Raw genomic sequence first — 55225 nt, forward strand, 5'->3', positions numbered from 1 at the left:
ATGGGCAAGGCGCCAGCCTGGAGCAGGTTCTGGCCAGTGAGGGGCTGGAAAAACTGAAAGGCAGGCTTGCCGAACTGAACGCGGAATATCAGCAAAAACTGGCTTTCTTCAAACCGGGCTTTCCTGAAATGCAGCAATTGCGCTCGCAAATTCAGGAGATTGAAAATCAGGTGAAGCTGGGCGTTGCCGCCATTACCGATTCGATCCGCATCAAGCACAGCGAGACGGTTGCCAAGGTTGAAGACCTGAAGGACAAGCTGACTGAACTGGAGGCGGAACAGGTCGCTTATCAGGATAAGAATATCCAGTATACGATCCTGAAGCGCGAAGTGGATTCCAACCGTTCCCAATATGACAATCTGATCGCCAAGCTCAATGAGGTTGCGGTCAGTTCCGAATTGCGCAACCAGAGTGCGGCTGTGGTTGATCTGGCGGTTACTCCCGATTCTCCATATACCCCGCGCCGTTCTCTCAACCTGGTCATAGGACTGATGCTGTCACTGGCCGTTGGTGCCGTGGCGATTTACATTCTGGAACTGCTCAACAACACTTTTACCAATCCTGAGCAGGTGGAAAATGAATTGCGCCTGCCCATTCTGGGCATTTTGCCGGCGCTTGAGGAAAGGGAGTTTGCACAAGAGTTGCAGGACCCGAAATCGAGACTGTCGGAATCCTACCGCTCACTGCGCACCTCGCTTCAGTTTTCCGGCGAAGAGGGAGCGCCGCGTATGCTGCTTGTGACCAGTTCTGAGCCATCGGAAGGAAAATCCACAACCATTTATAAACTTGCCGAAGATTTCAGCGCTCTGGGCGCAAAGGTTCTGGTTGTGGATGCTGACCTGCGCAAGCCCATGATGCACCGGATGTTCAAGCTCGATAATATCGTGGGGCTTTCCAATGTGCTGACCAATACGATCCGGCGCGAGGATCTGGCAAAGCTGATCAAGCCGGTTAGCACAAATATCAGTGTGATCACTGCTGGCATGATCCCGCCCAACCCGGCCGATCTTCTGTCATCGTCACGTATGGGGTTGCTGCTGCAAAGGCTGTCCAGAAATTATGACATTGTGCTTGTGGATTCGCCGCCAATTCTTGGTCTTTCCGACGCGCCGATTTTAAGCCGTTTGACTGATGCCACACTTCTGGTCGTGTCTTCCAATCAGGTCACGCGCAAGGCAGCACGAACGGCGCTGAAACGTATTCAGGCGGCTGGCGCCAATGTTTTGGGTGTGGCGATGACCAAATTTGCGGTCCGCAAGCTGGATTATAACTACAGCTATAAATACTTGAGTTATAATTATTACAACTATGGCGGAGATGCGCCAAGACTTGAAGGCACGAGCGAGGAGGGGAGCTCAGCACATCATGCGAAAAACGGGTCGCTGGCTTCTGTGTCTGAGCGCCTTCGCCAGTATTTGCGTCATCTTGGTGATCGCATCAAGTCGCCATCTTGAAAAGAGCAATCCTGATGTGGCGCTGGCGCTTTATCCGCTGAATGTGGAGGCGCTGCTTGTGGAGATGGTCGGGCAATTAAACCGGCAGGAAACGGACACGTCGCTTGAGGAGATGGAAGCGCAGATTCGCGCAGCCGTGCCTGCCAATGCAGGCGATGCGCGCATCTACAGCCTGCTGGGCGAGGTTTTGCGCCGCGGTGAGCAGGTGGAAGCAGCCTATGCCATGTTTGATCATGCGCTGGAGCTGGCCAGCACTGAAATCCATGCATTGCAATGGTCTGTTTATCGGGCTGTTGCAGACGCAGACCATGACAAAGCCATGGAGGCGCTGGATTTGATGTTCCGGCGCTGGCCGGAGAGGGTTGGGTCTTTTGCCTCGGCAATGCCACAGGTGTTTTCGCAAGAAAACAGCTATGCCGCCTTGCTGGAAATGGTTGCACAATCCCCCCCCTGGCGATCCCGGCTGATTGCAGAATTGTCGAGTTACAATTTTGAAAATCTCGACTTTACAGCACAGTTCCTGCAGGATCTGGCGTCAAGCTCTGCGCCACCTTCTGCTGCGGAGACGGCGACTTTGCTTGGCAGCCTGTTTGCGCACAAGCGCTATGATCTGGCTTATCGCACTTTCCTGTTTACGCTGGCTGAAGCGGAAGGGGATTTGGCTGGCTTTGTGTTTAATGGGCAATTTGTGCAAAACGCATCGGGCAGAAGGTTTGACTGGATGATCCGGCCACAGCCCGGTGTTTCTGTAACCATGCCTTTTATATCTCAAGACAGTAGCCTGCCGCAGGGTTTGTTCATTGAGTTTGGCAGCACACCCGTGCTTCGCGTTGGCGTAGAGCAGACCATCATGTTGCCAGCCGGCTCTTACGAGCTTGAGTTTACAGCCACAGCCACTTCCGCCGATCTGCCAAAATCACTGTTATGGGCGATAGATTGCCTTGACCCCGGCCAGCCGGTTCAGCGTCTGGAGGTGCCGGAAGGGACTTATCAGAATCGCAGTTTTCAAACCCGCTTTACCATTGCGCAAAATTGCCCGGTACAAAGCCTGTCCTTGCGCACCAATGCCATGGTTGAAAGCTGGAGCAACCGTTACGGTGGAAAAATCCTGTTTCATCAGCTTCGCATCATGGCGGTGCCGTCATGACCGGGCAAGAAGTGGCAAGCCTGAAAGCCATACGCGGCCGCCGCTCCATATTGGGCTTTTGTCTGCTGGCCTGTCTGCTGGTGGGCGGTGCTACCCAACGCGCCATCATGGTCGACGCCATTCTCCAGATCCTGATCATTGCAGGCTCTGCCTATGCGCTGATGGGAGCGCAACATCTATCAAAAGCCATGCGGGCGGGCATTATCATTTTCAGTCTCACATTGGCGGTAGGTGTTTTCCAGCTGATACCGCTTCCACTTTTTCTGATTGATATTGGTCGTCTCGATAGTCTGCTTCCTTTTACGGGAGGTGATCCATCTGTTACGGTCGATGCTGCACCCATCAGCTTAAGCCTCTCACGCACCATACAGGCCATCATATTCGGGCTAACGCCCGTGGTGTTTTTCATTGCTGCCGCCAGCCTGTCTCAAGAGAAATTTGCAACGCTTCTGCCGTTTTTTGTGATTGGCCTTGTGTGCAATCTGATTGCTGCCGGGTTGCAATATTCTTTCAGTTCAGAGGTAACCCTAAGCGATCTGCTTGGATACCGCGTCATGGTCGGCATGTTTGCCAATGTGAACCATTTTTCCACGCTGGTTTTTGCCAGCCTGCCGCTGATCATCTATTTCGGCTTTTTCCATGACCGGGCGCTGATTGCGGTCTTGTTGCTGGCGCTGACCTTTCTGATTCTGCTGGCGGCCGGGTCACGTGCCGGTATCCTGCTTGGTCTGGGTGTTGTTGCCATTTCAATTGGTTCGCTTCTTTGGCGCGGGCGTATTGGTACGCTGGCCATGGTGATCTTGCTCATCCTTTTGATTGTCTATGGCTATGGTGCTCTGGTGCAGATCGGCTCCCAGCAACTGGATGCGGATTTTGGCCGGCGGGAATTTGCCCTGACAACATGGCAGGCGATACAGGACAACTGGTTATGGGGAACCGGGTTTGGCACATTTGATCTGGTCTATCCCACTTATGAAAAGCCGCAGATGATCTATGCGTCTTATGTCAATCATGCGCATAATGACTTTCTCGAATTGCTGCTCGAAGGCGGAGTGGCGACAGCCATGATCTTTGCCATTTATGCCATCATGCTGATTGTGCGCGCGGCCCGGGTTTATAACCGTCCGCTTCAGCGTCTGGTTCTATTGTCGATTCTGGTGATTTTGCTGCATTCACTGGTCGATTATCCGCTGCGGACCATGGCCATTGCCATGACCTTTGCGTTCTTCAATGTTCTGTTTTTCTGCGATTTTGATTTAACGCCGCAAGCTATGGAGCGCCGTGAGGAAAAAACCTATCAGTAGCCACGCGAAGAGATATTGCCTGAGCGCGCCACGTTTTGACGGAGACACAAAGCGCTTTTTCTATTTGTTTCAGGTGAGGCTTTCTGTCTGCTGATCCAGCAGCCATTCTTGGGCGATAATCTCGTCCTGAGATGACAATTCATGACTGGCGTCAATGCATCGCTGCTCAAACAGTGCGCCCGATGTGTCCAGCCATTGCACCAGCTTCTGGCCGAAATTGGCGAAGGGGTCGCGCTTGCCGGTAATCATCAGCACCCGGCTGTTGTCCAGACGGGTTTCGGGTGCATGGTCCAGAACCATTATCGGGCGCAGCAGGATGGCTTTTGTGATGTGACCGGGTTGCAGCGCCATGATGCTGGCCAGAAAGTTCGCCCCGTTTGAGTTTCCCAGAAATATCATACGGGCAGGGTCAAGCCTGTAGGCCGCCACTGCACCTTCGATGAAGGCGGCAAAGGCTTCTGCCTCGGAGTGGATGTCGGCCTGGTCAAAAACGGTCGGGCCCAAACGGCGAAACCAGCGGGCACTGCCTTCTTCATGGGCGCGGCCGCGAACACCAAGCAAGGTGGCGCGTGGTGCAATACGGTGCGCCAGCGGCATCAGGTCGGCTTCGGTGCCGCCACTGCCATGCAGGAGCACAATGACAGTTTCGTCTGGGTCTTTAGGTGTGTAAAAACGGTGCACAAAAGGCAGGTCACGGTGCGGCAGACGCGGCTCTCCCGGCATGGAAAATTGCGGCAGCATGAGTTTGATGTCTTCAGCCCTGGTTGCAGCCTCTGGTGGCACCATCAGTTCCGTGCCCAGCAGGTCAGCTGTCTCATCAATGGTAAAACCGGGTCCATCGGTTGCCACTTCCAGAAGCGTGCCGGCAGGTTCGCGCACATAAAGCGAGGTGAAATAATGCCGGTCATGGCTGTTTGTGGGAGATGAATTGAGTGTAGCAAGCTGTGCTTCCAGGGCCTTTATTGCCGTAATATCGGCTGCGCGAAAGGCAACATGATCGGCTGTGCCGGTGCCGGGAATACCTTCCACAAAGCCCGTGCCATCGCGGATATCGATGACATCGGTATCGGAAATCATGCGGGTGGTGTTGCTCTCCACCGGACCGATTCTATAGCCAAAGCGGGTGATGAAGGCCGCCGTTTCTTCTGGCGCTTCTGACAAAATGGTCACGGCGCGCAAACGTGTGGGGCCGCGTGAGGCGTCACCCCATGGATGGGCGCTCGGCATGTCAACACCAACGAGCTTGACAATGAACCCGTCGGGATCTTTCAGCCGCAAGACTGTTTCGCCAAATTCATGTGAAGGCCCCTGCATGGCAATGCCGTGCTGCAGGCAGCGTGTCATCCATTCACCCAGACTTTGCCGGGGTACGGCCAGTGCAAATTCAAAAACCTGACCATGGCCAACCCGCCCGCTTGCCCCTTCTTCCCAGACAAGGAAAGTCACAAGCGTTCCAGGCGAGCCCAGAGCATCGCCATAAAACAGGTGAAGCTGCTCGGCATCCTCATAACCGCCCGTGCGCTTGACCAGCCGCAGGCCTAAAAAACCGGCGTAAAAATCGACGTTTTTTTGCACATTGCGCGTGATCAGCGTGACGTGATGAATGCCGCTTGGGCTTGTTGTGGCGTGTTGGCTCATAATGAGACTGTTGTTTCAGCCGCGGAGAGAAGAGATTGTGGGAAAGGGAATAAACTCTTCATTGTCATCGGGTGGTAACTGGAAACGGCCATGTTCAAAGTCTCCCTTGATCCAGGCTTCTTTGGCGGCACGCAGTTTTTCCTTCGATGAGGATACGAAATTCCACGATATATAGCGCGGCCCATTCAGCGTTTCGCCACCAAGCAGCATCAGACGCGCCCCGCGCGCTCCAGCGGTGACAGTGATGGGGTCGCCGGGCCGAAAGACCATCATTTGCCCGGCCTTGAATTCCTGCCCGGCAATCAGTATCGAGCCTTCGGTGACATAGATACCGCGATCTTCATGAGTGTCGGGTAGCGGAATTTTTGCGCCAGCCAGCAGCGTGGCATCGGCATAAAACATTTCCGAAAAAGTCTTGACCGGCGCCCGCTCGCCCCAGGCCGTGCCAAGGATCAGGCGCACATGCTTGCCCTCACTGTTTAATACCGGCAAAGCCTCGGCACCTTGATGCTCGAAAGTTGCGGGCTTGTCTTCATCGGCTTCGGGTAGCGCCACCCATGTCTGGATGCCGAACAGGGAATGCGGTGATTTGCGACGGGTTTCGGGGCTGGTGCGTTCTGAATGGGTGACGCCATTGCCAGCCATCATCCAGTTGACTGCGCCCGGATAGATCATCTGGTTGGTGCCAAGGCTGTCGCGATGCTGGAATTCGCCCTTGTAGAGATAGGTGACGGTGGCCAGCCCGATATGGGGGTGAGGGCGCACATCAATGCCGCCTTCATCAATGAATTCGGCTGGACCCATCTGGTCGAAGAAGATGAAGGGCCCAACCATCTGGCGTTTAGGTGCTGGCAGCGCGCGGCGCACTTCAAAACCACCAATATCGCGCGAGCGAGGCACAATCAGTGTTTCGATGGACTCAAGATTGCCAGCATCCGGGCATTGCGGATCGATATCGGGCATCCAGCTCATGATGGGTCCTTTCAATGCGTAAAGCCAGTTTGATGAAGCAGGTTTTAGAACATTTTACCACCCTATGGTATCATCGGGCGGTGAAACGGTTCAGATCATTGAAAAGCAGGGGAGAAAAAGCCGTGGCTGGGGCGCCTGGATTCGAACCAGGGAATGGCGGTACCAAAAACCGCTGCCTTACCGCTTGGCTACGCCCCAACAAACTGTCCCGAACAAGACAGGCGGCTTATAGGCACAGATGAGCCAAAGCACAATCCATTACAGGAAGTTTTGGGCCATTACGAGAAAGTTTCGGGCCGCCATATGGAGTTTCATGAGCCGGGTGTTGAGAATATTGGCTCTTGAACCGGCTTATTCGCCCCAGACGGCAAGCTCATTGCCTGCCGGATCCATGAAATGGAAACGACGGCCGCCGGGGAAAGCGAAGACAGGCTTGATGATTCGTCCACCAGCCTGCGTGACGGCGTTCAGTGTGTCTTCCAGATTTTTGCTGTACAGAACCGGTAATGGTTTTGCGGACCCGGCAATTGCATCGGTATGAAAACCGCCATCCAACCCTTCTGAAAAAGCAGAATAATCTGGCCCGTAATCGGTAAAGGACCATGAGAAGGCCGCACTGTAGAAAGCCTTGACGCTGTCGAGCGTACCGCCACTTGCCGGCATTTCAAGATAGTCGAGTTTACCTGTCTGTCGCATGGCACCCTCCATTGTTCTCTTTATGTTCTATGAGGTTTTTGACTGGTCAGCAAGGCTACAGTTGCAAAACCGGTTTCTTTTTGTGCGAGCGGTGAATATTTTGCCGCTGTTCTTGTTAAAGCCTGTCTCCCGAGACTTGAGAACCAGTTTCGGGATAAAGACATGCGTAAAAATAAAGGCTTAAAGCGGGTTGCGTGAATCTGAAAGAAAAGCGACACGCTTTAGCGGCGGGAGGAAGATGAACAGGTTCTGACTCTAATCGATATAGATTGGCTCATATGCAAGCCTGCGCTTGCCTTTCGCTGTTGTGCCCCTTAACGCTTCGCTGTCCGGCCTTGTCGGGATGGGTAGGTGCTAAACAAGAGTTTAGAGCGTCTTTTGTGCGTCTGACAGGGTGCATGGCGCTCCAGGAGGGCGAGAAGCGCATATGAGCAAGTGGGTTTATACTTTCGGCGATAATGCGGCTGAAGGGCGCGCAAGTGACCGGAATCTTCTGGGCGGCAAGGGCGCAAACCTTGCCGAAATGTGCAGCCTTGGGCTGCCGGTTCCGCCCGGTTTTACCATCACCACCGAAATGTGTAACCGCTATTATGCCGATGGTCGCCGCTTTCCCGAAGAGTTTGATGCACAGCTTGATGCAGCCCTTGCCTATATCGGCAAGGTGACGGGCCGCCGCTTTGGCGATCCGGAAAATCTGTTGCTGGTGTCGGTGCGTTCAGGTTCGCGCGCCTCCATGCCGGGCATGATGGATACGGTGCTCAATCTTGGCCTCAATGACAAAACTGTTGTCGCGCTGGCCTCTGATTCAGGCGATGCCCGTTTTGCCTATGACAGTTACCGCCGCTTCATCCAGATGTATTCCAGTGTGGTGCTGGGGCTGGATCATGAGATTTTTGAGGAAATTCTGGAAGATGCCAAGGCCCGTCTTGGCCATGACCTCGACACGGATTTGAGCGCTGAAGACTGGCGCGATATTATCGGCCTTTATAAGGAAAAAGTGCAGGAAGAACTGGAAAGCCCGTTCCCGCAAGACCCGCGTGAACAGCTTTGGGGGGCGATCGGCGCTGTATTTTCAAGCTGGATGAACCAGCGCGCCATCATCTATCGGCGCTTGCACGATATTCCTGAAAGCTGGGGTACGGCTGTCAATGTGCAGGCCATGGTGTTTGGCAATATGGGAGAAACCTCGGCCACCGGCGTGGCTTTTACCCGTAACCCTTCGACCGGCGAAAATGCGCTTTATGGTGAGTTTCTCGTCAATGCCCAGGGTGAGGACGTGGTGGCTGGCATTCGCACACCGCAAAACATTACCGAGGCGGCGCGTATTGCTGCCGGGTCAGACAAGTCTTCGCTGGAAAAGCTGATGCCGGACGCCTTCCGCAGTTTTGTCGATATCTCGCAGCGGCTGGAAAACCATTATCGTGACATGCAAGACCTTGAGTTCACCATTGAACGCGGAAAATTGTGGATGTTGCAGACGCGCTCCGGCAAGCGCACCGCCAAGGCGGCGCTGAAAATTGCCGTCGACATGGCGCAGGAAGGGCTGATTACAAAGCAGGAAGCCGTGTGCCGCATCGACCCGCTTTCGCTCGACCAGCTTCTGCACCCAACCATTGATCCCACCGCACAGCGCAATGTCATCGGGACGGGGTTGCCTGCTTCACCAGGGGCTGCAACCGGAGAGATTGTTTTCAGCTCGGAAGAAGCCGAAGAAATGAGTTCGGCTGGCCGCAAGGTCATTCTCGTTCGTGTCGAGACAAGTCCTGAAGACATTCAGGGCATGCATGTGGCGCAAGGCATCTTGACCACGCGCGGCGGCATGACCAGCCACGCAGCGGTGGTCGCGCGCGGCATGGGCAAGCCTTGTGTATCGGGTGCGGGTTTGCTGCGTGTGGATTGTCGCAACGGGACGCTGATGGCCCTTGGCCAGACATTCCGCAAGGGCGACATCATTACCATTGATGGTGGTTCAGGACAGGTTTTGAAGGGGGCCGTGCCCATGCTTCAGCCCGAGCTTTCGGGTGATTTTGCCGCCATCATGGAATGGGCGGACGAGGCACGGCGCATGAAGGTGCGCACCAATGCCGAAACCCTTGCCGATGCGCGCATGGCGCGTTCTTTCGGGGCGGAAGGTATTGGCCTGTGCCGGACCGAGCATATGTTCTTTGACGGTCAGCGTATCGTTTCCATGCGTGAAATGATTTTGGCTGATACGGAAAAGGATCGGCGCGCCGCACTTGCCAAGCTGTTGCCCATGCAAAGATCGGATTTTCTGGAACTGTTTGAGATTATGGCCGGTCTGCCGGTCACAATTCGCCTGCTTGACCCGCCGTTGCATGAGTTCTTGCCGAAAACCGAGGAGGAACTGGAGGAGGTGGCCGAAGATATGGGCGTTTCCTCAGAAAAATTGCGGCAGCGGACCGAAGCCTTGCATGAATTCAACCCGATGCTTGGTCATCGTGGCTGCCGGCTGGCGGTAACCTATCCGGAAATTGCCGAAATGCAGGCGCGTGCCGTGTTTGAAGCTGCTGTTGAGGCCGGGCGCAAGGCAGGCAAGCTGATTGTGCCTGAAATCATGGTGCCGCTGGTTGGTCTCAGGCGAGAGTTTGATTTCGTCAAGACACGTATTGATGCGGTTGCACAAAGCGTGATGGAAGAAACCGGCATGACCATTGAATATCTTGTCGGGACGATGATCGAACTGCCGCGCGCCGCCATCCGGGCCGATCATATTGCTGAAAGTGCCGAATTCTTTTCTTTTGGCACCAATGATCTGACGCAGACGACATTCGGTATTTCGCGCGATGATGCGGCCAGTTTTATAGAGAACTACCAGAAAAAGGGCATTATCGAGCAGGACCCTTTTGTCTCGCTGGACATTGAGGGTGTGGGCGAACTGGTGCGTCTGGGGGCGCAGAAGGGCAAGACAACACGCCCCGACATCAAACTTGGCATTTGTGGTGAACATGGCGGCGACCCGGCTTCGATCTGTTTTTGCGAGGAGGTCGGGCTTGATTATGTATCCTGCTCCCCCTTCCGGGTGCCGATCGCCAGACTGGCGGCAGCGCAATCAGCCATTCGCAAGGCCGGTTGATCCCATCGGGCTGCAAAATGTGGTTAAAAAAGAAGCCGGAGCAGAGGAAGCTGCGTTTGTTAGAGCGCCGTGCGTCCTGTCGGACGCACAAAGGACGCCCTAACTCTTTGAATGAGCATCGGAATTATCCAAAAACCGATTCCACTTTTTGGTTCGATGCTCTAGAACGCCCGTTGCTCTGGTCTTTGTTTATACGCATGATCTGTGCGGGGAACGATTCGGGTGGCGCAATATGACTGAATTTCCCAGACAGCAGACCTCAATGGCAGCAGGCTGGTCGCGCCGTATGGCTGCATTTTCAGCCGTTTTGCTGTTGACTGTCTGGACCGGCCATCATTTCGGACTGGTCGAGACGCCTGCCTATTTATGGGTTCTGGCGCTGGTGGCCCTGCTGGCTGCCTTGGCCTTGCTTTTTTCAGGCTGGGCCTTTGCACGGTTATGGAGTTTTGGGGGGCATGGCGGCCGTGACCTGAGTGTTGGCGCCTTGATTGCGCTGCTGGTTCTGACCCCTTATGCCGGGGCTTCTTACCGGGCGCTGACCTTGCCGCCATTGCATGATATTTCCACCGATCTTGATACTGCTCCGGCCTTGGCCGATGGGCGCAGTTTTGAAGCAACGCCTGGTGAGCAGCGCCTTCAGATGGAGGCCTATCCGCTTGCCAATAGCCATCATTACAGCTTGCCCTATACGGAAGCGGTCAGCATTGTGCGCAATGTGTTTGAGCAGCAGGGCTGGGCTGACATGGTGGTGACAGAGCTTGATGATGCGGAGCTGCGCGAGACGCTTTTAACAGCATCCGCCACCAGTTTTATTCTAAAATTGCCTGTTGATGTTGGCGTGCGCATTACCGGCGATGAAGAGACCAGCCTTGTCGATATGCGCTCGGCCTCACGCTATGGTCGTCATGATCTGGGCGATAATGGCGACCGCATTGTCGGCTTTCTGGAAGAGATTGAACAGGCCGTGGCAGGATTGAGCGGGATTGCGCCGGGGCAATAAGAGGTTTTGTGCTTGCGCCAGATGGTTCTATCTGTGCTCACAAAATGCTCTAAGCTCTTGTTTTAGCCGCATTTGTGCGACGCCAGATAATTCCATCTGGCTGCAAAATGCTTTAAGATCGCAACTCATAGATGCTGTCGATTGCTGGGGTGTCTGTGCTGGTAACCAGGCCACGGCTGACCAGATCTTCCAGATGCGCAAGAACGGAAAGACCGGCTGCACTGTGCAGGTGCGGATCCGTTTTTCGATAGATGGTCCTGACCATTTCAGGAATAGTCCGGTCGCCTTTTTTCAACCGTTCAAGAATGATGCGTTCACGCATCTTGCGGTGCGCTTTCAGTCCGCGCATGAACGCTTGGGGTTGCCTGACGGGACCGCCATGGCCGGGCAGGAAAAACTGGTCATCACGCTCCAGCAGCCTGTCCAGCGAAGCCATATAGTCGGCCATATTCCCGTCCGGCGGGGCAATAATGCTGGTTGACCAGCTCATGACATGATCGGCGCTGAACAGAAGACCGGTATTTTCCAAGGCAAAAGCCATGTGATTGGCGGCATGGCCGGGCGTGTGAATGGCGCGGATTGCCCAGCCGTCACCGTCGATCAGGCCATTGTCAGGCAAGGTGATGTCGGGCGTAAAATGAGTGTCGTGGCTTTCATCAAGGGTGTTGATTTGACCTGTGGAAAGCATGCGGGCTGGCCGATAGGGGCCATATGCCAGTGTGCGTGCGCCGGTGAGCGCCTGCAACCGGGCAGCAAGCGGAGAGTGATCGCGATGTGTGTGACTGACGAAAATATGGCTGACCGGACGACCGGCAATGGCCTCAAGCAGGGTTTTCAGGTGGCGCTCATCGTCCGGGCCGGGGTCGATAAGGGCAAGCGTATCACGCCCGACAATATAGCTGTTGGTTCCGTGAAAGGTGAAGGGCGATGCGTTTGGCGCTGTAACCCGCAAGACGTTTGGCGCGACTTTCACGAAAGAGCCATGGGCAGGCTCAAAGACTGTGTCGAATTCCAGCGTCATGGAAATTGTGGGTTTTTTCTCTGTTTTATAAAATCATTTGCCGCATAGCATGCGGGGCAATATAGAGGAAGGCTCCAGGCAGCCGCTGTGCTAGGCTCAAACAGTGATTATAAAATGAGGAAGATAATGGCAATTGCAACAATGAGTCCGCTTGTTTCACTGGCTCTGCCTGAAAAAGGTGCGAAAAGATTGGCCGGTCAGGCCCTGCTGGCCATTGGCGGTACCTTGCTGCTGACGGTTTCGGCCAAGACCAAGGTGTTTCTTGGCCCGGTTGATATTTCGCTGCAGACATTGGCTGTTTTGCTGATTGCCTCGGCCTTTGGCCTGCGCCTTGCTGTGGCAACGCTGGTTCTTTACATGGCCCAGGGAGCCATGGGCATGCCTGTGTTCCAGAGTTCGCCTGAAAAGGGCATCGGCATTGCCTATATGCTTGGCACCACCGGCGGCTATCTGGCTGGTTTTGTGGCCATGGCAGCCATTGCGGGCTGGGCGGCTGACCGTGGCTTTGACCGCAACCCCTTCAAGCTGTTTGGCGCCTTCATGGCGGCTGAAATTGTCATGCTGGCAATGGGTTTTGCCTGGCTGGCAGTTCTGATCGGTGCTGACAAGGCCTGGCAGTTTGGCGTGGTGCCGTTTATTGTTGGCGATCTGATCAAGGTTGCGCTGGCTGCAAGTCTCGTGCCGGCTGTCTGGTCAATTATCGCGCGATTCCGCTAAAGGCGACAGGATCAAATTTAGAGCGCCCGACATTTGCGTGTCGGGCGCTTTGCTTTTTGCGTTAAGAATCATGGTTGGCAGAGTGTGACAGTGCATAAGACCAGTGTGAAGGCGGCAGCCGGGATGGATGATGGGCAAATCCTTGGCCTGTTTGAAGCGCTTGCGCTGGAGGCGGGACGCGCGATCATGCGCGTTTTCGAGGCAGGCTTTGCAGTTGAGGACAAGGCCGATCATTCGCCTGTGACCGAGGCCGACCGGATGAGCGAGCGCATCATTTTAGAAGGTTTGCGGACGAGTTTTCCTGACATGATATGTGTGGCCGAAGAAGAAACATCGGCTGGTGTCCGGCCAGGTGAAATCGGGCGCGCGTTTTTTCTGATCGATCCGCTCGACGGCACCAAGGAATTTGTCAGCGGCAGGGATGAGTTTACCGTCAATATCGCCTTGATTTGCGATGGAGCGCCTGCAATCGGTGTGGTTTTTGCACCTTGCAGTAAACGTTTCTTTTCCGGCAGGCCCGGATTGGCGCAAACAGTGTTGATTGGTGATGATTATGCGGTGCGCGCGCGCCAGCCTGTCAATGTGCGCAAACAGGCAAGGCCGCCTGTCGTGCTTGCCAGCCGTTCACACAACACGCCGGAGACCGAGGATTATATTGCCGGTCTTGGTATAGCTGATGTCACTGCAATCGGCTCATCGCTGAAATTTTGCCTGCTGGCGGCTGGTGAAGCCGATATCTATCCGCGCTTTAGCCGCACCATGGAGTGGGATACGGCTGCGGGCGATGCTGTTTTGCGTGCCGCAGGTGGCATGACCTGCACACAAGACGGAGCGCCGCTTGCTTATGGCAAACGCAATCGCGGCTGCGACGTGGATTTTTCCAACCCGTTCTTCATTGCAAAAGGCGGCTGAAAAATATCCTATTCAACTGCCGCTTCTGAGTTTGAGCCGATATAGTTGCGGATTGTCTCGATAATGCGGTCCTGATCGTCATTCGACAGATAAGGGTGCATCGGCAGGCACAAAATGCGCTGTGGCAGGCTTTCCGAAACGGCAAGCCCGGTCGGTGTGCGCGGGAAGTGGCGATAGGCGATTTGCTCGTGCAGCGGCTTCACATAATAGATAACCGATGGAATGCCTTTTTCCTGCAAATGGGCTTTCAGGCCGTCGCGCTTAGGCGTTTCAATGGCATATTGGGCCCAAGCTGAACGACCCTGATCAGGATTATTGGCGGCTTTGACAATGTCGCCAAAACCATCGGCATAACGCACCGCTATCTTATGGCGGGCCTTCATTTCGTCTTCCAAAATGGCCAGCTTTTCAATCAGGATGGCAGCTTGAATCGTGTCGAGCCGTGAATTGATGCCAACATGGATATTGTCATATTGGGTTTCACCCTTGCCGTGGAAAGCAAAGGAGCGCAGCCGCTCGGCCAGAACATCATCATCGGTGAACATGGCCCCGCCATCGCCATAACAGCCAAGCGGTTTGGCTGGATAAAAGCTGGCGCCTGCAACATGGCCGAAGGCACCGCACATCGTGCCATTTGCGGAGCCGCCAATCGACTGGGCGGCATCTTCGATGACCAGAAGATTTTCGCGTTCGGCAATCTGCATGAGGGCATCATAATCGGCGCTGAGACCAAACAGATCGACAGGAATGATGGCTTTTGGCTGAAGCCGGCCCTCTTTTTTGACCATCTCGATGGCGGCTTCGAGGCTGGCAATGTCGATATTATAGGTGTCGGGATCGACATCGACAAAGATGGGTTCGGCCTTGGCAAGGGCGACCACCTCTGCCGTTGCGGCAAAGGTGAAGCTTGGCACGAACACCGCATCGCCCCGGCCAATGCCGGATGCATAGAGCGGCAAAAGCAGTGCATCGGTACCGTTGGCGCAGGCAATGACATGTTTTGTGCCGATATAGGCGGCAAGTTTTTCTTCCAGTTCCGCAACCTGCGGCCCCAGAATATAACGGCCATCGTCAACAACGCGGTCGATGGCGGCCTTGAGCCGGTCGCGGATGCGTTCGCGCTGTGCGCCAAGATCAATGAACTGCATGAGAGCTCCAATGCGGATATGACTAAGCGCAAGTAGCAGAGTTGATTGCCATGGGGAAGGTGGCAGGGCCACATGATCCATGCAGCCAGCTTCACATTATACAACTTGAGTGGGGTTAAGAGTTGATTATATGCGGTTGCAAGTTGAAGTCAGGCAAGTTCATGACGCCATGGCGGGTTAGCACCGGCGCGTGATACGCTGATGGCGGCTGCATGGCTGGCCATCTCAAGCGCTGCATGTAATTGTTCGGCGGAAAGCAGGGCTGGCCTGCCTTTGCCCAGCAGACCCTGAGCTTGCAGCGAGGCGAGCAGGCCGCCATTGAACGTGTCGCCCGCACCGACTGTATCCACCACCTCGACTGTCGGGGCGGCAATGGCGATACGGTGATTGCGCGTATAGCCGACCGTGCCTTTTTCGCCATGGGTGATGACAATGAGGCCGGGCTCGCGCCTGAGCCGGTCTTGCGCAAAATCATCCGGCGATCCGGCATGACCAAACCATGCCAAGTCTTCATCTGAGAGTTTGACGATGTCGGCCATGGTCATCATGGAGTTGATGCGGGCACGATGTCTGGTGTGGTCGTCAATGAAGTCCGGCCTGATATTGGGGTCAAGGATCATGGTTCGGTTTTGAGATTCGCGCCGCATAAAAGTTTCATAGGTGCTGCCGCAAGGCTCGGCAATCAGGCTGATGCCGCCAAACAAAAGGGCTTCAACTTCATTGCCAAGGGCTGGCAGGTCAGCCTCGACAAGCATTCGGCCTGCCGTATTTTCATCAAAGAAGAAATAGCTGGCCTGCCCGTTATTGAGTTGCACAAAGGCGAGTGTGGTGGGAAGCGGTGAGGGATGAAGATAACGCTCATCGACGTGGCTGGCTGCAAGTGTCTTGCGCAGCAACTGGCCAAACATGTCGCTGGAAATGCCGCAATAAAGGCCGGCATTTGCACCAAGCCGTCCCAGTGCAATGGCGCTGTTGAGCATTCCGCCACCGGGATAGGGTGAAAAAGCCGTCTCGCCAAGGGTTGAACGGCGTGGCAGCATGTCGATCAGGGCTTCACCGCAGCATATTATCATGGGAGCTGTCTGTTTCAGGTGCTACCAGCAGCAAGGGCCGGGCCAATCAGAAAGCGTTCTGACAGTGGCAGGCTGGCAGCGCCAAGGGCACGGGCATGGATGCCGATCGTTCCTTGCCTGACATGTGGGACACACAAATCATCTGTGTCGATTTTGCCAATGGCTTCACACAGGGCTTCAAACAGCCGCTCCCTGACGGATACAGGCATCCAGCCATCAATGATGGCTGCTTCAAAATCAATGACCGAGGCTGAGGAAATTATGGCATGGGCCAAAGCGCTGGCTGCATCCTTGATCCACTCATCGACAATCGGCCCCAGATCGCCCCAGTCTTCCGGTGTGGTCCACAGATGCGGGGCTTTGATGCCTTGCGCATTCAGTCGTTTTTCCAGAACGGCAATGGAGGCTATGTCGAGAAGTTGCGCAGGCTGGCCATTTTTGCCCGGAACCGGCATCGACCCTAATGCGCCAGCATTTCCGGTCGGGCCGGTATAGAGCCTGCCACCGAGCACAATGCCGCCGCCAGCCAGTGCGCCGATATAGAAATAGACGAAATCGCGCAACATGCCGGTCTGGCCGAACACCAGTTCTGCCCCGCAAGCAGCAGTGGCGTCATTTTGCAAAAAGACGGGATAATCGCATAAGGGCTGAATGGCGGCGCGTATATCAGGTGGCTGGTGTTCAGTGACAGTTTTATCTGGCGCTGCTGTTTTTTGAGCCCATTCCCAGAGGCGGAAAGGCATGGCGATGCCAAGCCCTGCAATGCGCTTTTGCTGTGCGGGGGACAGGCTGGCGCACAGTTTTGTCAGGCCGTTTGAGACAAATTCAACAGTGTCGCAAAAAACCGGATAGCGGTAGGAAAGCCGTAATGAAGCACGTGTGCTGCCCAAGAAATCAATGAGCAGCAGATCGCAACTGCGTCGGCCAATCTTCAGCCCGATGAAGAAGGCGCCATCCGGGTTCAGCGACATCGGCACGGAAGGCTGCCCGATCCTGCCGCGTTTGGGAGCCTGCTTTAAAAGCAGGCCATCACGTTCCAGCTCGCGCATGATGACGGAAATGGTCTGTGCAGAAAGCCCGGTTCGGCGCGTAATATCGGATTTTGAAAGGCTGCCATGCAGACGCACCAGCGATAGCACAAGCCGCTCATTGTGATCACGCATTCCGCTTTGATTGGCGCCGCGGTGAAGCCGGGGGTCCACGGTTTCGGTCAAAGCATGTTTGTCTGTACCGCTTTCCACAGCAGCAGGTCTCCTCCCGAACTTTCCAATCTTTGGCAAGAATGTTGATCTGGTGCAATGTCCTGATCATCAAATCATCATGATTTGAGTGTTTCGCAAAGTTGATGGATGAAAAATGTAAAGCCTGTCAGCAGCAAGGAAACGAAGCGTGGTTTCATGCGTTGGGCTGTGCCCCATGAGATTTGTTGAAAAAAGAAAGCCGACAGATGATACGCACCGTTGCAACAACGCCCTTCACTGACCAAAAGCCGGGCACGTCCGGCTTGCGCAAAAAAGTGCCGGTTTTCCAGCAGCCCCATTATGTGGAAAATTTCATTCAGTCGATTTTTGATGTGCTGCCTGCTTTCAAGGGACGGACCCTGATTCTGGGAGGGGATGGGCGCTATTATAATCGCGAGGTGATCGGCAAGGTTATTGCCATGGCCGCTGCCAATGGGGTGGGCAAGGTGATGGTGGGGAAAGGCGGTATTCTTTCAACGCCTGCTGCCTCGCATCTTATTCGCAAATACAAGGCTTTTGGCGGCATCATCCTTTCTGCCAGCCATAATCCGGGCGGGCCGAAGGGTGATTTCGGCATTAAATACAATGCTGAAAATGGTGGCCCTGCACCGGAAAAAATTACAGATGCCATTTATGCACGATCAAGAAAAATCGGTGAGTATAAAATAGCAGAAATCGCCCCGGTCGATCTTGACCGGACAGGTACGGTCGAGGTTGGCGCCATGGTGGTGGAGGTGGTTGATCCGGTTTGCGATTATGCCGATCTGATGGAAAGCCTGTTTGATTTTACTGCGCTGCGACGCCTTTTTGAAAAGGGTTTCCGGATGCGCTTTGATGCCATGCATGCGGTGACCGGGCCTTATGCGAAGGAAATTTTTGAGAACAGGCTGGGTGCGGCTGAGGGGTCTTGTCGTAATTTTCATCCGCTGCCGGATTTTGGAGGTCATCATCCTGATCCCAATCTGGTTCATGCCAAGCATCTTTATGATGAAATGATGGGGCCGGATGCGCCCGATTTTGGTGCGGCTTCCGATGGGGATGGCGACCGCAATCTGATTATCGGCAAGGGTATTTTTGTAACACCGTCAGATTCACTGGCGCTGCTGGCGGCCAATGCGCGGGTTGCGCCTGCCTATATGACGGGGCTTGCCGGAATTGCCCGCTCGATGCCGACCAGTGCTGCTGCCGACCGGGTGGCGCATAAACTGGGTGTCGGTCTTTATGAAACCCCGACCGGGTGGAAGTTTTTTGGCAATCTGCTCGATGCGGGCCTGGTCACGATCTGTGGCGAGGAAAGTGCAGGGGCCGGCTCCAGCCATGTGCGTGAAAAAGACGGCCTGTGGGCTGTCTTGTTATGGCTTTCAATTCTGGCTGCACGCGGCGAGAGCGTGAAGGACATTGTTGAAAAACACTGGGCTGAATTTGGCCGCAACTATTATTCACGCCATGATTATGAAGAAATTAAAACTGAACAGGCCACAAGGCTGATGGAAGGGTTGCGGGCGCGTTTGCCCAGTCTTGCCGGGACACAGGTGAGGGGCCTGATCATCCAGTCTGCGGATGATTTTACCTATCATGATCCGGTTGATGGCTCGCTGAGCGAGCAGCAGGGGCTGCGTATTTTGTTTCAAGACGGATCACGCCTTGTCTTGCGCCTGTCGGGAACCGGCACCAGCGGAGCAACCTTGCGCATCTATATTGAGCGTTATGAGCCGGACCCGGCCAGACATGGGTTGGAAACGCAAGACGCACTGGCTGAGTTGATTGCGGCTGCCGATGATCTGGCAGGCATTGCCCGCCATACCGGTCGCAATCAGCCCAGCGTCATTACCTGAACCATATTACTGGACCAGAACAGGAATGGCTTTGCCTGGTCTGCTTGCAGGCGCAGTTTTAGTTTGAAGTGGCGGTGGGCTTGAAGACAACCGAAAGGGGCTGGCGGTGGCGTCAAGGTGAGCGCGCGCCTGGGCAGACCACGCGACTTCATTCTCTTCGCCGCCCGCCAGCCATGGCGCGCCTTGTGTAGGCTCGCCGATTGAAAGTCCTGATTGGATATTATGGCCCCTGTTGCTGGCGACAGCCCGGGTGCGGATGATGGGGGGCGTTACCAGACCATCGCCGAAAAAAAGATGGCTGACCGTATGAAGTGTGATCTGCACCGCATTATAGGGCTGCTTTTGCGACTTAAAACGCCTGGCATGGGGCTGCTTTCCATCAGGCGTGTAATGACCGCGTATTACGGTGACCACCGGACGGTCGGGCGTTGGCGGTGTTGCTTGACCGATCTGGCTTATATGAATGCGGCCAAGGTCATTATTGGCAAAAATTGATGTGATTATCTGTTCGGCGCTGTCCATATTGCCCGCAGCTGCAATGGCGGCCAGATCGGTGACAGCCTGCGCATGGCGGTGTTCCAGATAAAGTGCCGCCGTGCTGACGGTGAAGGCGCTCAGCATGAACGAAAAGGGCAGGGCAAGCGCAATCATCACCACAAAATTACTCTTGCTGTTGGCAATAAATGTCTGCTGTGCGGGCTTTTGGGGGGAAGAGCCGGGGCGCATCACCGCCCTCCCAGTCTGATGGTTGAGTGTCGGCGAATAATTCTGGGCGGCATGTTCATGCCCCGCAGCAGCCCCCAGACCGGCAGGTTGGTGGCTTCATAGCTGACGAAAACAACAAGCTGGTTTGCATCTATGGGGCTGTCATGAACCTCCACACCAAGTTCTGAAGGGTGAAGAAAAGCATAGCTGGCTGCATTGCTGCTGACATAATCTGTGGCGAGTTGTTTTCGTTCTGTAGCCGAAAGACCGCCCATTGCCGTGCGGGCTGCATCGGCGGCCAGTTGCTGCACGGAATGGCTGGCCCCGAAATAAATACCATAGCCAAGCATTCCCATCAGCAGCATCAGGAAGATGAGCCATAACAGGCCAAGCTGTGCGGGAACGGCCACAGGCAGTGCCGCTAATGCTCGTTTCAGGAATCGTATTGGGGACCGCACCAATGATGTTGTTTGGGGGCGTTCTCGAATGATGCGACCTGTGTGATGCAAAGTGCCGGACATACAGGAATTAACCCGTATACATCTTTAGATTGCATAATTATATATTACTACTAAAAGTAGTGATTGCGTGTACCGGGTTGCAAGAGGTCAAAATGGAGCGTTTTGTACTCAGGTGATTGCGTGGAAGTGAAAAAATTGTTCCATTTTGCTACAGGAGAATGGGCACAAAATATGCTTGTCCAGTCATGCTGGCCTGTCCGGTGGCCCCCGACAGCTATTTGTTTTTACGCCTGTCTTTATCCCAAAACGGGGTGTTGAGTTCCAGAGACATGCTTTATTATTGCAGTAGTGTAATTATTTGTTAACCATACCAGCCTAACCGATTCAGGCGGATATAGCGGATCAGGATGGGCGGATGTCATTTTCACGCAGAGCTTTTATCGTCGGACTGCCCTTGTTCATGGCAGGCTGCACAAGCAGCCGATATGCAAGTTACGGGGCGCTTCACGATGAGCGGTTCCCGATTGCGGCCATACCTTTTTCCGAAATAAAACCTGAATTACGACGCACCGAGGTGGCTTATAGCAGCAGTCAGCCAGCCGGCACCATTGTGGTGAACACGCCGGAACGCCGCCTCTATTATGTTTTGGGCAATGGGCGTGCGGTGCGTTATGGCATTGGCGTGGGGCGTGAAGGTCTGGCCCTGCAAGGTAATGCAACAATTGGCCGAAAGGCTGAATGGCCAAGCTGGACACCAACCCCCAATATGATGCGCCGTGATCCGCGCAATCTCAAATATGCCGGTGGCGTGCCGGGTGGACCAAGCAATCCACTGGGCGCACGGGCGCTTTATCTTTATCGGGGCGGGCGTGACACCATGTTTCGTATTCATGGCACGAACCAGCCCAAAACCATTGGCGGGGCGGTTTCCAGCGGCTGTGTGCGTATGATGAACCATGATGTCATCGACCTCTACCAGCGTGTGCAGCCGGGCACAAAAGTCGTCGTCATTCAGGCATGATTCCAGGTTGTTTCAGGTGGGTTTTTGTGGGGTAGCTATATCGGGGATTGGCTAACCTGTTGATTTAACTGGTCGGAGTGGCAGGATTTGAACCTGCGACCCCATCGTCCCGAACGATGTGCGCTACCAGGCTGCGCTACACTCCGTAACCAGTGGCGGGCTTATAGCGCTGGTATTTCAAACCTGCAAGGTCAATGCACGACAATTTACTAGCCGGTGGCAATTGTTTTAAAAGAAAGGCCGGACGTGAAGCTGACCATTGTTGAACAGGCGCGCCCTAATACATTTGAATTTGAGACTGAGGCGCTGATCAAGCCGACCGGATTTCGTGAATATGATGCGCGCTGGTGGTTTGGCCGACCAGGCAGCGACAAGGAACCCGAACTGAACCTGATTGGCGTGCAGGCGCTGGGCATGGGGCTGGGAACGCAGATCCGGCGTATGGGGATCAGCCCGAAAATTGTGGTCGGGCATGATTTTCGCCAATATTCCCTCAGCATCAAGCTGGCGCTGGTTTCTGGCCTGATGGCGGCAGGCGCGAAAGTAAAAGACATTGGCCTTGCGCTTTCGCCGATGGCCTATTTTGCACAATTTGCGCTTGAGACGCCGTCAGTGGCCATGGTCACGGCCTCACATAATGAAAATGGCTGGACCGGGGTGAAAATGGGAGCGCAACGGCCTTTAACCTTTGGGCCCGACGAAATGAGCGGGTTGAAAAATATTGTGCTGGCAGGTGATTTTGACCTTGTCGGTGGTGGCGCCTATGAATTTATAAGCGACTTTCGCAAGGTCTATCTTGATGATCTGGTTGAGGGAAGACAGATCAGCCGCAAGCTCAAAGTGGTGGCAGCCTGCGGCAATGGCACGGCAGGTGCTTTTGCCCCGGAAGCGCTGGAGCGTATTGGCTGCGAAGTTATCCCGCTTGATGTGGAACTGGATCACAGTTTCCCACGCTATAATCCCAATCCTGAAGACATGCAGATGCTGCATGCCATTCGTGACAAGGTTCTGGAGACGGGAGCCGATATCGGCCTTGGCTTTGACGGCGATGGCGATCGTTGCGGTGTCGTCGATAATGAGGGCAACGAGATTTTTGCCGACAAGGTGGGGGTGATGCTGGCGCGTGACATTTCACGCCAATATCCGGGGGCTTGCTTTGTCGTGGATGTCAAATCAACCGGCCTGTTCAAGACCGATCCGCAATTGCAGGCGCAGGCGGCAACAACCGATTATTGGAAGACCGGCCATTCCTATATCAAACGGCGGGTGGCTGAACTGGGGGCGATTGCCGGTTTTGAAAAATCCGGCCATTTCTTTTTCAATCCGCCGATCGGGCGCGGCTATGATGATGGGTTGGTAACGGCCATTGCCATATGTGGAATGCTGGATCGCCGCCCGGATAGCTCAATGGCCGATCTCTACCGTGAACTGCCTTTGACCTATGGCACGCCAACCATGTCGCCGCATTGCGACGATCAGTTGAAATATGGCGTGGTGGAGCGGGTGCTGGCCGATTTCAAGCGCATGAAGGCTGATGGCGAACGCTTTGCCGGGCAGGAAATTGCCGAACTGGTGACGGTCAATGGTGTGCGGGTGGTGGCTGAAGACGACACCTGGGGGCTGGTGCGCGCTTCTTCCAACAAGCCCGAACTGGTGGTGGTGGTGGAAAGCCCGGTCTCTGCCGAGCGACGGCGCGACATGTTTGAAGCGCTGGATGCTGTCTTGCGCCGCAGCCCTGAAGTGGGCCCTTATAACCAGACTTTTTAAGTAAAGACTGTACTGGGCCGAAAACGCATATGGTTTTCGGCCTAGAGCATCGGACCAAAAAGTGGAATCGGTTTTTGGATAATTCCGATGCTCATTCAAAGAGTTAGAGCGTCCTTTGTGCGTCCGATAGGACGCACGGCGCTCTAGTGGCTGAAATTTATTCAATAGGGACTATCGACATCGCCGGTCTCTACATAGACCGATTTGAGCTGCGAATAATGGCCAAGGGCTGCCAGTGAATTTTCGCGCCCGATGCCCGACTGCTTGCTGCCGCCGAATGGCAGTTCGACTGGGGTGAGATTATAGGTGTTGATCCAGCAGGTTCCTGCCTGCAACTGGCCAATAACACGGTGGGCACGGGCCATGTCGCGGGTAAAGACCCCGGCGGCAAGCCCATAGTCCGTGTCGTTGGCGCGGGCGATTGCCTCGCTTTCATCCTCAAAAGACAAAACACTCATGACGGGGCCAAAAATTTCTTCCCGTGCAATGCGCATCGCATCGGTGACATTGGTAAAAACCGTTGGTTCAACAAAAAAACCACCTTCAAACCCTTGCAGGGAAGGTGCATTGCCGCCGCAGGCAAGGGTAGCACCCTCCTGCTTGCCGATCTCAATATAGGACAGAACCTTTTCATGCTGGGATTTGTTGACCAGCGGCCCCATCTGGGTGTCGGGATCAAGCGGGTCGCCGATGCGGATTTTTTTCGTGCGCTCGACAAGGCGCGTCACAAAACGCTCATGCAGGTCTTTTTGAACAAAGACACGGGTGCTGTTGGAGCAGATCTGGCCGGTGGAATAGAAATTGCCAAGCATGGCGCCGCCAATGGCATTTTCAAGATCGGCATCGTCAAAGATGATGAGGGGTGATTTGCCGCCCAGTTCCATCGTGGCATGTTTCATTTCAGTTCCGGCCTGAGCCAGAACACGCTTGCCGGTGGGGACAGAGCCGGTCACTGAAACCTTGGCCACGCCCGGGTGGCTGACCAGCGCTGCGCCAGTTTCGCCATAGCCTTGCACGACATTGAACAACCCGTCCGGCAGGCCAGCCTCGGAATAGATTTCTGCCAGCGCCAGTGCTGAAAGCGGCGTATTTTCCGATGGCTTGAACACCATGGCATTGCCCATGGCCAGCGCTGGGGCCGATTTCCAGCCAGCAATCTGGATCGGATAATTCCAGGCGCCAATACCGACGCAAACGCCCAGCGCTTCGCGGCGCGTATAGGCAAAAGACCCGCCAAGATCGATATGCTCGCCATTGAAACTGGCAATGGCTCCGGCAAAGTATTCAAGGCAATCGGCAGCCGAAGGCGCATCGGCCACCAGTGTCTCCTGTATGGCCTTGCCGGTGTTGAGGGTTTCAAGCCGTGCCAGCGCCTCATTGCGTTCGCGCAGCAGGTCGGCTGCACGGCGCAAGATACGGCCGCGCTCTACCGGCTTGAGGTGCGCCCATTCCACTTGTGCTTCACGGGCCGATTCAATGGCCAGTTCAATAATATTGGGCGTGGCTGCATGGAGCGTGGCAATGCGCTCGCCGGTGGCGGGATAGATGACGGCAATTTCTGCGCCGCGATCATCGTCGATATAGCGGCCATTGACATAATGTGAGGCGGTGGGTTGGGCGCGCATGGGCAAGCTCCGTTGCTGGTGCAGATTATATGGGGCGGGAGTTTGGATCATCTGTCCGACTGACGCCAGCGCGGATTGATCCATGGCTCCTGATTGGAGGGGGGCAACGGTGTGCGGCCCAGAATATGGTCGGCAGCTTTCTCGCCGGTCATGATGGAGGGGCCATTCAGATTGCCATTGGTAATGCGCGGGAAGATGGAGGAATCTGCAACCCGTAATCCTTCCACACCAATGACCCGGCATTCAGGGTCCACTACACTCATGAGATCGTCAGCCCTGCCCATACGGCAGGTGCCGCAAGGGTGCAGCGCGCTTTCAGCCTGATCGCGGATAAAGCCATCAAGTTCGTCATCAGACTGCAAATGCGAGCCGGGCGCAATTTCCTTGCCACGATAGGCATCAAAAGCGGCCTGGCCAAAGATTTCGCGGGTGAGGCGGATGCAGTGGCGAAACTCAGTCCAGTCATCGGGGTGCGACATGTAATTGAAACGGATGACGGGCTTGTCCCATGCATCGGGTGAACGCAGCGTGACCGAGCCGCGTGATTTGGAACGCATCGGGCCGACATGAGCCTGAAAGCCATGGCCGCCAGCAACCGCCTTGCCATCATAACGCACGGCAGCAGGAATGAAGTGGTACTGAATATCGGGATAGTCGATACCAGCGTGAGAGCGCAAAAAGGCGGCTGCCTCAAAATGATTGGTGGCGCCCAGGCCATTCTTGAACAATAACCAGCGCGCCCCGATCAGGGCTTTGGAAAAAGGGTTGAGCACGCTGTTAAGCGTAATCGGCTGGGTCGATTCCTGCTGGATATAAAGCTCAAGATGGTCTTGCAGATTGGCGCCGACGCCGGGCCTGTCCGCGATCACCTGAATGCCATTTTCCTGCAAATGCCGGGCTGGACCAATACCAGACAGCATCAGGATCTTGGGCGAGTTGATCGAGGACGCGGCAATGATAACCTCACGTTTTGCCTTAACCACCTGAATCTTTTTGCCAGCTTCGATTTCAACGCCGGTGGCGCGTTGATTCTCAATCACCACTTTACGGGCAAAGCCACTGACAAGGCTGACATTTTTGCGTTTCAGGGCAGGGCGCAGATAGGCATTGGCGGTTGACCAACGGCGACCATGATGGATGGTCTGCTCCATCGTTCCAAAGCCTTCCTGTTTGGAGCCATTATAGTCATCCGTCAGTTCAAAGCCGGCCTGTTTTCCCGCTTCGATGAAGGCGGCATAGAGCGGGTTTTTGCGTTTGCCACGCTGGACATGCAAAGGCCCGTTTGTACCGCGCCAGCCCTGTTCACCGCCATGGGAATGTTCCATGCGCTTGAAATAGGGCAGCACATCAGCATAGCTCCAGCCGCTTGCACCCTCCTGTGCCCAGTGGTCAAAATCATGGGCATGGCCGCGCACATAGACCATGCCATTGATAGAGGATGAACCGCCCAACACTTTTCCGCGCGGTGTGATCAGCTTGCGCCCGCCCAGATGCGGTTCCGGCTCGCTGGTAAAGCCCCAATCATAGCGCGCCATGTTGAGCGGAATTGAAAGGGCCGATGGCATCTGGATCAGCGGACCGATATCGGTGCCGCCATATTCAATGACGATGACCGAATGTTTGCCGTCTTCGGAAAGCCGGTAGGCCATGGCGGCACCGGCCGAGCCGGAGCCGATAATGACGAAATCAGCTTCAAGCATGGTTATTCACCCCGGGGAAAGCGTTTCTGGTCTTCCAGAATGTTGAGGTCCATATGGTTGCGCATATAGCGCTCGGAGGCTTTTTGCAGGGGCTGAAAATCCCATGGGAAATAAGCGCCATTGCGCAGTGCCGGATAGACCACCCAGCGCCGGGCCTGACTTTGGCGCACGGCTGCATCAAACTCCGCCATGTCCCAGCGGGTACGGATTTTTTCCATGAATGCGGCCACCAGACCGGCATGTTGTGCCTCTTGCGCCAGATTGGTCAGTTCATGCAGATCAGATTCAAGATCAAACAGTTGCGGTGGATCGATCTCGCAATGCACGAACTTGTATTTGCCATCGCGCATGGCAACCAGCGGTGCATAAGAGCCTTCCGCGGCATATTCCATCAAGACAGGTTCGGCACGTGCGCCGCCTTGCAGAAGTGGGGTAAGCGATTGCCCGTCTGTCCAGGGCATGATGGTGGAAATGTCGATCCCGGCAAGGTCACACAAGGTCGGGCAGATATCGAGATTGGAGACAGGCGTTTCAATGTGAGAAGGGGCAATAGTCGAGCCGGCAATCATCAGCGGCACCCGCGCGGAGCCTTCAAAAAAGCTCATCTTGAACCACAGCCCGCGCTCGCCCAGCATGTCGCCATGGTCGGAGCAGAACAGGATAATGGTGTCGCCGGCCATGCGGGTACGTTCAAGCACGTCAAGCAATTCACCGATCTTGTCGTCAATATAGGAGATATTGGCAAAATAGCCCTGGCGTGAACGGCGTATGTTTTGAGGCGTGATGTCAAAACTGGCATAGTCGCTGGCCAGATAAAGCCGCTGTGAATGGGGGTCTTGTTCTTCTGCCGGAATAAAGCCGGTTTCCGGCTCCAGTTGCGGGCAGTCTTCGTAAAGATCCCAGTATTGGCGACGCGCAACATAAGGATCATGCGGATGGGTGAAGGAGACGGTCAGGCACCAGGGGCGACGGCTTTCATCATCGGACTGCCGCGACAGGTCATAGAGTTTCTGACCAGCTAAAAAGGCCACTTCATCATCATATTCCATCTGGTTGGTGATTTCGGCACAACCGGCACCGGTGACGGAACCGAGATTGTGATACCACCAGTCAATGCGCTCGCCCGGCTTGCGGTAATCCGGGGTCCAGCCAAAATCGGCAGGATAGATGTCTGTGGTCAGCCGCTCCTCAAAGCCGTGCAACTGGTCTGGCCCGACAAAGTGCATCTTGCCTGACAGGCAGGTATTGTAGCCTGCACTCCGCAGATGATGGGCAAAGGTGGGGATGGAGGAGGCAAATTCTGCCGCATTGTCATAAACGCCGGTGCGCGAGGGAAGCTGGCCGCTCATGAAGGAGGCGCGCGCCGGAGCGCAAAGCGGTGAGGCGGTGTAATTGTTGCGAAACCGGGCTGAGCGTGCCGCCAGTTTCTTCAGATGCGGAGCATGAAGAAAATCTGCCGGGCCATCCGGGAACAGGGTTCCGGCAAGTTGATCGACCATAAGGATGAGGAAATTGGGGCGTGTGCTCATTGTGACATGGCCTGTTGTTTGAGGGTGGCGGTGACGTAATCTTCCACAAGCGAGATGGCGCTGGCTGGATTGGGCAGGCCATCACGCAGTGCGCGGCGGATATAAAGACCGTCGATCATGGCGGCGATGGCTTCGGCCATGCGTTCGGCCTCCGGGCGCGGGACAAGGACGACAAGCCCGCTCATCAGATTGGAATGCAGCCGCCTTGCGTAAACGCGCAGCAAACGCCGCAAGGGCAGCGAGTTTTGCGCCTCGACATAAAAGGCAAGCCAGGCGTGAACCGTTTCTTCCCGAAACTGCCCGGCATTGAAATTGACGGCAATGATGGCAGACACCCGCTCACGCGGCGAGGTGGCCTGGTGAAGGGCGTTGACCATGTCGTGACCCAGATCGGCCAGCAATTGTCGCATTGTGGCTTGCACAAGCTCTTCTTTCGGGCCGAAATAGTGATGCGCCAGGGCTGAGGAAACACCGGCGCGCCCGGCAATCTCGGCGACCGTGACATTGAGTGTTCCGCGCTCACCTATGGTTGAAATTGTTGCATTGATCAGCGCCTTGCGGCGCAGCGGCTCCATACCGGTTCGGGGCATTATCTTTCTCCTGCCTGTATGGAGTTTATTTTTAATTGACTGGTCAATCAACTAAAATTGCCAAGGCAGACCATATGGTTGCTTTTTATCACCCGGTCTGCGAGCCTGAGCAATTATGAGCAGAGCCTTCACCCGAGAAGAAGACAATGAAAATGCTGCTGGCGCGCTTGGCGAGCGGCCTGTCAGCGCGCACCGCAATCTTGTAACGGCCAGGGGGCTGGCCATGATCGAGGCCGAACTGGCGCAATTGCAGGAAGAAATGACAAATGCGCAGGCCAATAATGATCGTGAGCGGGTGGCGCTGATTTCGCGCGATTTGCGCTATTGGGCGGCAAGGCACGCAAGTGCTGAAGTGTCGGCGCCGGAAGCGGGTTCTAATGTCGTGCGCTTCGGCATGGTGGTGGCGCTGGAAGATGAGGACGGCAAGCCGGTGCGCTGGCGTATTGTCGGAGAAGATGAGGCAGACCCCGCACAGGGCTCCATTTCCCATGTTTCGCCCATGGCGCGCGCATTGTTTGGCCGCAAGGTCGGCGAGTTGGTCAGTGTCAATAACCGCGAATGGGAGATTATCGGCATGTCAGTTGAGGATGACTGATATTTTTCCGGTTTTGCTTAGGGTCAGGACCTGTTTCATCACAATGAAGTTTTTGGGCTCAAACAAGATACGTCTTTGAATTTGGCCGCTGGCTGACTATACCCAAAAGCCTGTGAGGGTCTGATCCTGAAAAAAAAGTGCAGTTTTTTGGATAAAATCAGGCTTCAGGAGATGGATACCCGGATTGCGGAGAACTGAATCATGGCAAATGACGACAGTATTTTTCTGGGCGCAAGCCGCAAGACCGATGACAGCTATCAGGGGCCAGAAAACCTGCTTTTGCGCTATGGCAACCGGCACGGGCTGGTGACGGGAGCGACCGGTACCGGCAAGACGGTTACCTTGCAGATATTGGCGGAAAGTTTTTCCAATGCCGGTGTGCCGGTATTTTGCGCCGATGCCAAAGGCGATCTTTCAGGCATTGCTATGGCGGGGGAATCTAAGGATTTTCTGCTCAAGAGAGCTGAGGAAATTCAGCTTGACCCTTATGAATTTGAAGATTTTCCGGTGGTCTTTTGGGATCTGTTTGGCGAGCAGGGCCACCCCGTGCGCGCAACCGTTTCAGAAATGGGGCCGCTGCTTTTATCGCGGCTGATGAATCTGACCGATGCGCAGGAAGGGGTGATGAATATCGCCTTCCGCATTGCCGATGAGGAAGGTCTGCTTCTGCTGGACATGAAGGATTTGCAGTCATTGCTGGCCAATCTGGCTGAGCGCTCAGCCGAGATCAGTGGGCGTTACGGCAATGTCAGCAAACAGTCGGTCGGGGCTATCCAGCGCTCGTTGCTGGTGCTGGAACAGCAAGGCGGCAATCATTTTTTTGGCGAACCGGCATTGCGTCTGACCGATCTGATGCGCACGTCGCGTGATGGACGCGGAGCCATCAATGTGCTGGCGGCTGACAAACTGATGATGAATCCGCGCCTTTATGCCACTTTCCTGTTGTGGCTGATGTCGGAACTGTTTGAGGAATTGCCTGAAATTGGTGATCCGGATCGTCCAAGGCTGGTGTTCTTTTTCGATGAAGCGCATCTTTTGTTTGATGATGCGCCCAAAGCGCTGATCGACCGTGTTGAGCAGGTTGTGCGCCTGATCCGTTCCAAGGGAGTGGGCATTTATTTTGTCACGCAAAACCCGCTCGATGTGCCTGAATCGGTGCTGGCGCAACTGGGCAACCGCATTCAACATGCGCTGCGCGCCTATACGCCGCGTGAGCAGCGGGCGGTTAAAACGGCGGCCGACACATTCCGGCCCAATCCCGATTTTGATTGCGCCACGGTCATTACGCAACTGGGCACCGGTGAGGCGCTGGTTTCGACGCTGGAAAACAAGGGCATCCCTTCAATGGTCCAGCGCACGCTGATCCGCCCGCCTTCATCACGAATAGGGCCGATCACCGTGCAGGAGCGCCAGAAGGTGATGGCTGTCAGCCCGGTTGCTGGCCAATATGACCAGCCGATTGATCGTGAATCGGCTTTCGAGATTTTGCAAAAACGCACCGTGGAGGCGCAGGCTGCTCAGGCTCAGGCGCAATCTCAGCTTCAAGGCCAGCAGGGCGGCGGCTGGACCATGCCTGACTTTGGCAACAATGGACCGGCACGGACCACGCGCAAGCCTGCTGCGCCGCGTGCCTCCAATCGCCAGTCCGTGACCGAGGCGGCACTTAAATCCGTGGTGCGTTCGGTCGGCTCTTCTGTCGGGCGCGCTCTTGTGCGCGGCATTTTGGGCAGTTTGAGCCGCAAATAATGATGGATGAAACAAAAACGGCGCCGTAAAGGGCGCCGTTTTTATCAATGATGATGCTTTGTTTTTAAAGCCTGTCTCCCGAAATGGGAACCAGTTTCGGGGGTAAAGACATGCGTAATAACAATAACTTAAAGCGTGTCGCATGAATCTGAAAGATCGCGACACGCTTTAGAGCCACGAACGGCTGACCCGGCCAAGCAGGGTTGAATCTTCGGCAACACCTGCATCAATGGCCTCGCCGGTTGGGCTATAGCTGGAGATCCGCGCATTCAGCCCGTTGGTGACCAGAATGGGCGTCTTGCCGGGAACGCGGCTGTGCAGATCGATGATGTCCTGATTGATCAACCGCACACAGCCCGACGAAATCGATTTGCCGATCGAGTGCCATTCGGGTGAGCCGTGAATGCGGTAAAGCGTGTCTTCATTGTTCTGGAAAATATAAAGTGCGCGCGCGCCCAGCGGGTTCATCAGGCCGGGAGCCATGCCGCCATTGCGGATGCTGTATTTTTCCAGTTCGGGCTGACGGGCAACCATTTCATCAGGCGGCGTCCATTTCGGCCATTCGCGCTTATATTGCACAACAGCCCGCCCGGCCCATTCAAAGCCGGCGCGTCCCAGCCCCACACCGTAGCGTATGGCCTGACCATCTTCGCGCACGAGGTATAAGAAATGCTCCGCAGTATCGATCACGATGGTGCCGGGGCGCTCTCCGGTCGGGTCGGGAACGATCTGGCGCAGAAATTTTGCATTGATCTTGCGATAAGGGACAGCCGGAATTTCATAGCCGCCGTCAAACACCGGGCCGTACATCAACTCATAGCTGCCAAGCTCGGGGTGAGCCTGTGGCTCAGGAGGCTGAAGGGAAACAGGCGGAACCGTTGCCGTGGTGGTGCAGGCCGATAGGGTCGCAGCCGCAGCGCCTGTTGCCGCCATACTGAGAAAACGACGCCTTGTCAGCGCTGTCAGGGGGGAATCTGTTGCCATGAGGTGCAGTCTCGATCTTTCTTATTGTCTGTACCGGCACGCCACCGGCACCCTTGTCTCCCGACCGGGCAGGTAGATAGCGCTGAATTGGGGCGCAGATAGGATAAATAAGGGCAAACATGTGACGGCGGCCTTACTGTTGCTTATCTGCAACAATTTTTGAACCCTACCTCTTGCTGCTGAAAGGAAGGTAAACAAGCTGTTCCAATAATCGCCCGAAAGCCCATAAGTTCCGGTGCACAAACATATTCGACTTATCAGATGCGATAAAATAAAGATGGGCCGTATCGCTTTGCGGAGTTGTTCCGGCAACAGGCAAGCCTATGTTAAGTCTGTCATCCCAAGCGGGGGACCCGTTTCGGGTTAAGGACAAACGTAAATCAAGGATTTGAAGGCTGAGATTGCGAAGCAAAAGTCGCAACACACTTTAATCCAGTAATTTTTCGAATTTTTTTGAGGAGTATGACCAATGGCTTTTGAACTTCCAGACCTTTCTTACGATTACGAGGCACTCCAGCCTTTTATGTCCAGGGAGACGCTCGAATATCACCATGACAAGCACCACAAGGCCTATGTGGACAATGGCAACAAGCTGGCAGCAGAAGCTGGCATGGGTGATCTTTCGGTTGAGGAAGTGGTCAAGCAGTCTTTCGGCAAGAATGCGGGTCTCTTCAACAATGCAGCCCAGCATTACAACCACATCCATTTCTGGAAATGGATGAAGAAGGACGGCGGCGGCAACAAGCTTCCCGGCGCTCTTCAAAAGGCGATCGACAGCGATCTGGGCGGCTATGACAAGTTCAGGGCCGACTTCATCAATGCCGGTGTCACGCAATTTGGTTCAGGTTGGGCCTGGCTTTCGGTCAAGGACGGCAAGCTGGAAATTTCCAAGACCCCGAATGGCGAGAACCCGCTGGTTCATGGTGCGTCGCCGATCCTTGGTGTCGATGTGTGGGAACACTCCTATTATATCGACTATCGCAATGCCCGCCCGAAATATCTGGAAGCCTTTGTCGATAGCCTGATCAACTGGGATTATGTGCTGGAGATGTATGAGCAGGCTGCCTGATCATTTTTGTAGCTACAAAGCCCCGGTTCAAGTCCGGGGCTTTGTTTTTTACGCAATCTGCTTGTGCTTCACGCGCACAACCCGCTTGGTGCCTCACACACACAATCCGTTTGTGTTTCACATAAGTGTGAGGCGATTTTTTTATAATTTCGGGGCAGGTTGTGGCTGGCTTTTCGATTCTTCGTTGAGGCACCTCAAGTTTCTTCATCAGTTACGGGACCACATATGAAAAAGTTTTTACTCGCCCTTTCCCTTCTTAGCCTTACCGGAACGGCTGTATCTGCAGATGTGTTAAGCGACCGGAAGGCCCTGATGAAGGAAAGAGGACAACTGACCGGCGCGCTTTCCAAGGTGGTGAAGGGTGAGGAGGCTTTTGATGCAGCCGCTGTGCTGGCCACATTGCAGGCCATGCAGGACAATGGCGCCCGTCTGGATATTGATGCCCTTTATCCTGAAGGTTCCAATAGTGGCGATACGACCGCTGCACCTGCCATCTGGGAAGACCCTGACGGGTTCAAGGCTGCAGAAAAGACCTTTCAGGATGCCGTTGAGGTGGCGGTAGCCGATGCGCCAACCGACCTTGATGGGCTGAAGGCAAAATTTGGGCCTATCGGTGCAAGCTGCGGGGCTTGTCACCAGACGTTTCGTATTCGCAAGGACTGATTGCAGGCCATGTCCAGAGCCAGGAAAATCATTGTCGCTCTTGGCATTGTGATTGCGGCGGGCGCTGGCGCGGGCTGGTTTTTGTCCGCGCCGCGCCAGCTTGATGCTGCTGTCATGGCAAAGGCCGGGCCCGGCGATGCCGAGCGCGGCTTGCGTATGTTTCATGCCAGTGGCTGTGCGTCCTGCCATGCGCAGGAAAATGCGCAAGGCGATGCCCGTTTTCAGCTTGTCGGTGGTGTGGAGTTAAAGACGCCTTTTGGCACCTTCGTTGCCCCCAATATCTCGCAAGATACTGAAAACGGCATTGGCGGCTGGACGCTGGATGAGTTTGCCGCTGCAATGCTGGAGGGGGTGTCGCCTGACGGGCAGCATTATTATCCGGCTTTTCCCTACCCCTCCTATGCCCGGATGAAGCCGCAGGATATTGCCGATCTGTTTGCCTTCATGCAGACCCTGCCGGCAGTGGAGGGCAAGGCAAAGGGACATGATCTGACCTTTCCCTTCAATCTGCGCCGGGGCATTGGCCTGTGGAAGCTCCTGAACATGAACAACCAGAAGATGGTTGAACTTGCCGATGCATCCGACGCGGTTCTGGCAGGGCAATATCTGGTCGAAGGGCCCGGACATTGCGGTGAATGCCACACGCCGCGCAACTTTATGGGCGGCACCGATACCAGCCAGTGGCTGGCCGGAGCAATCGCCGCAGAAGGTGAAGGCGTGATCCCCAACATTACGCCGGGAGCACGCAGTTTTGGCGACTGGTCAGCAGGCGATATTGCCAGCTATTTTGAGACCGGCTTTACGCCTGACTATGATTCCGTTGGCGGTTCCATGGTCGCGGTGCAGATGAATATGGCCGAACTGACGAAACAGGACCGCGAGGCGATCGCGGCCTATCTCAAAGCTATTCCGGCGCACGCAAATGGCTATCCGGCGCGCTAAAGCATTTTGTGAGTACAGACAGCTTTGTCTGGCGTCGCATAAATGCGGCTGGAAAAAGAAGCTGGAGCAGCGGAAGTGCGTTCATTAGAGCGCCCGCTGTTTCAGCCCTGAAGCAGGTCAGGGAGTGGGGGCGGTTGCCACCTTGCCTGTTGCTTTAAGCGCAAAGGCATAGGTGTAGGCGATTTCTTCCAGCCGTGAAAAACGGCCGGAAGCCCCTGCATGGCCTGAATCCATATTGATCTTGAACAGGACCGGGTTGGTCCCGCTTTTGCGTTGGCGAAGGCGGGCAACCCATTTTGCCGGTTCCCAATAGGTCACGCGCGGATCGGTAAGCCCGGCGAGCGCCAGAATGGGCGGATAGTTGAGGGCCGCCACATTGTCATAGGGCGAATAGGCGGCAATGGTCTCGTAGTCATCCTTGCTGATGATGGGATTGCCCCATTCGGGCCATTCCGGCGGTGTGAGCGGCAGCGTTTCATCAAGCATGGTGTTGAGCACATCGACAAAGGGAACCTCGGCAATGATGGCGCCAAAGGCTTCGGGCGCCATATTGGCAATGGCGCCCATCAGCATTCCGCCTGCCGAGCCGCCTTGCGCGACAATGCGGTCATGGGCGGTGTAGCCTTCGCCCACCAGATGCTGTGCAACAGCGATAAAATCGCCAAAACTGTTTTTCTTATGTTCCCGCTTGCCATCATCATACCAGGCATAGCCCTTGTCCTTGCCGCCGCGGATATGGGCAATCGCATAGACAAAGCCGCGGTCCACCAGTGACAGGCAATTGGTGTTGAAGGAGGCGGGAATGGTGATGCCATAAGAGCCATAGCCATAAAGCAGGCAAGGTGCAGAGCCATCCAGTTTTGTATCGCTGTGATAGAGCAGTGAAACCGGGACCAGTTCGCCATCCGGGGCTTTGGCCATGAGGCGGCGGGTGACATAGTTTTGCGCATCGTGACCGGAAGGCACTTCCTGCGTCTTTAAAAGAGTGCGGCTGTGGGTGCGCATGTCATAATCGAACAATTGCGAAGGCGTGGTCATGGAGGAATAGGAAAACCGCAGCATAGGCGTGTCATATTCATAAGAACCGGCCATGCCGAGCGAATAGGCTTCCTCGTCAAAGGCGATTGTGTGTTCCGCACCTGTTGCCCGCTCGCGCACCACAATGCGCGGCAGGCCCTCGAAACGCTCAAGCCGCACGAGAAAATCCTTGAAACTCATGATGGACAAGATCAGTCGTCCCGGCTGATGGGCAACCAGTTCCTTCCAGTTGTGCCGGCCTGGCTCACTGACCGGGGCGGTCATGATCTTGAAATCCTTTGCGCCGCCCTCATTGGTCAGGATGAAGAAAATATCGCCGCCTTCTTCCAGATCATATTGCAGGCCGGCTTCACGCGCGGCTACCAGTTTTGGTTCGGCATAGGGATCATTGGCGGGCAGGATGCGGTATTCGGAGGTTTCATGATCATTGATGCCGATCATGATCCAGTCATTGGCGCGGGTGCCGCCGACATTCATGAAAAAGCCGGGGTCGGTTTCCTCATAAACCAGCCGATCATTGACTGTATCCTCACCAAGCTTGTGAAACAGCACTTTTGAAGGGCGGTGATTGTCATCAAGCAGCGTGTAGAAAAAGCCGCTATTGTCTGCGGCCCATGTGCCGCTGCCGCCGGTGCTTTCGATTTGGTCGGGCAGGTCTGTTGCTGTGGCAATATCGCGGACGCGCAAACTGTAGAATTCGGACCCCTTATCGTCACAGGCCCATAAAAGTCGCTTGTGGTCAGAGGAATGATCAAGCCCGCCAAGCTGGAAATAGGCTTTTCCTTCCGCTTCCCGATCGCCGTCGAGCAGGGTTTCTTCATTTCCGTCATCTTCCACCGATTTGCGGAAATAGCGGGGATGCTGGCCGCCCAGCCGGTAGGCCGAGCCATAGGCAAAGGGGCCGTCCTTCATGGGCACGGAAGAATCATCTTCCTTGATGCGCCCCTTCATTTCATCGAACAACGACTTTTGAAGATCTTTTGTATCTTCCATCAATTGGGCCTGATAGGCGTTTTCGGCTTCCAGATGGGCGCGGATTGCCGGGTCCAGTGTCGAGGGGTCACGAAATACGTCCTGCCAGTTCTGTGCCCGCATCCACGCATATTCATCATTGCGGGTGATGCCATGCCGGGTATCGGAGCAGGGCTGCTGTTCAGGTTGCGGGGCCTGTGCCTGTTTGAAAAATGCAGTTGTCATCATGTGTGATCCCGGTTTTCTTGTCTGGTGAAGATCATGACCGGCATTAAGGTTCAAGTCCGGTCTGGAGGATTTTGACAAGGAGTTACAGTTTTTCGAAGTCAGCAAGTTGTTGACTTGAATGTTATATCCGCTCATGGGTTCGATGCAGATTGCGAATCTTCATATCCAGTTTCAACATCTGGAATCCGTAAAGTGCGCTGACAAGATCGGCGGCGCTGTCAATACGTCTCCTGTCAGGACCTTATACATGAACAATGTGGAAGCCGCTTTGAACACGACCAATGGGCTGATTGAGCTTACAACTGATATTGTGGCAGCTTATGTGAGCAATAATTCGGTGCCCGTGTCGGACTTGCCGGGCCTGATTGCAGATATTCATGCCGCTCTTGGGCGTATTGAAAATGCTGCTGCGCCTGAGCCGCAATTGCCGGAGGCGCAAAAACCTGCCGTCAATCCGAAGAAATCCATCCATGATGATTACATTATCTGTCTGGAGGATGGCAAAAAATTCAAGTCGCTCAAGCGCCATCTGATGGCCCATTTTGGGCTGACACCTGAGGAATATCGCCAGAAATGGGGTCTGGATGCCAATTATCCCATGGTTGCGCCAAACTATGCGGCAGCCCGCTCCGACCTTGCCAAGAAGATGGGGCTGGGGCGCAAGCGTGCCGGGGCCTGATCTTTTTTTTGATGGTGCAGGATAAAACGGCGCTGAAAGGCGCCGTTTTTTATTTTCATATCTGCCTTTATTCTGGAAGCTGGTTCCCGGTTTGAGAGACAGGCTTGAGGGCGCGCAGCCGGTCGCGAGCCTGTTTCAAGGCAATGTGGCGGTTGAGATCATAGCTCCAATGTTTCTTCAGCCCCTTGAGGCGTTCGCGTTTCAGCAACCGGTCGAGGCGCTCAACTAGCTTGATTCTTTCTGAAGCCGAACAGGCTGTCAGTTCTTCCAGATCAAGCCCGCAGAGCAGTCTTAAAGCCACTCGCTGACCTGCTTCCTTCGCGCTTTTTTGCTTATAGGCTGCAAATTGTCCGGCATCGCGTTGCAGTGCTCGCATTCATCTTCTCCGCAAAACAAGTGTTTTACTTTCCACCCGCCTGCCGCGACGGGGAGTAAAATTGCTTGTTTGCTCATGCACAGAAATCAGATGGACTTGAATATCAATGCTTTAAGCGGAATTCGCCAAAGTAAATGTTCTTTGTTTGTTCACATGTGGCTCGCAGTCTCCTATAAAGAAAATATTCCTATTATGGAGGAGCCTTGTGCAGGAAAATATTGCTGTAATCCCTGATGATCCCGTTCATTTGGCTGTAAACCAGCCCGTGAGGGACGGTTCTGTGCACATCTTGCCAAAGCGCAAGGATGAGATTGCGCTGGAACTGTGTGAATGCCTGATTGATATGGCCGCAGCACTTTTTGCGCTGTCATCGAAAGAGTTGCGCAAACCCGGCCGGACTTCACAGCCGGTGTCGCGCGTGCGCCAGATTTCCATGTATGTTGCCCATGTGGTGTTAAGTCTGACCATGACGGATGTGGGACGTGGCTTTGGGCGAGATCGCACGACGGTCATGCATGCCTGCCAGATCATTGAAGAGTTGCGCGATGATCCCGAATTTGACCGTGTGGTGCATATGTTTGAACAGATCGCCGCCGCGGCATTTCGCAACCGTGGAGGTTATTGAGCAGTGCAGAAAGATTTCACACAATTGCCGCAGCGTCTGATGATGTTTCTGGCCAAAGGTTCTGGACAGATTGCCCAGGCCGCCAAAGGCGACCTGCTTCTCATTGAGGCGGATGAAAGAGGCGCTGTTTCAGTTGAAAAAAACGTGCTGGACTGGCTGGTCATGCAAGGCATTGTCAGTGTGAAGGAAACAGAACTTGCACTGACGCGAACCGGATTTGAGATGACGCGCGCGCTTTCTGTTGCCCGCGAGGGGCAAACGGGCAGCCGGGATCTGGGAATTGTCCATATTGCTGAAGATCGGCAAGTGCGCCCGGTTCTGGCCAATTTGTCGGAATCGCCGCTGGGGCAATTAATGCGGTTGCGCAACAAGGCCGGTCAGCCATTTCTGGAGCAACGCGAATTTGAGGCCGGTGAGCGGCTGCGCGCGGACTATACACGCGGCCAGATCATGCCGCGGCTGGGCGCCAACTGGATTGCCAGTGTTGCATCAGGAAAGCGCTCTGGCGCTGGTGGCATAACGGAATTGACCGATGCAGCCCTTGCTGCACGCATGCGGGTTGAAAAGGCGATCCATGCCGTGGGACCGGAGCTTTCGGGGGTGTTGATCGATGTTTGCTGCTTCCTGAAAGGCATGGAAAAGGTGGAGATTGAACGCGCCTGGCCGGTCCGCTCAGGCAAGATTATGCTCAAAAGTGCATTATGTGCTCTGGCGCGCCACTACTGGCCACATGCAGGATCGGCAAAAACGGCGCCGACACGCCTGCTGCATTGGGGCGCGCAAGATTATCGGCCAAGCCTTCACGGGCCTTGAACTGGGAAAAAATTCAAACGGTCTGACGGCTATTGTGCGCATCTGTGCGGATGCGGTTGACCATGGAGCGCAGGCCATTGGAGCGCTGCGGGGTCAGGTGCTCATCAAGCCCGAGTTTGCGTAAAACAGCTTCCGCATCAATGTCCAGAATTTGGCTGGCATTCTGACCCGAATAAAGGGCCAGCAGAATGGCGACAAGGCCGCGTACAATATGTGCGTCGGAATCGCCGCGAAAAATGATTTTGGGATCATCACCCTTGCCATATTCTGTCGTCAGCCAGACCTGGCTGACGCAGCCTGGCACCTTGTTTTCTCCCGTACGCTCGCTTTGTGGAAACTCGGGAAGGGCCTCCCCAAGTTCGATGACATAGCGATAGCGCTCTTCCCAATCGTCGAGCAGAGAAAAATCTTCAATGATGCTTTGGATCGTCATGCTGTCGGGTATAGTGCGGGTAAGCTGGCACGTCACGTAAAAAAATGTAAAATGCTGGTTTGTGACAGGCGCAGGATGGCAGATAAATCAGTTATTCGTTGAAACGCTGCCCGTCATTACAGGGTCTTGTGGTGTTTCAGGCTGCTTTTTGGGCGTATCTTCAACCAGGGTGCGGGCCAGATCCACTATGATTTTAGCCTGTTCGGTGATGGTGTGAACTGTAGAGACGCCTGTTTTGCAGATTTCGGGCTGGTCTTTGCATATGTTTACAAGATCGCCCGCCGCATCGCCGGGTAAAAACAGTGTCTGTACAGGATTGACGCTTTCACGGGCATAGTCGTCTGGCCCCGTATCGAAGGGCAGCGCCAGCAGGACCAGCGAGAACCAGAACGCAAATCTGATCAGGAAACCCATAATGGCCTTCATTTTTGAAATATTTAAAGCCGGATGATTTTAGCCAGATCATCCCAAAGAGGCATTTCAACTTGTCGGGTAATTTTATTAAAATTTGAATTAAAGCCTATTTTGCCCAGGTTCGGGCTGCTTGTTCAAAATGGAGCCGGAGCGCGACACTGCAAAAAATTAAGCCTTTAGCATATGAACAGGCTCAACATCACTCTTTAAGATTGCATTGATGGCTAACCAGTCATTTACCATAGGGCAAATTGCTGGTCATTCAGGCGCATTTTTTGGAAATAAAGCGTCAAATTGCGTCTTGGGCATTCAGCTTTATCCATTCCTTAAAGGCTGGATGCGATTTTCAGAGCCGATCAGGAATGATCTGCAAATGCGGGTCTGTGTGAGGCGTAAAGTTGAGTTCAGTTGCAGCAAGATATGCTGGTTTGCCTGATGCGGTTGCAAAAAGCTGCACGCGTCTGGTGGATGGCCGGGTAAGCAGGGAAGATGTGCGCACACGTCACGCGCGCTTTATCGGCTTCATGTTTGTCGCGCCGTTTTTTGTGGCGGCAAGTGCCGTCATGCTGGTGACCGCCAGCCTTGGTGCATCGATAACCCTTGCCACAATTCTGGCTGTGTTTGGGATGTTCTGGCTGGCAGCATTGCTGGTGTCGGTTACAGGGCGCGATGGGCTGATCGGGGGCGCGGTTCTTGCTGTTTCGGCGCTTGTCATCGGTGTTCTGGTGGCTTTTTCAGGCGGGGTGGCTTCGCCGATGGCTTTGCTGCTGGCGGTTCCTGCTGCAGAAGCCTTCTGGGTCAGCCGCTCCCGACGCTGGCTGGTCGCCGGAGTGGCAGCCAGCGTGGTGGCCGGTTTTTTGGGTGCTTTTATTCCCCTTTTGCTGAAAGAGACGGGCATGTCCGGCCTTGGCCAGCCGGCATTCTGGCACTGGCTGGCGCCACTGGCATGGGCGGCCACATTTATTCCCCGCAAAAATATATTCCATCAAGGAGCGGCCAGAACAGAATCAGGTTTTGAACCAGACATTGAAAAGCTGGCAAATGCTGCGTTGCTGTATTTTAACAGACAAGGCGATGTGCTCAATGCTGGTGCGCATACGCATCATGTGCTTGGGCTTGCACCTGACCTGATGCTGGGTGAGGCTTTATTTGAGCGTATCCATATTGCCGACCGGATTGGCTATTTGAACGCGCTTGCCGATATGCGCGACGGGGCGGAAAAAGTGGCCGCAGACATACGGCTTCGCTTGCCGAAAGTGGCAGGTGAGGATGTCGGCTTTCGCTCTTTCATTCTGGAACTGCACAAGAATGATGCAGAAGGTGATGTTTTCTTAGGGCTGTTGCGTGACAATTGCGAACTGGTCAGTTTAAGGCAGGCGCTGGATGAGGCACAAGAAAATGTCGTCAATGCTGAAGTGACAAAAAGCCGGTTTCTGGCTGCTGTCAGCCATGAATTGCGCACACCCCTGAATGCCATTCTCGGCTTTTCCGATATGCTGCTGCATGAGATGTTTGGGCCGTTCAAGGACCCGCGCCAGAAAGAATATGTGACCCTAGTGCGTGATTCGGGGCAGCATCTGCTGGAGGTCGTGACCTCGATCCTGGATGTTTCGCGCATTGAGGCGGGCGCTTACCGTACCAATCCAGAACCATTTTGCTTCATGGAAGCTGCCGAAATGTGCCGCTCGATGATGCAGTTGCAGGCTGAAAACAAGGATGTCAAACTGGAAATGCGGGTTACTCCCGATATGGGGGACGTGAATGGCGACCGCCGTGCCATTCAGCAGATCCTGATCAATCTGGCTTCCAATGCCATCAAGTTCACGCCTCAGGGCGGCCAGGTGATGATTGGTGCGCAGCGGGTCGGGTCGCGGCTGCATTTTTGGGTCAGCGACACCGGGATCGGTATTGCACAAGATGATCTGGCCCGGATCGGACAGCCTTTTGTTCAGGTGCAAAATGATTATACACGCAGCTTTGAGGGGGCAGGGCTGGGGCTGTCACTGGTCAAGGGGCTGGTAAAGCTGCATGAAGGCACCTTTTCCATCGACAGTGTACCAGGAGAGGGGACAACGGTTTCAATAAGCATTCCAGTTGATGGGCCACAGGCGGATAAGGACAGGCTGGTGGTTCTGGCGCAGGTTCAAGAACAGGCGCAGGCACAGGCACAGGCCGCACAGATCAGTAACAAGAATGAGAAGATGAATGGCTCGCTCCGTAAAACGGGCTAAGGTAAAAAAGAAGCCGGTACAGCGTGTGGGCATGATCCAGCGTGGGGCAATGGCGCTGGGGGGCGCGATTTCGCGCAATCCCGTTCTGGTTGGCAGCTCGACAGCGTTCTTTGTAACATTGTTTTATGTGTCGGCAAATGCGCTCTGGTATCAGCCCTTTGCCCATTCTGGTGCCTTTTTTGCCACCAGAAGCGTCGAAGGCTTTCCTGTTTCCGTGATTGATGAGCCATCAACGACCATCAATATCATACGACCGGAACCGGCAGACCGGCCCGAGGGGATAGCGGGTGACCCGCTGGTGCGACAGGTGCAACTGACCTTGCGCGATCTGGGTTTTTATTCGGCTGAGCCGGATGGCTTGAGCGGACCCAATACGCGCGACGCCATTGCCACCTATCAGCGCAAGGTCGGGCTGGCTGAAACCGGGGTGATCGATGATGCATTGCTGGAGCAGCTTGGCGCATCGCCCATGACCATCGTTCCGGTTCCGGCCAATCGTAATGAGATGACCGCGTCGGTAAGAGTGGCAGGTGAACCTGCTTCTGCAACGGAACGGATTTCAAGGATTCAGATGGGGCTGCGCGCTTTTGGCAATGCTGATATTGAGGTCGATGGCATTGCTGGCGCCCGCACCAGAGCGGCAATCAGTGAATTCCAGTCGATCTTCGGTCTTGCTGTAACCGGCGAGCCTGATGCTGCTGTCTATGCCAGAATGCGTGATGTGGGGCTGACGCAATAGAGCATTTTATCTGTTTCCGACGAGACAAGAAATTCTCTAAAACCTGACCGTGTTTTGAGGTCTAGTATCTGACATGCGCATAACAACCGATCTTTGGGCGGCTGCACTGGTGCGCCGCGTGTTTGGCTCTGGTGGCTTTGCTGCTATTTTGAAGCGCGGCTCCAGTGAGGCGGGGGCTGCCTTTGTTCTTTCCCGCAACCGTTTGGGAGAACTGGCGCTTTATGGGCCTGCTCCGCAAACCAGCTATGATGGTTCCCGACCAAATGAGCGGCTGTTTGTGCGGATTGGCGAGGGACAAATGCCTGAAGAGCTGGAGAAACGCCTTGAAAAAGAGCAGCGTTTTGACCCTGATATATGGGTGGTGGAGATTGAATCCGGCTCGCTGCCCGTTGAGGACCTGATTCTGCTGGCAGATTGAAATTAAAGCATTTTGTGAGCGCAGATGGCACCATCTGGCTGCAAAATACTTTAGCTGGCGCGCAGCGTCTGTGTGTGTGCGGTACCTTGATTGCCATCGTTTGTCAGCAGTGACGCAATTTTTGCGGTGGCAGCCAATGGAGTAAGGTTTCGGTAGCGCTCGATAAATAGCCGTATGCTGCCAATATCAGGAAAAGAGCCGGGTAAAGCGGCGCTGAGAATGAGAAACGCCTCGGCTTCTTTCAGTTCCAGTGCCCGCAAGGCGGCAAGCAGCAAAAAATGATCAGCCGATGCTGCAATTTTCTCAGAGATTTCCGGTGCAACATTCAAAATGTGTGCAAGGGCTGTGGGGAACAGGCTGTTATCAGGGTCGAGCGCTGCCTTAAGCAACTTGCTGACTGTTTGGGACGTAGCCGGTGTGACAGAAAAAGACGCCTGCGGCCCGTCAGCCATCATGGTTCTAAGCTGGCTGCGGGCCTGATCAATGGCTGGCTTTTTGTATGGGCCTGTTTTCGGGCTTGATTGCCGGGCAGGTTTGCTTAGAGTATCGGACCAAAAAGTGGAATCGGTTTTTGGATAATTCCGATGCTCATTCAAAGAGTTAGAGCGTCCTTTGTGCGTCCGACAGGACGCACGGCGCTCTAATGCACAAACAAGACTTGCAATTGTCGGGTGAAGGTTTTTGCGCTGGCCAATGGCGAGGGCATGGGGCAGGCCATGACGTCCGATCAGCGCGATAAGCTCGACATCATTGAGGGCGCGCGAGCGGATCAGCAGCGGGGCGGAAATTTCAACAGCTTCATGGGCCAGACGTTTGACCAGTCCCGGAGGTGCGCTTTCACATTCAGACAAAGCAGCCGCAGCAAAGCGCCGCCCTTCGGCAGAAACCTCATCATACAAGGGCAAGGTGAGATCGTCGAGTTGCACAATGTCCCGGCGCGCAGGGCGGGTCAGTGCGCAATAGGCGGATATGGCTGCACGAAACAGACGCTCGGCTTTGCCAGCTTCCTTGCCTATCGCGATTTTCCGGAAATCCGATGCTGACACCTGAATACGCCTTAAAACGACTCGTCATGAAACCCGCAGGCCAACAGGGGCTGCGCAGCAAAACAGGATCAAATTAGCCGGGATCCGTTAGCGCTCCGTTAACCCTCGGGCACAGTCTGGCAGGTGTTATATGTTAGAGTACTTTCAGCAGGCAGGAACTTTGTTCCAGAAATCGTGTAACAGCAGGACGCCAGCTTTCATCGGGAACAAATGCGCGCACCACAAGAATGCCTTGGGTGATTGGCGTTTCCACTAAAATGGCAGTATCAAGATCCTCCGGCATCTGCCGTCTTATCTCCAGCATCTGGGCTGGTGTCAGCGCAACCAGATCCAGCCTGCCATTGGTGGCGCTGTGATCATTGAGGCTGTAGATATTGTGGCCATTGCGATTATAGATCGACATTGACCAGAATGGCACTGTTCCGGGCGCTTTGACCTGAACCATGCCGTCGGCAAGATCAAACCGGCAGGCAGCAGCAAGAAACAGCGGATCAACGGATTTGACCACCGGTTGACCGCCGGTTTCAGCTTCGAGTGCACTCATTCGATACAGGCCCGACGCCATGGCAAGACGCGACCAGGCATCGCGCTCGGACAGGTCAGGCACCATCATCAGCACCAGAATATGGATGATGCCCGCTCCGACAAGCCCGACCAATACAGCATAGAACAGCTTACGCATTGCAATTGCCCCTGATGATGTGCGGCATTGCAATGTCTGAAAGGCCCGTACTGTTGGCGATGGGGGTGTCGTAGAAACTGAGCACGAAATATAGCGGTCCATTCCCCACCGTCAGCAGCCAGTTGCCGGGGGAGGGGTGGCTGGATGCTGTGATTTTTACGGAATTATCCGGTTTGCGCAGCACCTGATGGGAATGCAGGGCAGCCGGGCGCAATTTCCGGGTATTGATGACATTTAAGGACTGGTCTGCCGCATAAAGGGTCCAGAACCGGGCAACAGGCAATTGCCCTTCGATGCGATAGCTGCACTGGCGCAACAAGGGCTGGCCGCTGGAATCATATTCGGCAATGAAAGCAAGCCCTTCGGCACGGCCAAGCGCCAGAACGCCTTCACGTACAATGCGGGCATTTGTGTAAGGGTCGGCCTGTACAGAGCCAATATCGGGAAAAGCAGTCCAGGGGCCGACAGAAATGGCGCCGACACCCTTTTGCGTATGCAAGGCATACCAGACGCTGGCAGCGCCGCCGCCAATGGCGATGAAGAGCACAATAAGGACAAGCGCTGCCTTTTTCAGCATCGGCAGCAATTCCGGATTCTCATAAGGACGACACCGTTTCCGGCTTTGTATTCGGGCGCAAGGTCGGGGCTGACAGGAATTTCTGGTTCATCTGACGCAAAAGCCGGGTGCTGCCATTGCTCAGGACCAGCGGCCGCTCGGCAGCTTCGCGGTCAGCCTGTGCCTGTGCGGCTGCCTTGGCCGCTTCCTGCGCCTTGGCGGCAATGGTGGCATCGACAAAGGGGTGGGCAATTCCGGGAATGGGTTTCAGGTCGATATTTTGATGCGCATAGGCCATCAGGCGTTGCCAGATCATGGCGGGCATTGTGCCGCCGGTCATGCCGCGCGTGGGGGTGTAATCATCGTTTCCGATCCAGACGGCGGCGGTATAATTGCCGGTAAAGCCGACATACCACGCATCGCGATAGGACTGGCTGGTGCCGGTCTTGCCGCCGGAGACAATGCCGGGAAGGGCCGCGCGCCTTGCCGTGCCGATGACGGGAACCTGAACCAGCATGGTGTTCATATAGGATGTGGCTTGCTCTGACAGGACACGATGGGGGGCAGGGCTGTCCTTGGCAAAGTCATAGATGACGTCGCCGGTGTGGGTGACAAGCTGGGTCAGCCCATGGCGGGTGCCACTCATGCCGTCTTGTGGAAAGACGCTATAGCCGGTGGCCTGATCCATGACGGTCATGCCGGATGTGCCAAGCACCATGGTGCGATGCGATTCCAAAGGTGATTCCACACCCATCGCCTCGGCCAGTTCCTTGATCGGCTTGATGCCCAGATTGTCTTTCGCCAGCCGCACAGGCACGGTGTTGATCGACTTGACGAATGCCGTGGTCAGGCTCATGCGACCGGCAGAGGCGCCATTATAATTGCCCGGATGCCAGTTGCCCCAACTGACCGGCGCGCCCGAAACAATGGTGTCGGGGGTAAAGCCATGTTCGACGGCTGCCGCATAGACATAGGCCTTGAAGGAGGACCCGGATTGCCGCAACGCCTTGGTGGCGCGGTTGAACTGGCTGGCGCCATAGTCGCGGCCGCCGACAATGGCGCGCACTGCACCATTGTTTTCAATCACCACGATGGCGCCTTGCGAGGCATTATAGCTCGTGCCGTATTGGCGCAGGTGAAATTCCAGCGATTCCTCGGCAGCCTGCTGGATATTGGGGTCAAAAGTGGTGTGCGCAATCAATGAATGCTGGCGCGATTTTGCGGCCAGTTTGCGCACCTCCTCAAAAGCCCAGTCGAGATAATAATCCGGGCTTTTGGTATTGTCACGATCCACGACATCGGCCGGATGACGGCGGGCCTGCAAGACCTGACCTTCACTCATGAAGTGGCTGTCGACCAAATTCGACAACACAATATTGGCGCGCGCCCGGGCGGCCGGAAGATTGATATGCGGGGCATATTTGCTGGGGGCCTTGAACAGGCCAGCCATCATGGCCGCTTCCGCCAAGTCAAGGTCGCGCACGCTTTTGTCGAAGTAAAAATCAGCGGCTGCCTCAATGCCGAATGTGCCGCCGCCCATATAGGAGCGGTCCAGATAAAGCTGAAGAATTTCCTTCTTGGAAAGATTGGCCTCCAGCCACAGTGCCAAAAACGCTTCCTTGATCTTGCGTTCAAGTGTGCGCTCATTGGACAAAAACAGGTTTTTGGCCAATTGCTGGGTGATGCTGGAGCCGCCCTGAACGACGGAATTGGCGCGCATATTTTCTGTCATGGCGCGTATGAGGCCCAGAAAATCAATGCCGAAATGTTCAAAAAAGCGGCGGTCTTCGGTGGCCAGAACGGATTTGATGACGTGATCCGGCATCTGGTCAACCGGCACGGAATCGCGCTGGATAAGCCCGCGCTGGCCGATTTCATTGCCATAGCGATCAAAGAAGGTGATGGCAAAATCATCCTGGGCGCGCCAGTCTTTGCCGGTCTCCTCAAAAGCGGGAATGGCAAGTGCGAGCATGAGAACAGCGCCAGCCGTACCCAGAAAAAAGCCTTCGCTCAGCAGTTCGATCAGCCCGCGCCGCCAGCCTTTGACGCGGAAACGGCGAAAGAAGATGGTCGCAGATTCCCAGAATTCACGCAGCTTGAAGCCGGCCTCATAAAGGGTGGAATCAAGCCATGCGTCAACCGCCAGCAGAAAAGCGGCAATGCGATTACGTTTTTTTCCTGGCCCCGGAGGAGCGACCATTTTGTAAGCTGCCTGATTGCATGGGGCAAGAAGGGCCCATCTACATACTTTCCTTCATAGCGTGAAGACCGGCAAGGGGAAATATGCGGCTGTGACAGGTTCTTGCAAAGAGTAAAAATTCCTAGGAATAAATTCTTGACACCGTAACGCTGTTCTGATAGTGTTCAGTTATCGTCAAGAAATTGTGACTGGCGCAGGCCAAGTCCACAAAAGAACAGTCTGGGGTATTCACTTTAGAGGTGATCCTGTTTTCACCGAAAATGCTCCAGGCTGGTGCTGACGGCTTTATTTAAAAGCAGGTTTTCCAGGTTTTTTTATGGGGCAAGAACCATGCCGGAAATAGCGACCGGGCAGGGGGTCCGTTTGCACGCATTGCGGATGCTGGCTGAAGGCGCACATGCAACAATCGAGCTTCTGGCGCTTGCCAGTGGCAGATCTGAGGCCGGATTGCAGCGTCTGGCGGCAAGAGGCGGCTGGAAGCTGGTTGAGGCTGGCCCGCTGGATGTTTCAGTGCGCATTCGCAAAGCCGCCGGCATGGTTCTTGGCAAAGTTGAGGAACTGGGAAAAGCCGCTGAAACTGGCGCAGCTATCGATAAAAGCGCCATTGATGGACTGATCGCCATGATCCGCGGTCTGGAAAAGATTGGCGAGATCATGCGGCCGGAAGAGGCCGCCCAAGAGAATCAGATCAGGGATAATGAGAATCTTGCCGAGACGCTGCGACGGATCGAAGAGCGTATTGTCGAGCTTGCGGGGGAACTCGCAGCGCGAATGGTTGAGGAAAAATCTGCAGCCGCAAGCCGCACGAAAAGCTGCTCGTGAATGGCTGATGCAGGGGCGGGGCAATCAGCTTCAACTGGGACATGATCCGGCTGGCTGGCTGGTGATGGGTGGGCGAGGATCTGGCAAAACCCGGCTGGGGGCGGAATGGGTGATGGCATTGGCGCGGGGCCTGCCGCCTTTTGCGCGGCCCGGCAACCGGTATGGGCTGATTGCACTGGTGGGGGAGACGCTGGGTGATGTGCGTGAGGTGATGATTGATGGCATATCTGGCATTGCCAGCGTCGCCCGCGATGACCGGCCCCGCTATGAGGCCTCACGGCGGCGGCTTTTATGGCCAAGCGGGGCTGTGGCGCAGGCATTTTCTTCGGAAGACCCTGAAAGCTTGCGCGGGCCGCAATTTGCGGCTGCCTGGTGCGATGAACTGGCCAAATGGAAAAATGCCGAGGCAACCTATGACATGTTGCAATTTGGCTTGCGGCTGGGTGAGCGGCCACGCCAGTTGATGACCACCACACCGCGCCCAACACCGCTGATGAAGCGCTTGCTGGCGGACCCCGCAATCATGCTGACAAGGCTTGGCACGCATGAAAACCGCGCCAATCTGGCGCCCGGTTTCATTGAGGCGATCGAGCGCCGTTACAAGGGCACGCGGCTTGGCCGGCAGGAACTGGATGGTGAACTGATCGAGGACCGGGAGGACGCCTTGTGGTCGCGTTCCATGCTGGAACAGGCGCTGGCGCCTTCTGCCTCTCAACAGATGCAACGTATTGTGGTGGCGGTTGACCCACCGGCAAGTTCACACCGGACTTCGGATGCCTGCGGGATTGTTGCAGCAGGGCTGGATGCACAAGGTTTTGCCGTGGTGCTGGCGGATGAAACCGTGCGTGCGGCAAAGCCCCGGCACTGGGCGACAAAGGCGATCGCCCTGTTTCACCGGCTACAGGCAGATTGCCTTGTGGTTGAGGTTAATCAGGGCGGTGAAATGGCAACCGCAGTTCTGCACACGGTTGACCCGACTGTGCCGGTAAAGCCGGTGCGGGCCAGCCGTGGCAAGTGGTTGCGGGCTGAGCCGGTGGCGGCTCTTTACCAGCAAGGCAGGGTACGCCATGCGGTGCGCTTTCCTGAACTGGAAGATGAAATGTGCGATTTTGGCCCCGATGGATTGCCCGGTCGCCGCTCACCAGACCGTATGGATGCGCTGGTCTGGGCCATTACCGAACTGACATTAAGTCGGGCTTCGGCACCGCGTATTCGTGATCTTATTTAGATCATTTCAAATTTTTAACTGACAGGATTTGCAATGGCTTGGAAATGGCCCTGGTCCCGAAATACGGGCAATGGTGGTGCCCGTCTTGAAACCAAGGAAGCTGCTGGCACTGGTTTCATCGCATTTCATGCGCAAGGCGAGGCAAGCTGGACCCGGCGCGATTATGCAACATTGGCTCGTGAAGGTTTTATGCGCAATCCGATTGTGCATCGGGCCGTGCGGCTGATTGCTGAGGCGGCTGCAAATATTCCCTGGCTGCTTTATGAGGGTAGTCGCGAAATTGAAACCCATCCACTGCTTGATCTTCTGGAGCGGCCAAACCAGCGGCAGGCGGGGGCTACTTTTCTAGAGGTGCTTTACGGACATCTGCTTTTATCCGGCAATGGCTATGTCGAACTGGTCGAGGCAGCAATAGAGGCGCGTGAACTGTATCTTTTGCGCCCCGACCGGGTGCGTGTGGCAACCGATACGAGCGGATGGCCGGTGGCGCTTGACCATCGGGAAGGGGCGCAAAAGCGGCGGATCATGCTTGATGCGGGCGCTGCAATTCATCTGTCGCTGTTTCATCCGCTGGAAGATCATTACGGATTTCCGCCACTGGAAGCAGCGCTCATGGCGCTTGATACGCATAATGCTGCCGGGCGCTGGAACAAGGCGCTGCTTGATAATTCGGCGCGACCATCCGGTGCGCTGGTTTATGCCCCTAAAGAGGGCGGCAATCTCACCGACGAGCAGTTTGACCGGCTGAAAGCTGAACTGGAGCATGGCTATTCAGGTGCGACACGGGCCGGGCGGCCGCTTTTGCTGGAAGGCGGCCTTGACTGGAAGGCGATGGGGCTGACGCCGCGCGACATGGATTTTGTCGAGGCCAAACATTCGGCCAGCCGTGACATTGCGCTGGCATTTGGCGTGCCGCCCATGCTGCTGGGGATTCCCGGCGACAATACCTATGCCAATTATCAGGAAGCCAATCGGGCCTTTTATCGGCTGACAGTTCTGCCGCTGGTGGCGCGCACTGCCCGCGACCTTTCGGCCTGGCTGGGACCCGTGTTCGGGACGGGTTTGAGGCTCTGGTACGACGCCGACCGGATCGAGGGACTGGCGCGTGACCGGGACGGGCTGTGGGCGCGTCTGGAGGCTGCTTCCTTCTTGAGTGAAGATGAAAAGCGCGAGGCTGTGGGTTATCAGCCGCGCCATGTCGATGAAGGAGACGTGCCATGACTGACATGTCGCAAGGTAATTGGCTGTGGGCGGCCAAAGGCATGGGGGCCATTGCCGGATCGGCGGCCTCGCTCGTCTATATTCTGCCGCAAGGACGGCGCGAGGCGGCATCACGCTTCATTGTGGGGGTGATGTGCGGCGTCGTTTTTGGCGGCACGGTTGGCCTCAAGGTTGCAAATGATCTCGGCATTGAAGAGCGCCTCGGCTCTTTTGAAATGGTGCTGATGGGTTCGGCTCTGGCCAGCCTTTGCGCCTGGTGGGCGCTGGGTTTTGTGTTGAAGCTTTTGGAGCAATACGGATCGGAGCAGTTGCGCCGTATGAAAAAAGGCGAAAATGAGCATGACAACTGATCCTGCCCGAAAACAGCTTGAGCGCAAATTTGCCGATCTTGCCGTGGACAGGGTGGAGGCCGACGGCCATTTTTGCGGCTATGCCAGCCTGTTTGGCATTGTCGATCTGGGCAAGGATGTGGTGGAGCCGGGAGCTTTTTCCAGATCGCTCAGGCAGCGCAAGATTTCCGGCATCCGCATGCTTTACCAGCATAATGCAGAACAGCCCATCGGCATCTGGACTGAAATCCGCGAGGACCGGCGCGGCCTGTTTGTGCGCGGTCAACTGACACCGGGTGTGCAGCGCGCCACTGAGGTTCTGGCGCTGTTGCGCAGCGGTGCGCTGGACGGGCTTTCCATTGGCTTCAAGGCGCAACGCACCCGACGCAATGTAACCCGTGGCATTCGCCATATCATCGAAGCCGATCTGTGGGAAATCTCGGTCGTGACCTTTCCCATGCAGCCTGCTGCCCGCATCGCTTCTGTCAAGGCGCGGCCGCAGCAAAAGCCTGCCGGCCCAAAAACTGGTGGCAAAGACACGGGGCTGCAGCAGCTTGCCGCAGAAATTTACCATGCCATTCACATCATCAACCCGAAAGGACGTTCTTTATGAGTGCATCGCAATCTGTTCAGCCGCTTGAGACCAAGACCATGAGTGGCGACCATCTGGATCTGAAGGACGCCTTTGGCGAGTTCATGTCCACCTTCGAGGCTTTCAGGCAAAGCAATGATGAAAAACTTGCCGAAATGGAAAGCCGTCTTGGTGCGGATGTGTTGACCACCGAAAAGGTGGAACGCATCTCACAGGCGCTCGACGAGCAAAAACGCACAATCGACCAATTGTCCCTGAAGCGGGCGCGGCCGGTTCTGGACCGCGAGCAGCAGATGCTGCCCAGTGAACACAAGCAGGCTTTTGACGCTTATATGCGTAGCGGCGATGACCGCCATTTGCGCGCATTGGATACCAAGGCCATGTCTTATGGGTCGGGTCCGGATGGTGGCTATCTGGTGCCGCCGGAAACGGAAACTGAAATTGGCAAGCGCCTGGCTGCCTTGTCGCCAATTCGCGCCATTGCTTCGGTGCGGCAGGTGTCGTCTGCCGTGTTGAAAAAGCCTTTTTCAATCAATGGTCCAGCCGTTGGCTGGGTGGCGGAGACGGCCGCGCGCACACAGACCAATACCGCGACTTTGGCTGAATTGCAGTTTCCGACCATGGAGCTTTACGCCATGCCAGCGGCAACCGCGACGCTGCTGGAAGATACGATTGTTGATCTTGACCAGTGGATTTCATCTGAGGTGGAAGCAGCTTTTGCCGAGCAGGAAGGGGCAGCCTTTGTTTCAGGAAATGGCATCAATCAGCCCAAAGGGTTTCTCGATTATGCGACTGTCGATGAGAGCGCCTGGGCCTGGGGGTCCATTGGCTACAAGGCAACCGGTGTGGCCGGTGATTTTCCCGCTAATGATGAATCCGATATCTTGATTGATACGGTCTATGCGTTGAAGGCCGGTTATCGCCAGAATGCGCATTGGGTGATGAACCGCAAGACGCAAGCGGCAATCCGCAAGCTCAAGGATAGTGACGGCAATTATATCTGGCAGCCGCCGGCAGGCCCCGGCCAAAGCGCCATGCTGATGGGGTTTGCACTGGTTGAAGCCGAGGATATGCCTGACATTGGCACCGACAAGACGCCGATTGCCTTTGGCGATTTTTCCCGTGGCTATCTGGTGGTTGATCGTGCGGGTGTGCGTGTGCTGCGCGATCCCTATTCGGCCAAGCCCTATGTGCTGTTTTACACCACCAAGCGTGTGGGCGGCGGCGTACAGGATTTTGACGCCATCAAACTGATCAAATTCGGTACGGACTGAGGCTTGTTCAAAGCTGTTCAGACCTGCTGATGCGGCCCCGGTTTCCTCCACCAGGGCCGCTTTTTTATCTCTAGTAAAAGGCGATTGCATGACGCTGATAAAAACCGTGGAGCCTTCCATCGAACCGGTGACGCTGGCGCAGGCAAAGGCGCATTTGCGCCTTGATCATTCCAGCGAGGATGATCTGCTTTCGGGCCTTGTTCGCGCAGCACGCGAGGAGGTGGAACGGGCAACCGGCATGGCTCTTGTCGAGCAAGGCTGGCGCCTGGTTCTGGATACATGGCCGCGCAATCATGTGGTCATGATCCCGTTGCATCCGGTGCGTGAAATTGTGTCGGTCACCGTCTATGGACCCGATGGTGAGGCATCACTGGTCAATCCGGCCAGCTATCAAGGCGATATTGTTTCACGCCCGGCCCGTATCCGGTTTGCTACAGCACCTGTGGCCTTGCGGGGCATGAATGGTGTCGAGATTGATTTTGTTGCCGGTTTTGGTGAGGTGGGTACTGATGTTCCTGACCTGTTGCAGCGTGCAATCCTGCTGCTTGTCGCGCATTGGTATGAGTTTCGCACAGCTTTTGGACCTAAAGACCAGCCGGTGGATTATCCGGGCGGATATGACCGGTTGATTGCGCCGTTTCGGTCAAGGAGGCTTTGATGATGGTCTCCTTTCTCAATCCGGGTGTATTGCGCACGGAAATGGCGTTGGAAAAGCCTGAAGCCATACCGGATGGCATGGGTGGATTTTCTGAACACTGGACTGAAATTGCGACCATCTTTGCGCGTATCGAGCCTTTGGCGGCTGAAAGCCGATTTGGGGCTGACAAACAGATGGAGGCGGTGACGCATCGCATCACGCTGCGCAAGCGCCAGACCATTGAAAGCAATATGCGCTTTCGGCGTGGCAGCCGTGTTTTCCAGATTGTGACCTTGCACGACCCCGATGAGAGCGGGCGCTATCTGGTCTGCCGGACCAGAGAGGGGGAGCCATGAAGATGAGCATTGCCTTGACGGTTGACGCGCTGGTGCGCGCGCTGCGCTGGAAGGCCCATGAACTGGCTGAAAAAGCTGAGATGAACTCGTCTGAACTGGGCGATGGAGCAAGGCAGGCAAGGGAGGGGAACAATGACAGCCGCCTGCGCTGATGTGCAAAAAGCAATGTTTGAGGTGTTGAGCGGCAATGCAGCACTTGTCGCCTTGCTGGGCGGGCCGCGCATTTTCGACCGTGCGCCCACCGATGCGGCTTTCCCTTATGTGACCTTTGGCCGGACAAGCGTGTTTGACTGGAGCACCTCGACCGAAAACGGGCTTGAGCATCTGATTACGCTCCATGTTTGGTCCAAGGCCAGGGGCCGAAAGGAAAATCTTGCCATCCTTGATGCGGTGCGGGCCGCATTGGCGGCATCGCTGGTGCTTGAAGAGCAGCATCTGGTGAATTTTCATTTCGTTTCTGCCGAAGTGAGTTTCAACGACGATATTTTTATTCACCACGGCATCTTGCGGCTGCGCGCCGTTACCGAAAGCGCAGTCTGAATTTTTTCATTTTATGTACAATCAGGGAGACCGATATGGTCGCACAGAAGGGCAGGGACCTTCTTCTCAAGATCGATTCTGACGGGCTGGGGGCTTTTGTTACCGTTGCCGGTCTGCGCACCAAGCG

At 55.2% G+C, this 55225-nt stretch carries 54 protein-coding genes and 2 tRNA genes (2 of these 56 only partly in view); 32 read left to right on the forward strand and 24 right to left on the reverse strand.

All coding sequences use genetic code 11. The features are described from left to right. The 3 genes in view from ACFPLB_RS04865 to ACFPLB_RS04875 are tightly spaced (each overlapping or abutting the next) and all read left to right on the forward strand, a layout consistent with a single transcriptional unit that may run on beyond the window. Positions 1-1454: the 3' portion of a GumC family protein gene (locus ACFPLB_RS04865; RefSeq protein WP_378228219.1), read on the forward strand. 919 nt of this gene lie to the left of the window's left edge; 1454 of the gene's 2373 nt are visible here — the last part of the coding sequence; the start codon falls outside the window, past its left edge; the stop codon is at positions 1452-1454. After that, positions 1429-2601: a tetratricopeptide repeat protein gene (locus tag ACFPLB_RS04870; protein WP_378228220.1), complete on the forward strand. Its 1173-nt coding sequence runs from the start codon at positions 1429-1431 to the stop codon at positions 2599-2601. The genes ACFPLB_RS04865 and ACFPLB_RS04870 overlap by 26 nt, the downstream gene beginning before the upstream one ends. After that, complete coding sequence (locus tag ACFPLB_RS04875; protein WP_378228221.1) at positions 2598-3905, forward strand: O-antigen ligase family protein; 1308 nt, start codon at positions 2598-2600, stop codon at positions 3903-3905. Before ACFPLB_RS04870 ends, ACFPLB_RS04875 begins: the two co-directional genes overlap by 4 nt. 69 nt (positions 3906-3974) lie before the next feature. Here the strand turns inward: ACFPLB_RS04875 and ACFPLB_RS04880 are convergent, their stop codons facing one another. The 4 genes from ACFPLB_RS04880 to ACFPLB_RS04895 all read right to left on the reverse strand — a co-directional run bounded on the left by ACFPLB_RS04880 (position 3975) and on the right by ACFPLB_RS04895 (position 7211). Continuing rightward, the gene (locus tag ACFPLB_RS04880) at positions 3975-5543 is read right to left on the reverse strand and encodes a VOC family protein (protein WP_378228222.1); all 1569 of its coding nucleotides are present in this window, start codon (positions 5541-5543) and stop codon (positions 3975-3977) included. 15 nt (positions 5544-5558) lie between these two features. After that, a complete protein-coding gene (locus ACFPLB_RS04885) occupies positions 5559-6515 on the reverse strand; it encodes a pirin family protein (protein ID WP_378228223.1) in 957 nt (318 codons plus the stop codon). A 123-nt stretch (positions 6516-6638) separates the two neighbouring features. After that, positions 6639-6713: transfer RNA gene (locus ACFPLB_RS04890), tRNA-Gln, on the reverse strand. A 153-nt stretch (positions 6714-6866) separates the two neighbouring features. Beyond that, positions 6867-7211: a VOC family protein gene (locus ACFPLB_RS04895; RefSeq protein ID WP_378228224.1), complete on the reverse strand. Its 345-nt coding sequence runs from the start codon at positions 7209-7211 to the stop codon at positions 6867-6869. 427 nt (positions 7212-7638) lie between these two features. Between ACFPLB_RS04895 and ppdK the strand changes: the two genes are divergently transcribed. Further along, positions 7639-10305: a pyruvate, phosphate dikinase gene (gene ppdK, locus ACFPLB_RS04900; RefSeq protein WP_378228225.1), complete on the forward strand. Its 2667-nt coding sequence runs from the start codon at positions 7639-7641 to the stop codon at positions 10303-10305. A gap of 232 nt (positions 10306-10537) precedes the next feature. Then, positions 10538-11305, forward strand: a complete 768-nt coding sequence (locus ACFPLB_RS04905) for a DUF1499 domain-containing protein (RefSeq protein ID WP_378228227.1) — start codon at positions 10538-10540, stop codon at positions 11303-11305. 112 nt (positions 11306-11417) lie between these two features. On the opposite strand, the gene ACFPLB_RS04910 is transcribed toward ACFPLB_RS04905, so the two are convergent. Then, entirely contained in the window at positions 11418-12326 is a 909-nt protein-coding gene (locus tag ACFPLB_RS04910; RefSeq protein ID WP_378228228.1) for an MBL fold metallo-hydrolase, read from the reverse strand. 126 nt (positions 12327-12452) lie between these two features. Between ACFPLB_RS04910 and ACFPLB_RS04915 the strand changes: the two genes are divergently transcribed. Both ACFPLB_RS04915 and cysQ read left to right on the forward strand, forming a co-directional pair. Next, a complete protein-coding gene (locus ACFPLB_RS04915) occupies positions 12453-13043 on the forward strand; it encodes a biotin transporter BioY (protein ID WP_378228229.1) in 591 nt (196 codons plus the stop codon). Between the two features lie 138 nt (positions 13044-13181). Beyond that, a complete protein-coding gene (cysQ, locus tag ACFPLB_RS04920) occupies positions 13182-13955 on the forward strand; it encodes a 3'(2'),5'-bisphosphate nucleotidase CysQ (RefSeq protein ID WP_378228389.1) in 774 nt (257 codons plus the stop codon). An 8-nt stretch (positions 13956-13963) separates the two neighbouring features. On the opposite strand, the gene ACFPLB_RS04925 is transcribed toward cysQ, so the two are convergent. The 3 genes from ACFPLB_RS04925 to ACFPLB_RS04935 all read right to left on the reverse strand — a co-directional run bounded on the left by ACFPLB_RS04925 (position 13964) and on the right by ACFPLB_RS04935 (position 17417). After that, a complete protein-coding gene (locus tag ACFPLB_RS04925; protein WP_378228230.1) occupies positions 13964-15103 on the reverse strand; it encodes a DegT/DnrJ/EryC1/StrS family aminotransferase in 1140 nt (379 codons plus the stop codon). A gap of 149 nt (positions 15104-15252) precedes the next feature. Further along, positions 15253-16176: a carbohydrate kinase family protein gene (locus tag ACFPLB_RS04930; protein ID WP_378228231.1), complete on the reverse strand. Its 924-nt coding sequence runs from the start codon at positions 16174-16176 to the stop codon at positions 15253-15255. A gap of 14 nt (positions 16177-16190) precedes the next feature. Beyond that, positions 16191-17417: an ROK family transcriptional regulator gene (locus tag ACFPLB_RS04935; protein WP_378228232.1), complete on the reverse strand. Its 1227-nt coding sequence runs from the start codon at positions 17415-17417 to the stop codon at positions 16191-16193. A 206-nt stretch (positions 17418-17623) separates the two neighbouring features. Between ACFPLB_RS04935 and ACFPLB_RS04940 the strand changes: the two genes are divergently transcribed. Next, positions 17624-19252 carry an alpha-D-glucose phosphate-specific phosphoglucomutase gene (locus ACFPLB_RS04940; protein WP_378228233.1) on the forward strand — a complete coding sequence of 543 codons (1629 nt, stop codon included), beginning with the start codon at positions 17624-17626 and terminating at the stop codon, positions 19250-19252. Between the two features lie 6 nt (positions 19253-19258). Here the strand turns inward: ACFPLB_RS04940 and ACFPLB_RS04945 are convergent, their stop codons facing one another. Together ACFPLB_RS04945 and ACFPLB_RS04950 are read right to left on the reverse strand one after the other, a co-directional pair. Beyond that, positions 19259-19978: a TadG family pilus assembly protein gene (locus ACFPLB_RS04945; protein ID WP_378228234.1), complete on the reverse strand. Its 720-nt coding sequence runs from the start codon at positions 19976-19978 to the stop codon at positions 19259-19261. Further along, a complete protein-coding gene (locus ACFPLB_RS04950; RefSeq protein ID WP_378228235.1) occupies positions 19978-20367 on the reverse strand; it encodes a TadE/TadG family type IV pilus assembly protein in 390 nt (129 codons plus the stop codon). The genes ACFPLB_RS04945 and ACFPLB_RS04950 overlap by 1 nt, the downstream gene beginning before the upstream one ends. Positions 20368-20833: 466 nt before the next feature. Here ACFPLB_RS04950 and ACFPLB_RS04955 point away from each other — a divergent pair, with 466 nt between their 5' ends. Beyond that, the gene (locus ACFPLB_RS04955; protein ID WP_378228236.1) at positions 20834-21439 is read left to right on the forward strand and encodes a L,D-transpeptidase; all 606 of its coding nucleotides are present in this window, start codon (positions 20834-20836) and stop codon (positions 21437-21439) included. A 69-nt stretch (positions 21440-21508) separates the two neighbouring features. Here the strand turns inward: ACFPLB_RS04955 and ACFPLB_RS04960 are convergent. Then, positions 21509-21585, reverse strand: a tRNA-Pro gene (locus ACFPLB_RS04960). Positions 21586-21685: 100 nt separating this feature from the next. Here ACFPLB_RS04960 and ACFPLB_RS04965 point away from each other — a divergent pair. Further along, positions 21686-23206, forward strand: coding sequence for a phosphomannomutase/phosphoglucomutase (locus tag ACFPLB_RS04965; protein ID WP_378228237.1), 1521 nt, complete (start codon positions 21686-21688; stop codon positions 23204-23206). A gap of 161 nt (positions 23207-23367) precedes the next feature. On the opposite strand, the gene betB is transcribed toward ACFPLB_RS04965, so the two are convergent. From betB to betI, 4 genes are read right to left on the reverse strand one after another with little or no spacing between them, the layout of a single operon-like run. Beyond that, positions 23368-24831, reverse strand: coding sequence for a betaine-aldehyde dehydrogenase (gene betB / locus ACFPLB_RS04970; protein ID WP_378228238.1), 1464 nt, complete (start codon positions 24829-24831; stop codon positions 23368-23370). Positions 24832-24878: 47 nt separating this feature from the next. Then, complete coding sequence (betA, locus tag ACFPLB_RS04975; RefSeq protein WP_378228239.1) at positions 24879-26531, reverse strand: choline dehydrogenase; 1653 nt, start codon at positions 26529-26531, stop codon at positions 24879-24881. Between the two features lie 2 nt (positions 26532-26533). Beyond that, positions 26534-28060 carry a choline-sulfatase gene (betC, locus tag ACFPLB_RS04980; RefSeq protein WP_378228240.1) on the reverse strand — a complete coding sequence of 509 codons (1527 nt, stop codon included), beginning with the start codon at positions 28058-28060 and terminating at the stop codon, positions 26534-26536. Next, the gene (gene betI / locus ACFPLB_RS04985; RefSeq protein ID WP_378228241.1) at positions 28057-28650 is read right to left on the reverse strand and encodes a choline-binding transcriptional repressor BetI; all 594 of its coding nucleotides are present in this window, start codon (positions 28648-28650) and stop codon (positions 28057-28059) included. Before betI ends, betC begins: the two co-directional genes overlap by 4 nt. A gap of 115 nt (positions 28651-28765) precedes the next feature. Here betI and greA point away from each other — a divergent pair, with 115 nt between their 5' ends. Continuing rightward, positions 28766-29245, forward strand: a complete 480-nt coding sequence (greA, locus tag ACFPLB_RS04990; protein ID WP_378228242.1) for a transcription elongation factor GreA — start codon at positions 28766-28768, stop codon at positions 29243-29245. Positions 29246-29446: 201 nt separating this feature from the next. Continuing rightward, a complete protein-coding gene (locus tag ACFPLB_RS04995; protein ID WP_378228243.1) occupies positions 29447-30991 on the forward strand; it encodes a helicase HerA-like C-terminal domain-containing protein in 1545 nt (514 codons plus the stop codon). Positions 30992-31159: 168 nt separating this feature from the next. Here the strand turns inward: ACFPLB_RS04995 and ACFPLB_RS05000 are convergent, their stop codons facing one another. Beyond that, complete coding sequence (locus tag ACFPLB_RS05000; protein WP_378228244.1) at positions 31160-31975, reverse strand: L,D-transpeptidase; 816 nt, start codon at positions 31973-31975, stop codon at positions 31160-31162. A 469-nt stretch (positions 31976-32444) separates the two neighbouring features. Here ACFPLB_RS05000 and ACFPLB_RS05005 point away from each other — a divergent pair, with 469 nt between their 5' ends. The 3 genes from ACFPLB_RS05005 to ACFPLB_RS05015 all read left to right on the forward strand — a co-directional run bounded on the left by ACFPLB_RS05005 (position 32445) and on the right by ACFPLB_RS05015 (position 34649). Continuing rightward, positions 32445-33044 carry a superoxide dismutase gene (locus ACFPLB_RS05005; RefSeq protein WP_378228245.1) on the forward strand — a complete coding sequence of 200 codons (600 nt, stop codon included), beginning with the start codon at positions 32445-32447 and terminating at the stop codon, positions 33042-33044. A gap of 225 nt (positions 33045-33269) precedes the next feature. Next, positions 33270-33707, forward strand: coding sequence for a c-type cytochrome (locus ACFPLB_RS05010; RefSeq protein ID WP_378228246.1), 438 nt, complete (start codon positions 33270-33272; stop codon positions 33705-33707). A gap of 9 nt (positions 33708-33716) precedes the next feature. After that, on the forward strand, positions 33717-34649 hold the full coding sequence (locus ACFPLB_RS05015) for a cytochrome c (protein ID WP_378228247.1): 933 nt from the start codon (positions 33717-33719) through the stop codon (positions 34647-34649). Positions 34650-34766: 117 nt separating this feature from the next. On the opposite strand, the gene ACFPLB_RS05020 is transcribed toward ACFPLB_RS05015, so the two are convergent. Continuing rightward, positions 34767-36887 carry a S9 family peptidase gene (locus ACFPLB_RS05020; protein ID WP_378228248.1) on the reverse strand — a complete coding sequence of 707 codons (2121 nt, stop codon included), beginning with the start codon at positions 36885-36887 and terminating at the stop codon, positions 34767-34769. 247 nt (positions 36888-37134) lie between these two features. On the opposite strand from ACFPLB_RS05020, the gene ACFPLB_RS05025 reads away from it, so the two are divergent. Further along, complete coding sequence (locus ACFPLB_RS05025; RefSeq protein WP_378228249.1) at positions 37135-37566, forward strand: Ros/MucR family transcriptional regulator; 432 nt, start codon at positions 37135-37137, stop codon at positions 37564-37566. Between the two features lie 67 nt (positions 37567-37633). Here ACFPLB_RS05025 and ACFPLB_RS05030 read toward each other — a convergent pair whose 3' ends face one another. Further along, positions 37634-37942: a cytoplasmic protein gene (locus tag ACFPLB_RS05030; protein WP_378228250.1), complete on the reverse strand. Its 309-nt coding sequence runs from the start codon at positions 37940-37942 to the stop codon at positions 37634-37636. Positions 37943-38222: 280 nt separating this feature from the next. On the opposite strand from ACFPLB_RS05030, the gene ACFPLB_RS05035 reads away from it, so the two are divergent. Beyond that, positions 38223-38567 carry a helix-turn-helix domain-containing protein gene (locus tag ACFPLB_RS05035; RefSeq protein ID WP_378228251.1) on the forward strand — a complete coding sequence of 115 codons (345 nt, stop codon included), beginning with the start codon at positions 38223-38225 and terminating at the stop codon, positions 38565-38567. 3 nt (positions 38568-38570) lie between these two features. Then, on the forward strand, positions 38571-39380 hold the full coding sequence (locus ACFPLB_RS05040; protein ID WP_378228252.1) for a DUF6456 domain-containing protein: 810 nt from the start codon (positions 38571-38573) through the stop codon (positions 39378-39380). Positions 39381-39393: 13 nt separating this feature from the next. Here the strand turns inward: ACFPLB_RS05040 and ACFPLB_RS05045 are convergent, their stop codons facing one another. Next, a complete protein-coding gene (locus tag ACFPLB_RS05045) occupies positions 39394-39813 on the reverse strand; it encodes a SufE family protein (protein ID WP_378228253.1) in 420 nt (139 codons plus the stop codon). Between the two features lie 87 nt (positions 39814-39900). After that, positions 39901-40227, reverse strand: a complete 327-nt coding sequence (locus ACFPLB_RS05050) for a DUF5330 domain-containing protein (protein WP_378228254.1) — start codon at positions 40225-40227, stop codon at positions 39901-39903. A 491-nt stretch (positions 40228-40718) separates the two neighbouring features. Between ACFPLB_RS05050 and ACFPLB_RS05055 the strand changes: the two genes are divergently transcribed. The 3 genes from ACFPLB_RS05055 (at position 40719) to ACFPLB_RS05065 (ending at position 43615) form a co-directional block, all read left to right on the forward strand. Next, entirely contained in the window at positions 40719-42458 is a 1740-nt protein-coding gene (locus tag ACFPLB_RS05055) for a sensor histidine kinase (RefSeq protein WP_378228255.1), read from the forward strand. Beyond that, complete coding sequence (locus ACFPLB_RS05060; RefSeq protein WP_378228256.1) at positions 42433-43197, forward strand: peptidoglycan-binding domain-containing protein; 765 nt, start codon at positions 42433-42435, stop codon at positions 43195-43197. Before ACFPLB_RS05055 ends, ACFPLB_RS05060 begins: the two co-directional genes overlap by 26 nt. A gap of 73 nt (positions 43198-43270) precedes the next feature. Beyond that, the gene (locus tag ACFPLB_RS05065) at positions 43271-43615 is read left to right on the forward strand and encodes a DUF1491 family protein (RefSeq protein WP_378228257.1); all 345 of its coding nucleotides are present in this window, start codon (positions 43271-43273) and stop codon (positions 43613-43615) included. Positions 43616-43665: 50 nt separating this feature from the next. Here ACFPLB_RS05065 and ACFPLB_RS05070 read toward each other — a convergent pair whose 3' ends face one another. The 4 genes from ACFPLB_RS05070 to ACFPLB_RS05085 all read right to left on the reverse strand — a co-directional run bounded on the left by ACFPLB_RS05070 (position 43666) and on the right by ACFPLB_RS05085 (position 48099). Further along, positions 43666-44661: a hypothetical protein gene (locus ACFPLB_RS05070; protein ID WP_378228258.1), complete on the reverse strand. Its 996-nt coding sequence runs from the start codon at positions 44659-44661 to the stop codon at positions 43666-43668. A 133-nt stretch (positions 44662-44794) separates the two neighbouring features. Then, a complete protein-coding gene (locus ACFPLB_RS05075) occupies positions 44795-45343 on the reverse strand; it encodes a DUF1254 domain-containing protein (protein ID WP_378228259.1) in 549 nt (182 codons plus the stop codon). Next, the gene (locus ACFPLB_RS05080; RefSeq protein WP_378228260.1) at positions 45336-45920 is read right to left on the reverse strand and encodes a DUF1214 domain-containing protein; all 585 of its coding nucleotides are present in this window, start codon (positions 45918-45920) and stop codon (positions 45336-45338) included. The genes ACFPLB_RS05075 and ACFPLB_RS05080 overlap by 8 nt, the downstream gene beginning before the upstream one ends. A 19-nt stretch (positions 45921-45939) precedes the next feature. Further along, positions 45940-48099: a transglycosylase domain-containing protein gene (locus ACFPLB_RS05085; protein WP_378228261.1), complete on the reverse strand. Its 2160-nt coding sequence runs from the start codon at positions 48097-48099 to the stop codon at positions 45940-45942. A gap of 330 nt (positions 48100-48429) precedes the next feature. On the opposite strand from ACFPLB_RS05085, the gene ACFPLB_RS05090 reads away from it, so the two are divergent. The 11 genes from ACFPLB_RS05090 to ACFPLB_RS05140 form a co-directional block, all read left to right on the forward strand. Then, positions 48430-48921 carry a hypothetical protein gene (locus tag ACFPLB_RS05090; RefSeq protein ID WP_378228262.1) on the forward strand — a complete coding sequence of 164 codons (492 nt, stop codon included), beginning with the start codon at positions 48430-48432 and terminating at the stop codon, positions 48919-48921. Positions 48922-48928: 7 nt separating this feature from the next. Then, complete coding sequence (locus ACFPLB_RS05095) at positions 48929-50149, forward strand: DNA-packaging protein (RefSeq protein WP_378228390.1); 1221 nt, start codon at positions 48929-48931, stop codon at positions 50147-50149. Between the two features lie 33 nt (positions 50150-50182). Then, positions 50183-51370, forward strand: coding sequence for a phage portal protein (locus ACFPLB_RS05100; protein ID WP_378228263.1), 1188 nt, complete (start codon positions 50183-50185; stop codon positions 51368-51370). Next, on the forward strand, positions 51367-51720 hold the full coding sequence (locus tag ACFPLB_RS05105) for a DUF6107 family protein (RefSeq protein WP_378228264.1): 354 nt from the start codon (positions 51367-51369) through the stop codon (positions 51718-51720). Before ACFPLB_RS05100 ends, ACFPLB_RS05105 begins: the two co-directional genes overlap by 4 nt. Then, on the forward strand, positions 51710-52312 hold the full coding sequence (locus tag ACFPLB_RS05110) for an HK97 family phage prohead protease (RefSeq protein WP_378228265.1): 603 nt from the start codon (positions 51710-51712) through the stop codon (positions 52310-52312). The genes ACFPLB_RS05105 and ACFPLB_RS05110 overlap by 11 nt, the downstream gene beginning before the upstream one ends. Next, the gene (locus ACFPLB_RS05115; protein WP_378228266.1) at positions 52309-53565 is read left to right on the forward strand and encodes a phage major capsid protein; all 1257 of its coding nucleotides are present in this window, start codon (positions 52309-52311) and stop codon (positions 53563-53565) included. The genes ACFPLB_RS05110 and ACFPLB_RS05115 overlap by 4 nt, the downstream gene beginning before the upstream one ends. Positions 53566-53653: 88 nt before the next feature. Further along, complete coding sequence (locus ACFPLB_RS05120) at positions 53654-54223, forward strand: head-tail connector protein (protein WP_378228267.1); 570 nt, start codon at positions 53654-53656, stop codon at positions 54221-54223. Continuing rightward, positions 54223-54558, forward strand: coding sequence for a phage head closure protein (locus ACFPLB_RS05125; protein WP_378228268.1), 336 nt, complete (start codon positions 54223-54225; stop codon positions 54556-54558). The genes ACFPLB_RS05120 and ACFPLB_RS05125 overlap by 1 nt, the downstream gene beginning before the upstream one ends. Before the next feature lie 2 nt (positions 54559-54560). Continuing rightward, on the forward strand, positions 54561-54710 hold the full coding sequence (locus ACFPLB_RS05130) for a hypothetical protein (protein ID WP_378228270.1): 150 nt from the start codon (positions 54561-54563) through the stop codon (positions 54708-54710). Next, positions 54691-55098, forward strand: a complete 408-nt coding sequence (locus ACFPLB_RS05135) for a DUF3168 domain-containing protein (RefSeq protein ID WP_378228271.1) — start codon at positions 54691-54693, stop codon at positions 55096-55098. The genes ACFPLB_RS05130 and ACFPLB_RS05135 overlap by 20 nt, the downstream gene beginning before the upstream one ends. 35 nt (positions 55099-55133) lie before the next feature. Then, positions 55134-55225, forward strand: the start of a protein-coding gene (locus tag ACFPLB_RS05140; protein WP_378228272.1) for a phage major tail protein, TP901-1 family. 325 nt of this gene lie beyond the right edge of the window; only the first 92 of its 417 coding nucleotides appear in the window; its start codon is at positions 55134-55136; the stop codon falls past the right edge of the window.

This window comes from Aquamicrobium segne (assembly GCF_042656785.1).
Lineage (GTDB): Bacteria > Pseudomonadota > Alphaproteobacteria > Rhizobiales > Rhizobiaceae > Mesorhizobium > Mesorhizobium segne.

What these genes read in the sequence shown, in the direction of transcription:
- ACFPLB_RS04875 (WP_378228221.1), top strand. Translation starts at nt 2,598, where the DNA reads ATGACCGGGCAAGAAGTGGCAAGCCTGAAAGCCATACGCGGCCGCCGC.
- ACFPLB_RS04880 (WP_378228222.1), bottom strand. Translation starts at nt 5,543, where the DNA reads ATGAGCCAACACGCCACAACAAGCCCAAGCGGCATTCATCACGTCACG.
- ACFPLB_RS04885 (WP_378228223.1), bottom strand. Translation starts at nt 6,515, where the DNA reads ATGAGCTGGATGCCCGATATCGATCCGCAATGCCCGGATGCTGGCAAT.
- ACFPLB_RS04895 (WP_378228224.1), bottom strand. Translation starts at nt 7,211, where the DNA reads ATGCGACAGACAGGTAAACTCGACTATCTTGAAATGCCGGCAAGTGGC.
- ppdK (WP_378228225.1), top strand. Translation starts at nt 7,639, where the DNA reads ATGAGCAAGTGGGTTTATACTTTCGGCGATAATGCGGCTGAAGGGCGC.
- ACFPLB_RS04905 (WP_378228227.1), top strand. Translation starts at nt 10,538, where the DNA reads ATGACTGAATTTCCCAGACAGCAGACCTCAATGGCAGCAGGCTGGTCG.
- ACFPLB_RS04910 (WP_378228228.1), bottom strand. Translation starts at nt 12,326, where the DNA reads ATGACGCTGGAATTCGACACAGTCTTTGAGCCTGCCCATGGCTCTTTC.
- ACFPLB_RS04915 (WP_378228229.1), top strand. Translation starts at nt 12,453, where the DNA reads ATGGCAATTGCAACAATGAGTCCGCTTGTTTCACTGGCTCTGCCTGAA.
- ACFPLB_RS04925 (WP_378228230.1), bottom strand. Translation starts at nt 15,103, where the DNA reads ATGCAGTTCATTGATCTTGGCGCACAGCGCGAACGCATCCGCGACCGG.
- ACFPLB_RS04930 (WP_378228231.1), bottom strand. Translation starts at nt 16,176, where the DNA reads ATGATAATATGCTGCGGTGAAGCCCTGATCGACATGCTGCCACGCCGT.
- ACFPLB_RS04940 (WP_378228233.1), top strand. Translation starts at nt 17,624, where the DNA reads ATGATACGCACCGTTGCAACAACGCCCTTCACTGACCAAAAGCCGGGC.
- ACFPLB_RS04945 (WP_378228234.1), bottom strand. Translation starts at nt 19,978, where the DNA reads ATGCGCCCCGGCTCTTCCCCCCAAAAGCCCGCACAGCAGACATTTATT.
- ACFPLB_RS04955 (WP_378228236.1), top strand. Translation starts at nt 20,834, where the DNA reads ATGTCATTTTCACGCAGAGCTTTTATCGTCGGACTGCCCTTGTTCATG.
- betB (WP_378228238.1), bottom strand. Translation starts at nt 24,831, where the DNA reads ATGCGCGCCCAACCCACCGCCTCACATTATGTCAATGGCCGCTATATC.
- betA (WP_378228239.1), bottom strand. Translation starts at nt 26,531, where the DNA reads ATGCTTGAAGCTGATTTCGTCATTATCGGCTCCGGCTCGGCCGGTGCC.
- betC (WP_378228240.1), bottom strand. Translation starts at nt 28,060, where the DNA reads ATGAGCACACGCCCCAATTTCCTCATCCTTATGGTCGATCAACTTGCC.
- betI (WP_378228241.1), bottom strand. Translation starts at nt 28,650, where the DNA reads ATGCCCCGAACCGGTATGGAGCCGCTGCGCCGCAAGGCGCTGATCAAT.
- greA (WP_378228242.1), top strand. Translation starts at nt 28,766, where the DNA reads ATGAGCAGAGCCTTCACCCGAGAAGAAGACAATGAAAATGCTGCTGGC.
- ACFPLB_RS04995 (WP_378228243.1), top strand. Translation starts at nt 29,447, where the DNA reads ATGGCAAATGACGACAGTATTTTTCTGGGCGCAAGCCGCAAGACCGAT.
- ACFPLB_RS05000 (WP_378228244.1), bottom strand. Translation starts at nt 31,975, where the DNA reads ATGGCAACAGATTCCCCCCTGACAGCGCTGACAAGGCGTCGTTTTCTC.
- ACFPLB_RS05005 (WP_378228245.1), top strand. Translation starts at nt 32,445, where the DNA reads ATGGCTTTTGAACTTCCAGACCTTTCTTACGATTACGAGGCACTCCAG.
- ACFPLB_RS05010 (WP_378228246.1), top strand. Translation starts at nt 33,270, where the DNA reads ATGAAAAAGTTTTTACTCGCCCTTTCCCTTCTTAGCCTTACCGGAACG.
- ACFPLB_RS05015 (WP_378228247.1), top strand. Translation starts at nt 33,717, where the DNA reads ATGTCCAGAGCCAGGAAAATCATTGTCGCTCTTGGCATTGTGATTGCG.
- ACFPLB_RS05020 (WP_378228248.1), bottom strand. Translation starts at nt 36,887, where the DNA reads ATGATGACAACTGCATTTTTCAAACAGGCACAGGCCCCGCAACCTGAA.
- ACFPLB_RS05025 (WP_378228249.1), top strand. Translation starts at nt 37,135, where the DNA reads ATGAACAATGTGGAAGCCGCTTTGAACACGACCAATGGGCTGATTGAG.
- ACFPLB_RS05030 (WP_378228250.1), bottom strand. Translation starts at nt 37,942, where the DNA reads ATGCGAGCACTGCAACGCGATGCCGGACAATTTGCAGCCTATAAGCAA.
- ACFPLB_RS05045 (WP_378228253.1), bottom strand. Translation starts at nt 39,813, where the DNA reads ATGACGATCCAAAGCATCATTGAAGATTTTTCTCTGCTCGACGATTGG.
- ACFPLB_RS05050 (WP_378228254.1), bottom strand. Translation starts at nt 40,227, where the DNA reads ATGGGTTTCCTGATCAGATTTGCGTTCTGGTTCTCGCTGGTCCTGCTG.
- ACFPLB_RS05060 (WP_378228256.1), top strand. Translation starts at nt 42,433, where the DNA reads ATGGCTCGCTCCGTAAAACGGGCTAAGGTAAAAAAGAAGCCGGTACAG.
- ACFPLB_RS05065 (WP_378228257.1), top strand. Translation starts at nt 43,271, where the DNA reads ATGCGCATAACAACCGATCTTTGGGCGGCTGCACTGGTGCGCCGCGTG.
- ACFPLB_RS05075 (WP_378228259.1), bottom strand. Translation starts at nt 45,343, where the DNA reads ATGCGTAAGCTGTTCTATGCTGTATTGGTCGGGCTTGTCGGAGCGGGC.
- ACFPLB_RS05080 (WP_378228260.1), bottom strand. Translation starts at nt 45,920, where the DNA reads ATGCTGAAAAAGGCAGCGCTTGTCCTTATTGTGCTCTTCATCGCCATT.
- ACFPLB_RS05085 (WP_378228261.1), bottom strand. Translation starts at nt 48,099, where the DNA reads ATGGTCGCTCCTCCGGGGCCAGGAAAAAAACGTAATCGCATTGCCGCT.
- ACFPLB_RS05090 (WP_378228262.1), top strand. Translation starts at nt 48,430, where the DNA reads ATGCCGGAAATAGCGACCGGGCAGGGGGTCCGTTTGCACGCATTGCGG.
- ACFPLB_RS05095 (WP_378228390.1), top strand. Translation starts at nt 48,929, where the DNA reads ATGCAGGGGCGGGGCAATCAGCTTCAACTGGGACATGATCCGGCTGGC.
- ACFPLB_RS05100 (WP_378228263.1), top strand. Translation starts at nt 50,183, where the DNA reads ATGGCTTGGAAATGGCCCTGGTCCCGAAATACGGGCAATGGTGGTGCC.
- ACFPLB_RS05105 (WP_378228264.1), top strand. Translation starts at nt 51,367, where the DNA reads ATGACTGACATGTCGCAAGGTAATTGGCTGTGGGCGGCCAAAGGCATG.
- ACFPLB_RS05110 (WP_378228265.1), top strand. Translation starts at nt 51,710, where the DNA reads ATGACAACTGATCCTGCCCGAAAACAGCTTGAGCGCAAATTTGCCGAT.
- ACFPLB_RS05115 (WP_378228266.1), top strand. Translation starts at nt 52,309, where the DNA reads ATGAGTGCATCGCAATCTGTTCAGCCGCTTGAGACCAAGACCATGAGT.
- ACFPLB_RS05120 (WP_378228267.1), top strand. Translation starts at nt 53,654, where the DNA reads ATGACGCTGATAAAAACCGTGGAGCCTTCCATCGAACCGGTGACGCTG.
- ACFPLB_RS05125 (WP_378228268.1), top strand. Translation starts at nt 54,223, where the DNA reads ATGATGGTCTCCTTTCTCAATCCGGGTGTATTGCGCACGGAAATGGCG.
- ACFPLB_RS05130 (WP_378228270.1), top strand. Translation starts at nt 54,561, where the DNA reads ATGAGCATTGCCTTGACGGTTGACGCGCTGGTGCGCGCGCTGCGCTGG.
- ACFPLB_RS05135 (WP_378228271.1), top strand. Translation starts at nt 54,691, where the DNA reads ATGACAGCCGCCTGCGCTGATGTGCAAAAAGCAATGTTTGAGGTGTTG.